The following is a 54,892-nucleotide window of genomic DNA, read 5'->3' on the forward strand; positions in this document are numbered from 1 at the left end:
AAAAGGTACCCCACCCCGGGCCCGATTTGGCTACACAGGGTTATCCGTGGCCAACAAAAAACGCCAGCCCGGAGGCTGGCGTTTTCATGGAGCTAAACTAAACCCTGAAGGTCAGGTCTTAAGCGACGTCCGCTTCAGACGCCTTCTTGGTATAGTTCTCCATCTGGTCGAAGTTGAGGTACTTGTAGATCTCTTTCGACATGCTGTTCAGGTCCTTGGCGTACTCCATGTACTCCGCCGGGGAGGGGAGTTTGCCCAGTACCGCACCCACAGCCGCCAGTTCCGCAGAGGTCAGGTACACGTTGGCACCATCGCCCAGGCGATTCGGGAAGTTACGGGTGGAGGTAGACAGAACCGTGGACTTGGCAGCCACACGCGCCTGGTTACCCATGCACAGGGAGCAACCCGGCATCTCGGTGCGAACACCGGCGGTGCCGTAGGTGTTGAAGTAGCCTTCTTCCATCAGCTGCTCCTGGTCCATCTTGGTGGGAGGAGACATCCACAGACGGGTCTTCAGGGGCTCTTTGTTCTGCTCAAGCAGCTTGCCGGCAGCGCGGAAGTGACCAATGTTCGTCATGCAGGAACCGATGAACACTTCGTCCACCTTGTCGCCAGCGACTTCGGACAGGAACTTGGCGTCGTCCGGGTCGTTCGGGCAGCATACGATCGGCTCCTTGATATCGGCCAGATCGATTTCCACCACGTGGGCGTACTCCGCGTCTTTGTCTGCACGCATCAGCTTCGGGTTGGCAATCCACTCTTCCATCTGCTGGGCACGACGCTCCAGGGTACGCGGATCGCCGTAACCTTCGGCAATCATCCAGCGCAGCATGGTGATGTTGGAACGCAGATACTCGGCCACGGACTCTTCAGACAGGTTGATGGTACAACCGGCTGCGGAGCGCTCAGCAGAGGCGTCAGACAGCTCGAACGCCTGCTCAACCGTCAGGTGCTCAAGGCCTTCGATTTCCAGGATACGACCGGAGAATTCGTTGATCTTGCCTTTCTTCTCCACGGTCAGCATGCCGTTCTTGATGCCGTACAGCGGGATTGCGTGTACCAGGTCACGCAGGGTGATGCCCGGCTGCATTTCGCCCTTGAAGCGAACCAGAACCGATTCCGGCATATCCAGCGGCATAACGCCGGTAGCGGCAGCAAAGGCCACCAGACCAGAGCCGGCCGGGAAGGAGATGCCCATCGGGAAACGGGTGTGGGAGTCACCGCCGGTACCGACGGTGTCGGGCAGCAGCATGCGGTTCAGCCAGGAGTGGATGATGCCGTCACCCGGACGCAGGGCAACACCGCCACGGGTCTGGATAAAGTCTGGCATGGTGTGCTGCATCTCTACGTCAACCGGCTTCGGATACGCGGCGGTGTGACAGAAAGATTGCATCACCAGGTCAGCCTGGAAGCCCAGGCACGCCAGGTCTTTCAGCTCGTCACGGGTCATCGGACCAGTGGTGTCCTGAGAACCGACGGTAGTCATGTGCGGCTCGCAGTATGTGCCAGGACGAACGCCCTTGCCTTCTTCCAGGCCACAGGCCTTGCCGACCATCTTCTGGCCCAGGGTGAAGCCCTTGGTGCCGGCTTCCGGATCCGTCGGCAGACGGAAGATGTCGGTAGCTCCCAGGCCCAGAGCAGCACGGGCCTTGGCAGTCAGGCCACGACCGATGATCAGCGGAATACGACCGCCAGCCTGAACTTCGTCCAGGATCACGTCGGACTTGAACTTGAACTCGGAAATGGTTTCGCCGGCTTCGTTCAGGATCTTGCCTTCGTACGGACGGATCTCGATAACGTCGCCCATGTTCAGGTCGTCTACCGGGGCTTCGAATACCAGGGCGCCGGCGTCTTCCATGGTGTTGAAGAAGATCGGGGCAACCTTGTTACCGATGCAGACACCGCCGGCACGCTTGTTCGGTACACCCGGGATGTCTTCACCGAAGAACCACAGAACGGAGTTGGTGGCAGATTTACGTGAAGAGCCGGTACCGACAACGTCACCCACGAAGGCAACGGGCAGGCCCTTGGCCTTGATTTCGTCGATCTGGCTCATCGGACCGGTGACGCCGGGCTCTTCCGGCTTCAGGCCATCACGCTCCATTTTGTAAGCAGCGCGGGCGTGCAGCGGGATGTCCGGACGGGACCAGGCATCCGGAGCCGGAGACAAGTCGTCGGTGTTGGTTTCGCCGGTCACCTTGAACACCACCATCTTGGTGCTCTCGGGAACCTTTTTCTTGTTGGTGAACCACTCGGCGTTGGCCCAGGATTCAACCACAGCCTTGGCAACGGCGTTGCCGGCGTCCATCTTTTCCTTGACGTCGTTGAACGCGTCGAACATCAGCAGGGTACGCTTCAGCTGTTCACCGGCCAGTTCGGCCAGGTCGGAATCGTCCAGCAGGTCAACCAGAGTGGCGATGTTGTAGCCACCCTGCATCATGCCCAGCAGCTTGACGGCTTTCTCTTTGTCCAGCAGGGGAGAGCTGGCTTCGCCTTTAACAATGGCAGTCAGGAAAGCGGCTTTTACATAAGCGGCTTCGTCAACACCTGGCGGAATACGGTTTTCCAGAAGATAAACGAGAGTTTCTTCTTCACCGGCAGGAGGATTTTTCAGGAGCTCGACCAGCGCGGCGGTCTGCTCTGCATTCAGAGGCTTTGGGGGGATACCCAGAGCTTCGCGTTCTGCAACGTGTTCACGATAGGCTTCTAACACGATATGGACCCTCATCAGTTGGAATGTCCCGCGCCGTGGGCATCGTTGCCTGGCGGGAGTTTTATGGCGGAAAAGGCCGCAGGAGCCTCTGAATAACGCCTCAAATCGCCGATGGGGTTTCAGGATTTATTCAGAGACTCCTTGATCTGGCGCTGCATTCTATAGGAAAGCCCTTACAAAGTTAAGATGGACAGTGGTCGGAGTGATCTGTTATGTGGTGTATACTCCCCGCCCCGTTATTCTGACCCGATGTTTGCCATGACCGAAGCCCTGCAAGAAATTCACGATTTTCTGCCCTGCCGCACGCCCCGGCGCTGGATTGAGAACGCCCTGGCCAATCAGGACCTGATGCTGATTGATCACGCCCATTGCGAGAAAAAAGCCGCTTCAACCGCGTTAAGCCTGATGTATCGCTACGTGGACAACACCGATCTGCTGAACAGGATGTCGCGCCTGGCGCGGGAAGAATTGCGTCATTTCGAGCAGGTGCTGGCCATCATGAAGAAGCGGGGAGTGGATTACTGCCACCTGAGCCCGGCCCGCTATGCGGCAGGGTTAAGGCAGGAAGTGCGGACCGAAGACCCCGGTCGGCTGGTGGATGTGCTGATCGTTGGTGCCATTATCGAGGCCCGCTCCTGTGAACGCTTTGCAGCACTGGCTCCGCATCTGGATGACAAGCTGGCGGATTTCTACAACAGCTTGCTCAAGTCGGAAGCCCGCCATTACCAGGATTACCTGACCCTGGCAGAACAGGCCAATGGTGGTCCGGTGGGTGATCGGGTGGCGATGTTTCTGGCCCTTGAGCAGAAACTGATCGAAGAGCCGGACCAGGAGTTCCGGTTTCACAGCGGGCCGGTGATGGCCTGAGGGCTGGTCACAACTGCCGGCACAGTTCCATCCAGGCGTCGATGCCGGCACTGCGGTATTTCTGTTTGTGCAGAATAAAGTAGAACTGCCGGTCGAAACGCCGATACTCCGGGACTGTCAACGGCACCAGGCTGCCCCGGCGAAAGGCGTCTGCCAGACAGACTTGTGACAGGCAGCCAATGCCCAGCCCGGCTTCCACCGCCCGCTTGATGGCTTCGGTGTGTTCCAGTTCCAGCAGAATATTCAGATCCGGCAGCAGGCCGTGCATGCCTCTCTCGAAGCTTTGGCGGGTGCCTGAACCCTGTTCCCGCATGACCCAGGTGGCGTTGCGAAGGTCGTCGTCATCCAGGTTCTTCTTCCGGGCGAGCGGGTGGTCGGGGGAGCAGAACACCACCAGCTCGTCCTCCCGCCAGGGAATGACTTCCAGCTCCGGTGCCTGAAGTTCCCCCTCTATCAGCCCGATATCCAGTTCAAAGTCACTAACCCGTCTGGCGATGGTGCGGGTATTGGCCACCTCGAGGGAAACCCGGGGGTGCGTAGGGGTATTCATGTATTGGGCCATCACCCCGACGGCCAGATAGTTACCAATAGTGAGCGTGGCCCCGACTTTCAGGGCGCCGACTTCCGAGTGTTTGCTGAATGCCTGCTCCAGCTCGCTGGCCTGGGCGAGCAATGCCTCCACTTTCGGGCGATAAAGGCGGCCGAGTTCATTCAGCTGCAGGCGTTTACCGACCCGGTCAAAGAGCTGGATATCGAACTGGTTCTCCAGCTCTTTCAGGGCACTGCTCGCAGCCGATTGCGACATCGCGAGGGATTCCGCCGCACGGGTGATGTTCTGAAAATGCGCAGCGGCAAGGAAAACTTCCAGCTGGCGGAAACTGTATTTCATCGACAAACCACCGTAATCGATTAGACCGAATAAGGTTATGAAAATATCCCATTTTGTCGATAGGTTAGCTGCGGGTTAGAATTTATTCAATTCGGATCTTCAACTTATTGCGTTCGAGCAAACAGAACAGGCGAGAGTTAATCATGAGCAACCTGATCAAAGAGAAAGTCACCAGCGTACGCCACTGGAACGACACCCTGTTCAGTTTCACCACCAGCCGTGATCCCGGGTTTCGTTTCAAGAACGGTCATTTCACCATGATTGGTCTGGAAACCGACGGCAAGCCCCTGATGCGCGCCTACAGTATTGCCAGCGCGAACTACGAGGAAGAGCTGGAATTCTTCTCCATCAAGGTTCAGGACGGTCCTCTGACCTCACGTCTGCAGAAAATCCAGGTGGGGGACGAGATTCTGGTCAGCCGCAAGCCGACCGGCACCCTGATCATGGATAACCTGCTGCCCGGCAAGAACCTGTGGCTGATCAGCACCGGTACCGGTCTGGCGCCGTTCATGAGCATCATCAAGGACCCGGAAGTCTATGAAGCCTATGACAAGGTGATTGTGACCCACGGCGTGCGCTATGTCTCTGAGCTGGCCTACCAGCAGGAAATCGAAGCGCTGCCGGAAAACGAATTCTTCGGCGAAATGGTGGACGGCAAGCTGCTGTACTATCCAACTGTTACTCGCGAGGAGTTCCGTAACCAGGGCCGCCTGACTGACGCCATGGAAAACGGCAAGATTACCCGCGAGCTGGGCTTGCCGGATTTCGATCTGGAGAATGACCGTTTCATGATCTGCGGCAGCCCCAGCATGCTCAAGGATACCTGCAGTATCCTCAATAACATGGGCTTCAAGGAGGCCCGTGGCGGCGATCTGGGTCACTACGTGATTGAGCGGGCGTTTGTGGAGCAGTAACAGCCCGCCTATACTGCTGGCCAGGCCGGCCACACAAAGACCCCGGGGTGAGAGCTTCGGGGTTTTTTGTTGCGCCAGTACCCAAGCAGACCTGAGGTAGCCCGGACACACATGCTTAATGGCATCTGGCTAAGCTTTTTTATCGCCGCGTTTGTCGCGGCGCTTTGGCAATGGTTGGGAGTAGGGGACTCCGAAGTATTCAGCCGCCTGGTGGCCGCGCTGTTCGACATGGCTGAGCTCAGTGTCGAGATTGTGCTGGTGCTGGCCGGGACCATGACATTGTGGCTGGGGTTTCTGGCCATTGCCGAGAAGGCAGGGCTCATCCGGCTGATGGCCAGGTTGCTTGACCCGCTCTTTCGGCGACTGATGCCGGAAGTCCCCAGTGGTCATCCCGCCATGGGGCTGATCAGCATGAACTTTGCCGCCAATATCCTGGGACTGGACAACGCCGCCACGCCCATTGGCATCAAGGCCATGCATTCCCTGCAGAGCCTGAACCCCAGCAAGGATACCGCCAGCAACGCCCAGATTCTCTTTCTGGTTCTGAATACATCCTCCCTGACGCTGTTGCCGGTGACTATTTTCATGTATCGCGCCCAGCAGGGTGCGTCTGACCCGACGGTGGTATTCCTGCCGATCCTGCTGGCGACCACCGCCTCCAGTCTGGTCGGGCTGCTCAGCGTCTCGCTGATGCAGCGGTTGAAGCTCGGGCACCCGGTGGTCCTGGGCTACCTGGTGGCGGGGGCTGCGGCCCTGGGCCTGTTGCTGACCACGTTAGCGGGTATGTCAGCCCAGGTACTGGCAGCAACCTCCACGCTGGTGGGCAATCTTACCCTGTTCAGTATTGTCATTGCCTTTCTGGCCATCGGTGCCCTGCGTAAGGTGAATGTGTATGACGCCTTTATCGAGGGCGCCAGGGAAGGTCTGGGGTTCACGGTGACCTTGCTGCCCTATCTGATTGCCATGCTGGTTGCCGTCGGGGTCCTTCGGGCCAGCGGTGTGCTGGATGCGGGGCTGGATGGCATTCGTTGGATGGCAGAAGGGATGGGCTGGGATACCCGTTTCATTGATGCCTTGCCAACGGCGTTCATCAAGCCACTCTCCGGTAGCGGTGCCAGGGCGATGATGATCGAAACCATGGATAACTTCGGCGTCGACAGTTTTCCAGCGCTGGCGGCTGCTACCATGCAGGGCAGCACGGAAACGACGTTCTATGTGCTTGCGGTGTATTTTGGTGCGGTCGGCGTTACTAAAATCCGCCACGGCCTTGGCTGTGCGTTACTTGCTGACCTGGCGGGGATGGTGACCGCCATTGGCGTGTGCTACTGGTTCTTTGGTTAGTTATTAACCCGACCTGTGATAAAACAGGGGCTGAACGGGAAGGACCTGAGGTGGGTATTTGAAGAAATTCATGGCGATTCTGGGCGTGGCGTTATTGTTGGCGGTGCTTGCCAGTTACGCATCCCGACCGGTGCCTATTGAACAGAAGCTTGTTTCCATTCAGGCTCAGGAGGCATTGCCGGGTTTTGATCGCATCGGTAGCGAGCCCATTGACGTTCAGGCGGCTGTTCTGGATCTGGGGGACGACCCCCTGCTACTCCTGAAAGCTGAGGCCGCATTGCTGACATACCCCGACATGGCACGCACCATTCTCCCTCTGTATTCGTCCGAGCCGGAATTCCGGGAAGTATTGCGCACCTATGGCGAACACGCCTTGCCCCCCATCGACTTTTTCCTGCGTGAACCGGTCCGGTCTATTGAATGGATGAACAAGGCCGCCCGCCAATATCAGCGGGCAAAGGATTATATTGCCGAACTTCGGGGAAACCCCACCGATGCCCCCGGGAAACCGGAAAAGAGTGAGACGCTGACGCCAGAGGAACGGGGCTGGTATGCGGTGAATTTCATTCGCGATGAGGGGCACGATTTCCTGGGGCAATTTGTGGTGGACCCAAACGGGGAGACTCAGTGGGTCCAGACGGAGCGGGTGACCGAGGGGATTGCCGGGTTCTTTACCAGTGGGGTCCGGAAATTGGAGGCAAATTACCGAACCGGGGAGGATATTTCTGTCAGCGATATCGGTTGGGCGTCTGTGGATGTGCTGGTGTTCGCCAGCGCGGTCAAGGTGCTCCGGGCCGGGCGGGCTGTGGCCAGAACCACCCGGGGTGCCAGTCTTTCTACCCGATCGGCGGCACTGGCCGCCCGCATGACAGGAAGTGGCCGCCTGCTGCTCAGTAGTGCCCGTTACGCCAAGTGGCCGGTCCTCATCGGCGCAGGGTACCTGGTGGTGCGCCACCCCAGCGTGATCAATGATTTTTTCGCGGGGGTGGCGGATGTGTTGGGTGTGTCGCCCCTGGCCATACAGATCGCCGGCTGGTTGATCATTCTGCTTCCCGCCATGTACATCGCCAGCTGGTTAGTATGGCCCGCGATTGTCCTGCTCCGGGGGCTGCTTGCGGCCCTGTACCGGCTTTCCGGTCGAAGGCCCGATTCGGGCCTTCAGTAATCACCAGCAGGGCTGCATACCGTCTTGGGGCGGCTCAGGGTCGGCATACATACCAGTAATTCTGGAAATCATGTTCCAGTTCATGCACGTCGACGCTCCGGAAGCCTGCCGCATGAAAGTACTCCAGGGCTTTTTCCTTCCCCCACATGGCCCCCAGGCCCTCTCCATCCTGCGCCAGGGAAACCGTCATGCAATGCATGCAGGAAATGGTGTAGAGCAACGGGCCAATCGGATGGTTTCGGTCACTGTGGTGATGGCTTGATCCCTTGATGTCCTGGGCGAGATAAACTCCGTCATCAGCCAGTGTTTTCCGGATGCCCCGCAACACAGCGAGAGGGTCCTTCTGGTCGTGCACGGCATCGAATGTGGTGATCAGATCGAATTGGTCAGGTTGATCACTATGTTCAAGGCCGCTGGCGTCAAATACCTCGAAGGTTGCGTTATCATTCCCGAGCGCCCTGGCTTCCTGGCCGGCGTATCGGATGGCATCTTCGGAAATGTCGTATCCGGTAAACCGGCTGCGCGGGAACAATTTTGCCAGTTTGTTCAGGGCCCGCCCCCTGCCACAGCCAACGTCAAGGACACGAATGCCCCTTTCCAGCCGTTCAACAAGACCCGGAACGAGCGGCAGAATGTGAGTTTCCAGGGCAGGGACTACGGACTGGCCGCTGTCCTCGGCCATAACATCATGGAACCGTTCGAAGCGCTCGTATGGAACTCCGCCACCGTGTCGAAAGCAGTGAACAATGTCATCCTCCACCGAGCCAAGCAGAGGGATATACTGGGCAAACACCGCTATGTTGTCTGTCGGTGACTGCCGGCACAGACTTGCAGCGTGTTCCGTTGGGAGGTAGTAGGTTCTTATTTCGGCGTTATTCTCCACAATGTTGCCGACTGTCATCGCACCGAGCCATTCTCGGACGTAACGCTCATCCAGATTGGCCTTTTCGGCAATTTCGATGCTGGTTGCTGGTGGCATGCCTGCCATGGTGTCAAACAGCCCGGTTCGGTGGCCGATCGAAATCATCAGTGCCAACGCACCTGAATTCAGTGTATCCATCATGCGGTCGCCAAATGCGTCTGCCACTTCCTGATTCGTTTCGGTGAGGTTATAAGCGATGGTCTCTGCGTTGCCTGTCATAGTGCTATCCTCCTTATTGTCGTTAACGGGTTGTTTCCAGTCACAACCAGCATGTGCCAGGAAGCGAATCGCGACCAGAGAGCACGTGGTACGGTTTTACTTAAAAGAGTTGAGTCTTTTTAAAACAAGGGGATACAGTGTTTTCGGTGCTTCCGTAGGCACTGGCGGTCAAAGTTCCCGCAAGGAAAACCATACTCAGGGTATGGTTCACCGGAGGTGGCAGATGGAAAAGGGACAGGCTACCCGTGAGCGGTTGTTGGACATCACTGAAAAATCGGTACTCCGGAAGGGCTTTGGTGCAACGTCGATTGAAGAGGTGATTGCCGAGGCAGGCATAACCAAAAGTGGCTTCCTGTACCATTTTTCCAACAAGAACGCGTTGGCCCGAGCATTGTTGTTGCGCTATATGGCGCGTGAGGATTCTCTGCTGGACGACGTGTTTGCCCGTGGCCGGGAATTGACTGAGGACCCGTTGCAGGGATTCCTGGTAGGGCTCAAATTATTGGCGGAGATCATGGAGGATTTGCCACAGGCACACCCGGGCTGCCTGGTGGCGACCTACTGTTACCAGGAAAGCCTGTTTGATCGTGATGTGCGGGAACTGAATCGACGTATTGTCCTGAGTTGGCGCGTGCGGTTTCGCACGTTGCTGGACTCGATCTACGAACATTACCAACCCCGGGATGCCATCGACCCGGATGCGCTGGCAGACATGGTTTCAACGGTCATTGAGGGCGGCCTTGTTTTGGGAAAGGCTACTGGAGAACGCACCATTTTGCCAAGCCAGCTCATGCTGCTTCGCAGTTACCTCAAGCTGTTGTTCGAGCCTGGTGCTTCGCGGTAACGGGACGTTATTCATCCGGTTGAAGGAATGATACGAAAATGGAAAAGCGTGTCGGTTGGTTTCGGGTGCTGGGCGCCTTTTTGATTGCTCTGATACTGGGTGTACTGGCTGGCAGTCTCGTCCAGACTCAATTTAACCTGCTGGCGCTGCGGAATCTGGGCGTTGAGATCGGCCTCGGGACGCGCTTGCAAACGAGTCTTGAGGATCTGGTGAACTTTGCCCCGGTCTACGCGGTGGTGTTTGGTGCCAGTTTCCTGGTGTCCCAACTGGTGGCAAGCCTGATGATCAGGCAGCTGGAACTGCGCGGGCGTGCGTTTTTTCTGTCATTGGGCGCCGCTGTCGGGCTTTGGGTAACGTTCAAGCTGGTGGATTTCCTGGCCCCCATGCCCACCCTGATTGCGGCCACACGGGGTGCAGGCGGGATGGTGGCCATGCTGGCGACAGCGGCGGTGGCGGGTTGGTTGTTTGCGCACTTTTCCCGACGGCACAGGGGCCTTCCCCGTCATCTCGCCATAGGCGCCGTGATCATCACCCTGGGATGGATGGCGCCGCAGGAATCTGCTCTGGCGGATGCGTCCTCGGGTTACCGGCTGGAAACGTTTGCTTCAGGGCTGGAGCACCCCTGGTCCCTGGCTTTCCTGCCTGATGGCCGGGCCCTGGTGACCGAGCGACCCGGACGTTTGCGGTTGCTTTCCGCTGATGGGCAGCAGGTATCTGAACCGCTTGCGGGTGTACCGAAGGTATTCGCCTCCGGCCAGGCGGGATTGTTTGATGTGCTGGTTGCTCCGGACTTTGAGCAGAGTCGACACATTTATCTGGCCTACGCCTGTGGCACCTGGAGCGCCAATCACACCTGCGTTGCCCGCGGTCGGCTGGTCCCGAACGGGCTGGACGATGTCCGGGAGGTGTTCCGCAGCCTGCCAGCGAAAACAGGGGACGCCCATTACGGCGGGCGTATGGCGTGGCTTCCGGATGCCACCCTCATTCTGACGTTGGGAGACGGTTTCGACTATCGTGAGGAAGCCCAGAAACTGACGAGCCACATCGGGACCATTATCAGGATTAACCGTGATGGGTCAGCTCCGGAAGATAACCCATTCATTGCTGAAGCCGAGGCGCTGCCGGAAATATTCAGTTATGGGCATCGCAACGTGCAGGGTGCTGTGTATGACTGGGGCAATAATCGCCTGATCACCCATGAACATGGACCCCGGGGTGGTGATGAGATCAATGTTATTGAAGGTGGCACTAACTACGGCTGGCCCGTGGCTACGCTGGGGCTGGATTACACTGGCGCGCGGGTGTCGCCGTTCACCAAATATGACGGCATGGCCTCTCCCGCGTTGGATTGGACGCCGTCTATCGCGCCCTCGGGCATGACCCTGTACGACGGTGACCTGTTCCCCGAATGGCAGGGCAGCCTGCTGGTTGGCGCCCTCGCTGCAAAACGTGTGCATCGCGTTGTTCTCAGCAACGATGGCGCCGTGGATATGGAAACCCTGTTTGGTGAACTGGATGAACGCATCCGGGATGTGCGAACCGGTCCGGAAGGGGCGGTGTTCCTGCTGACAGACAGTCCGGAGGGGAGGGTAATACGGGTAACGCCATGGTAAGGTACGCCGCTTTAGCCACCGTCTAGACTGTTGTATGTCAGGAACCCATGTCTGATCTAGCACTCTACCAATACGCCCTCATTGCCCTGATCTTTGTCTGGAGCGGCTTTGTCCGCTCCGGCCTGGGATTTGGCGGTGCGGTACTGTCCTTGCCCTTTCTGTTGCTGGTGCTCGACGAGCCCCTGGTGTTCCTGCCGATCATCTCGGTGCACCTGCTGTTCTTTTCTTCTCTGACCATCTGGATGAACAACCGCAAGGCGGGCAGGGAAAAGCGCGGCGACGGTACCGGCGCGGCTGCAGAGGGCACGGTGGATTGGCAGTACCTGTGGAAGATACTGGCGATCATGATCGTGCCCAAGCTCATTGGGGTGGTGGGGCTGATTACCATGCCTTCCCATATCCTCAGTGCCATCATCTTCGTGATCGTCGCGTTGTACTCGGTCTCCTACATTCTCAACAAGCCTTTTCGCAGCGGTAGCCGCACTGTGGATACGGTCTTCCTGATGGCGGGTGGCTATATTAGTGGCACATCGCTGATCGGGGCACCGTTGATTATTGCCGTTGCTGCCCAGCACCTGCCGAAAGAAAAGTTGAGGGACACGCTCTTTGCCCTGTGGTTTATCCTGGTCACCATCAAGATGGCGGCGTTTGTTTATGCCGGTGTGGACCTGCAGTTGATCCACCACCTCTGGTTGTTGCCCGCCGCGGCGATTGGTCATGTTATCGGGCTGAAAGTTCATGACAGGATGCTGCGGGCGGAGACGCCGATATTTTTCCGGGTCCTGGGGACGGTATTGCTGGTGGTCAGCACTCTGGGCATGGTCAGTGTCCTGCTGTAACCCCGCGCCCTTGCGATGACCTGGACAAGGTCGGCTTGCAGCCCTTTCCGTGCAGGATGTCCGTGTGGGCATGGAGGTACCAGCGGTTACCTGCCTGAGTAAACTGATCATCCGGTAAAACGACAGTGGTATGGATTCGGCCGTTTTCCTTAAGGGTGTTGTCCTGACTACGGTACACACAGTAGACGCCCAGTGTCGTCCGGGTGCTTACCGGCAGTTCGATAAAACCGTCTGATCGCAGGTCGGGCGGCTTACTATCGACAGAGGTAACCGTCAGGCAGGGGCCATAATGCACGCGTTTCAGGTCTTCAATGTATTCGGTCAGGCAATGCTGGCCTTTCAGAAACACCACGCCTTTGGTCCTGCCTTCGTCGCTTGAGGGCAGTGACTGACAGCCAGTCAGTGCAATGGCAAGGCCCAGTATCAGAAAGGGTTTCATGGGTTTCCCTCTATATTGCGCGTCCTTTCACTGACCATCTCACTTGTTCATTATAAATGGCATGACAGCCTGCCTCAGATCAGGTTCATTTGTTCCCCGCCCGGGCGACGAAACAGGTCGGTGCGTAGTGGGGTGGCGTCATATCGATCGATGCCCAGACTCCGGACCTTTTTGTTGAAGCGCTGGCGGATCAAGTCAGCGTACGGGCCGGTGCCCGTCATGCGCTTGCCGTAGCGGGCGTCGTAACTCTTGCCACCCCGTAAATCACGGATACGGTTCATGACGTGATCCGCACGCTGTGGGAAATGTCTCTGCAGCCAGTCCTGGAATAACTCATCCAGCTCCAGGGGGAGCCGGAGCATAATCCAGCCTGCCTGTTGGGCTCCTGCCCCGAAAGCCGCCTCCAGTATGGCTTCCAGTTCGTGATCGTTGATGAACGGAATGACGGGGGCAATGAGGATACCCGTTGGCACACCAGCGGCCGACAGCTCGCGGATGATCTTCAGCCGTGTGGCGGGAGCGGCGGTGCGGGGTTCCATTGTTCGTTTCAGCCCGTTGTCCAGCGTGGTGAGACTGACCCGCACCGAGCAGAGCCCCTGCGAGGCAAGCTCTGACAGCAGGTCCATATCGCGGAGAATCAACGCGCCCTTGGTAATAATCGACACGGGGTGTCGATATTCAGCCAGTACTTCGAGAATTTCCCGGGTGATCCGCCGCTGTTTTTCGATGGGCTGGTAGGCGTCAGTATTCACGCCGAGGGCAATGGTGGAAACTGGGTACCCGGGTTTGTCGAGTTCTGCGCGGAGCCGTCGGGCGGCATTCGGTTTGGCGATCAGCCGGGTCTCGAAATCCAGCCCGGGGGACAGGTCCCAGTAGGCATGGGTCGGCCTGGCAAAGCAGTAAATGCAGGCGTGCTCACATCCGCGGTAAGGATTGATGGATTGGTCAAACGGCAGGTCAGGGGACTGATTGCGGCTGATGATGGTCCGCACCTGTTCATCGGTCACCTCGGTGGCCAGTGAGTCCGGGTTCAGTTCGTCGTCCGGGTCCTGGTACCAGTCGTCGTTTGTCTGCCGATCAGTAGCAATGGGCTGGAACCGGTTGTGCGGGTTCAGGGCGGTGCCGCGGGTCTTCATGGTCAATCTCTAATGCTGTTTATATATACAGTAGTGGTTATCGTACGCCTTGTTTTTGAAGGTGTCGACCCCATATCAAAGGCAACTGTGTTAACGTCTTATCGTTACTCATTCTGGATTTACAGACGCTCAAGGAACGGATACATCATGGTGAACAGTCCTGCCATCACGCAGTACCGCAATGGCCTGCGGCTTACAGTTCTTGCCCTGTTGGCGCTCCTGCTGACAGGTTGCGGCATCAACAACATTCCCACCTACGACGAACAGGTGAAAGCCGCCTGGTCCCAGGTTGAAAATCAGTATCAGCGGCGGGCCGACCTGGTCCCCAATCTGGTGGAAACCGTGAAGGGGTTTGCCACACAGGAGCGGGAGACGCTGACGGCGGTCATTGAAGCGCGGTCCCGGGCGACGTCAATTCAAGTGGATGAAAGCATTCTCAACGATCCGAAGCGGTTGCAGCAGTTTCAACAGGCACAAGGTGAATTGAGCAGTGCCCTGAGCAGGCTGATGGCGGTGTCGGAACGCTATCCAGACCTGAAATCCAGCCAGAATTTCCTGACATTGCAGTCCCAACTTGAAGGCACGGAAAACCGCATCGCCGTAGCGCGCCGCGATTTCATTCAGGCAGTTGAGCGATACAACACTGAGATTCGCACCTTCCCCGGCCGGCTATGGCACAGCTTCCTGTACAGTGATTTGGAGCTGCGGTCCAACTTTGAAGCGACAGCTACCGATGCCGAGGATGCACCACAGGTGGAATTCTGATGGTTATGCGTTGTTATCGGATGTTCGTATTCGCCGTGTTGGTCGCGCTGTTGCCGTTCCATGCCCTGGCGCAGTCCGGTCCCGAGTTTCCGGAATTGACGGGGCGGGTGGTGGATAACGCCGATATGTTGCCCGGCAAGGCGGAAACACGGCTGAACCAGATGCTGGAAGCCCATGAGCAGGCCACCAGTGAACAGGTTGTGGTGGTCACCCTGCCAAACCTGCAGGGGCAGCCGATTGAAGAGTATGGGTATCAGCTTGGCCGCCATTGGGGCATTGGCCAGGAGGGTGAAGACAACGGCGCCCTGCTGATTGTGGCCGAGGATGAACGCAGAATCCGTATCGAGGTCGGGTACGGTCTGGAAGGTCGGCTGACCGATGCAACGTCATCCACCATCATCAACCAGGTTATTACGCCCGCTTTCCGTGCCGGTGATTTCCCCACCGGCATTGTGAATGGCGCCGAAGCGATGATTCAGGTACTCGGGGGAGAACCTCTGGCCGTGCCCCAGTCCCAGCCGGCCAGTCGTGAAGACCGGCCGCATCCCGCCCTGGCCATCCTGTTTTTCATTATTGTCGCCTTCTCGTTTTTTGGCGGTATGGGCAGTGGCCGCGGTCGCAGTGCACTCCTTGGTGGCCTGGTTGCCGGCAGCATGATGGGTGGCCGTAGCGGCGGTGGCTTTGGTGGCGGCGGCTTCAGTGGTGGCGGTGGCGGTTTTGGAGGTGGCGGTGCCTCCGGTGGATGGTAGCGCCACCTTCGCCGGGCCGGCCCGGAAGAACCCCTCCCATTGATTCTATGAGTACGATACAACCATGACACTATTGAGCAAAAGCGAGCAGAAACAGGTAGCCACGGCGATAGCCGATGTGGAGCAGGAGACAGACGCGGAACTGGTGACGGTTCTGGCCGCCAGCTCCGATGACTACGCCTATATCCCGTTACTCTGGGCGGGGATCCTGGCGCTGCTAGTGCCTGGAGCCGTTAATTTTTTCACCGGCTGGTTTGGTGTGAGCGGATTGGTGATGGCTCAATGGAGCACGTTCATCGTCCTCTGCCTGCTGTTCAGGTTCTCGGGTGCAAGTCATCGGCTGGTTCCGAGGACCGTGCGGTTCTGGCGCGCGTCCAATATGGCCCGGCGTCAGTTTCTGGAGCAGGATCTGCATCACACCGTAGGCGGTACCGGCATGCTGATTTTCGTATCGGAAGCCGAGCATTATGTGGAAATCCTGGTGGATCAGGGTATTTCCGGCCAGATCGATAACCAGGTATGGGAAGGCATTGTGGCCGATTTCACCAGCAAGGTCCGTCAGGGCCGGACCCTGGAAGGCTTTGTTGATTGCATCCAGGCCTGTGGCACCCACCTCAAGGCCAAGGTTCCCGCCACCCGCGAGAAAAACGAGCTGCCCAACCACCTGATCATCCTGGAATAACCCGGGGCAGGTGGCGGGCTGCCGTCACTGTTGTTCGGAACCAGCCAGTCCCTGGATGTCCGGTATGGTGCGCACGTGGAGGTCGCGTTGCGGGAAAGGAATTTCGATGCCCGCTTCGCGCAACGCTCTGGTGACTGAAGCGTGAATTTCGTGGGACAACGGCATGATATCGAGCAGGTCCTTGACGAACACCCGCACTTCGAAATCAATGCTGCTGTCTCCCAGCCCCACACAGAACACGGCGGGTGCCGGATCATCCACCACGCGCTCGTTGTCATGGGCGACGTCTGCAAGGATCTGCTGCACGGTATCGACATCGGAGCCGTAGGCCACTCCAACGCGGAGAATAACCCTGGTGATGGGGTCTGACAGCGTCCAGTTGGTCAGATCCTGAGTGACAAAGGTCTTGTTGGGAATGATTTGTTCCTTGCGGTCCCAGTCCACCAGCGTGGTTGCGCGTATGCGAATCCTCGATACAGTCCCGGTGATGCCGTCAATCGTCACGGTGTCGCCTACCCGGATCGGACGTTCAAAGAGCAGGATGATGCCCGAGACGAAGTTGGCAACAATCTCCTGCAGCCCGAATCCGAGCCCGACGCCCAGAGCCGCTACCAGCCATTGCAGTTTCGACCATTGAACACCCACCACGCCGAGGCAAAACACAACCCCGATAAACACGATGAGGTAGGTCGTGATGGTGGTAATCGCATAACCGGACCCCGGTTCCAGGTTCATTCTGCTCAGTACCATGACTTCCAGGGTGCCGGGCAGGTTCTTCACCGCGAGCACAGTGCCCACAGCCACCAGCAGTGCCAGCATCAGGTCTCCCAGCGTAATCGGCAGGGGATCCCCGCCTTCCAGATCGGTGGCAATGGTCCAGAGCGTAATGTTGTCAAACAGTTGCAGCGCGGGAATAACGCTTGCCCAGAGTAACCAGAGACCGAAAATGGCCACCACAGCAACAAGGATCTTCAACAGCGAGGTACTTTGCTGGTTGATGTCCCTGAGATCCATTTCCGGCATCTCCAGCGCGGGCGGTACGCCTTCACCAGAGGATTCGGCTGCTTCTCTGGCTTCTGCCATTTTGCGTTCGGCAGCGCGCTGCTCCCGCAGGCGTTCCAGTGTCAGGCGGCGCTCCCGCACCGACAGGGCGCGCAAGCCAAGGTAGAACAGTAGCGCGTTGAAGGCGAGCCAGCAGATGCTGATAAACAGGTTGCGTTCCAGTTCCAGCGCTGTGTAGTGGTAGCCCAGAAGGGATGCCAGGGCGAGGACCAGCGGTGTGGCCACCGCCAGGAAATGCAGGGCCATCAGGAACCGGCCATCCGCTTTTTCCGCACGCACCGCGCTCATGATGCGCTGGGCGAAGATTGCCAGTGTGACCGATACCACAATGAACAGGAGCCGACCGAGGCTGCCGTTAAACTCGGCCCCGGTGGTTGTGGCTGTAATGGGAGTCAGTATTGTAATGGGGATCAGCACAGCCAGCAGGATCGGGATTTCCTTGCGGATAGCGCTGAGAGATTGTGCATTCCAGTGGAAGTGGTTGTCCCCAAGGCCGTTCTTTCGGGCGACCTTGTGTATCAGGTTCAACAGAAAGGCAATAAAGGCTGCTGCTGTAAATCCGTCGGACAGCGCTGAAAAAAATTCGTTGCCTTCCATCAGCAGCAATGCGCCGGCCGCCAGGACGAGAACGACGGGCAGCGTCAGCAACACACTGTTAACCAGCGCCAACAAGGTATAGGCGATCCGGTCACGCCCAACGTTACCGACATACTTGCTATTGGCCACAAGATGTTTCTGTATGGCCCGGCGTTTGATCAGCAGCATAACCAACAGCACGAACAGCAATGCGATTCGGAAACTGCGTTCGTTCAGGGAGTCTTTGACTGCCTCTCCCAGGGGCTCCAGCCGGAGCTCCGCGGCAAGCCAACTGGCGGACTCAAACAGATTCGCAAAGGTATCCAGGTCAACCGGTGATGCGTTGGGTAACCAGAACAGGCGCTGTTGCAGCAGTGTCTGATAGTCGAGTACCTGTTCCTGCAGGGCGCTTACCGTGCTGTAGTACTCGTTCAGAACGTCGATGTGTTGCGTTACCGCCTCGTGGAGCTGACGAATCAGTCCGGCGCGCTCACTGCGCAGCTGGTCTCGGGCGCTGTCTTCCGGGTCTACGATCGCCTCAAACTCCTCCAGCCTGAGTTGCTCTTCGCGGGCGGTGGATAGCTTGTCTTCAATGCCTTCGATGAGATTACTGGCAATACTCTGTCTCTGAAGCCGTTCCAGTCGTTGTTTCAAAAGACCGGCGTAGTCACCGGTCAGGTTGAGCCCGGCTTTTTCAAGCCTCAGTTCAAAGCTATCGTACTCATCGTTCAGCCGCTTGAGGATGGATTCGGCGTATTCCAGGCGTTCGACACTGGACTCGAGATCGGTGAGGCGCTGGTTGAGGGAGGAGTCGAGAGTGCGGATCTGCTCGCGTATATCCGCATTCATCGCATCCTGTAGCTCAATTTCCGGGGACTTCTCTGCTTCCGCCTCAAGCTTCGGCTGTACGGCTGGCACCGCGGCTTTGGTTTCGGATTCTTTCTCTGTCGCTGTCTCATCCTGGCCGTACGCTGGCATGGCCAGCGAGCACAACAGAACCAGCCAGGTCAGCCATTGTTTCAATAACGATGCGCTGACTGGCTGGCGATGACCTTTCATCGATGAATTATCCTCGGACTGTAAGTTGATGGTTATGTCGCCCTCATGCCAGGGTCACTTGAGCTTGTAGGCCACTACATAGTCGCCGATGGTGGTGCCGATGGAACCGTGGCCACCAGCTACCTGAACCACCATCTGTTCACCTTTGCTGTTCAGGTAGGTCATGGGTGTGGCCTGGCCACCAGCGGGTAACCGTGCGCGCCAGAGCTCCTCGCCGTTGGTCAGGTTGTAGGCGCGAATGTAATTATCCACCGTTGCTGCCAGGAAGACCACGCCACCTTTGGTGATCACCGGCCCGCCGATACCGGGCACGCCCAGTTTCAGGGGCAGGGGAATCGGCGCCATGTCTTCGACGGTGCCGTTCTTGTGTTTCCAGGCAATGTCGCCGGTTCGGAGGTCAGCGCCTGCGACATATCCCCAGGGTGGTCGCTGACAGGGGATTCCCATGGGTGACATCAGTGGCTGAAGTTCCACGGCGTATTCCGCGCCGGCATTCTCGTTCAGGCCCTGCTCGCCGGTATTGGTCGGCCCCAGATCCTCCTGGGTCTTGGGTACCAGTCTGGATGTGAACGCCATGTACAGTGGCATCCCGAACATGACCTGGCGCTCGGGATCCACGGCCACACCACCCCAGTTAAACACCCCGAAGTTGCCCGGGTACACGATGGTGCCCTGTTCCGATGGCGGTGTGTACTGGCCTTCGTAGCGCAGGGACTGGAACTTGATGCGGCAGATCATCTGGTCGATGGCGGTGGCTCCCCACATGTCGGACGCTTTCAGGGGCGGCGGCCGGAAATTAAGCGCAGATACCGGCTGCGTGGGGGCCGCATAATCTCCCTCGATAGTACCTTGCGGCGCATCCTGTTCAGTGATGGGTATCAGAGCGTCGCCGGTTTCGCGGTTGAGTACATAGACATCTCCCTGTTTGGTGGGTACCACCAGCCCTGGCTGCACTCTATCCCTGGTTTCGATGTCCACCAGGCTCGGTTGCGCAGGGGTATCCATATCCCAGAGATCGTGGTGCACAAATTGTTGTACCCATTGCACCTCGCCGGTTTCAAGGCTCAGGGCCACAACCGAGGACGCGTAGGTTTCTTCCTCTGGCGTGCGGTACATGCCCAGTTGGTCCGGAGTCCGGTTTCCCATGGGGAAATACACCATGCCCAGCTCTTCGTCAGCACTGGCTATCGACCAGCTGTTGGGTGAACTGGTGGAATAGGTGTCTTCGGCTGCGATGGGTTGGGTCTGATCCGGGTTGGCCGGATCCCAGTTCCACACCAGTTTGCCGGTTTTGGCGTCATAGGCGCGGATAACGCCCGATGGCGAGTTAATGTCATAGTTGTCGTTAACTGAACCGGCCACGACAACCACGCCGTTGGCCACGACGGGGGGTGACGTGGAGTAGTAATAGCCATCCTGGCGATAGGGCATGTTGTGCATCAGGTCCAGCTCCCCATTGTCTGCGAAATGACTGCAACGGGCGCCGGTTGCCGGATCCAGTGCCAGCAGCCGGGCATCGGAGGTAGGCAGGAAGAGCTGCGCATCGCAGGCAACGCTTTGCAGGTCCTCGGCGGGCCCCTGAGCATCTTCCACGGAGAGAAGGTCGGTCAGTCCCTCTGCCGGTGGCAGATAGGAGACGCCCCGGCAGGTCTGGTGCTGACGCTGGCTTTCCGGTGGCACCTTGGCATCGTAGACCCAGCGCTCTGTGCCGTCGTCCGCATCCAGTGCGACCAGCCAGTTGTGGGGGGTGCACAGGTAAAGCGTATTGCCAACTTTCAGGGGCGTCGCCTGATAGGTGGTTTCAGTGACATCGTCCGGCCCCTTGCGATCGCCGGTCTGGTATTCCCAGGCCTGTTCCAGGTTTGCGACGTTGTCGGGTGTGATCTGGTCCACGGGGGAGTAACGCTGCCCCAGGTTGCTGCGGCCATAGCTGAGCCAGTCGCCTTCGGGCACTTCGCCAAGGCGAGGATTGCTGATCACGGATTCGGCGTTGAGCTCACCTTCGATACGGTGGGCGTCATAGGGAATACTGGCCACGGTGAATAGCCCGACCACCACCCACGCCAGGGCAAGGGTAGCCGCGCCATGTCGTTGCCCGGCCACCGGGAAAAGCAATGGGATTGCGAGTACCAGGAGCACCCCGAGCCTTGAAGCCAGTGGCCACCAGTCAAATCCTGCTTCCCAGTATGCCCAGACGGCGGTGGCAACCAGCAGAAGGGCATAGAGTATCTGGGCGAAGGCGCGGCGGGATTTTAGCAACACGGCGATTACGATCAGTGTTGCACCGGCCAGCGTGTAGTACCAGCTGCCACCCAGGGAAATCAGCCAGACGCCGCCTATAAGCAGGGGCAGCCCAAAAAGGAATAGGATAACGGTCAGTAAAAGCATGAGGCTGAAAACTCCTTTTCTCGGACGTTCGTTTGTCTTTGAGTAAAGGGGGCGGCACAGGCCCGGTCAAGTCCGATTTGTATGAATATCTCCAAGCACTTACCGCAACCAGTTGCGCAGCTTGGTGGCGAGCAGCTCCGCATCGGAAAGGGCGTCTCGCTCCTGAAGCAGCCTTGCCAGCACGTCGGGCCTGTCGGTGATGATGTTATCAACCCCCATATCCACAAACCGCGACATCGCCACCGGCTGGTTCACTGTCCATACGTGAAGCTCATTGCCGTCCCGGTGAGCCCTCGCCACCGCGGCCGGGGTTGCACGATTCATTCGCAACCCCAGGATGTCGTAGTTGTCTTCCCACAAGGGGCCGATCACAAACTGGGCCAGCAGGGCTGTTTTCAGTTCAGGCTCCAGCTGTCTGACTTCCTGCAGGGTTGCCCAGTCTGCGGCGGCAACCACCGTGCCTTCCACAAAGTCTTTGTTCTGCAATAGCTCGACGACAGCGCGAGTGAGGTTGGGGGTGTTGCGATCGGGTTTCAGGTCCACGAATAGCCCGGCACGGCCACGAACCGACTCAATCGCCTGGGCAAGGGTGGCTACACGTTCATTCCTGAAGGCATCGTCAAACCAGCTGCCGGCATCCCGGTTGCGGATGTCATCGTACGTTACCTCACTGATTCGCTCCTTCAAACCGAATACGCGCTTCATATCAGAGTCGTGCCAGAGCACGGGTACGCCGTCCGCGGTGATTTGTACGTCGATTTCAATATAGTCAGCTCCGTCCCTGATGGCCTGCTCAATAGCGCTGAGCGTATTTTCGGGCGCCTGGAAGGCGCTGCCACGATGGGCGGTAATGGTGACCTGTTCCCGCTGGCCCAGGGAGTCCACCACAAACCAGGCCTGGGATAGTGCCAGAATGACCACCAGGGCTTCCGCAATCCAGGCCTTGGGGCCTGCGTTGTCCGGCATCGGGTAGCGAAGCGAGGGTTCCGGTGCGGGCAGGCTGTTACCGCTTGCCCGGTTGTAAAGGCTGACAATGAAGGCACCATAGGCAGCTGCAGCAAAGAAGGTCACTGCAATACCGATCAGGATGTAGCCGGCAATAAAAATGAGGACAGCGGGCACCAGTATATCTGTTCGGTCGGGCAGGGTTGCGAACAGCGCGGTGGCGATATGATCAAACCCGAGAGTGACCAGGATCGGCAGCAGGATCACCATGGTCAGGCCGGAGATCAGTACGCCGGTGGCGTGTCCGCGGTGGCCCCGGGTCAGTCGGGTGCTCTCTTTCAGGGCATCCAGGGGGCGTTGGCTCTGCAGCATCAGGCAAGGGACCGCCAGGATCCAGCGCAGGTAAAGCGTACCGTTGCAGATAGCCAGGCCGATCAGGGAGAGGGCGGCGCCCGCAGCAAACCACCAGAGTTCCGGTGGTTTCTCCAGTCGTAGCAGGTAGGGATCGTACGACGCCAGCAGCCATGCCCAGGCAAGTGCGATGGCGGTCAGAAAGGGCAGTGCGATCAACAGGTGGGTAAGCACCTGGATCACAGTTAACTGGAATAGCGCGAGGCATTTACGCGCGGTCCCCCAGAGCGCGTTCAGGGCGGTACGGTAATGCCGGCATGGAGGCGATGCGGCGATCAGGGTCATGCCAGCCTGCTGCAACAGGATCATCAGGAGGGTGAGGTTCAGGGTCACCACTACCCAGACCAATCCTCCCGGCGAGATGAGAAACTCGAGAATACCCCCCGTGCTGATCGCGGCCCGACCAGTGACTGGCCTAAGGGAGGCCAGTGCCCAGGTGATCGCCGGGGTGAGCACAGCCATGGCCAGACCTGAAAAGAACAGGTGAAGGGTGAGCAGGGCACGGCGTCGGGTGTGCAGGATATTCAGTGTGCTGGTGATGAGTGTTTTCATGGTTCCCGGACTTCAGGACGCTGAATGTGTTGCCGGTGTATGAGGCTAGTTCTCCGTCGGCTCCGGCACGGTTGCATTCTCAAACAGTGCCAGCCGGTCCTCCAGTGACAGGAACGGTGGCTCGTCGGACTCCTGGAAGGTGCCAAACATACGTTTTGGATCGAAAGACCAGGAGGTGCAGCGCGTCAGCATTTCGGTACATGCCAGCAATTGCCCGCTTTCACGAAGGAAATACTTGAACCCGGTGTAAGTGTCAGCCAGCAGGATATCCCGGCGCTTGCGATCGTTGGACACCAGCAGGCTGCGGCCAATCATACCGCCTGCATGCTCACCAAAGCCGGTGACATCCAGGATGGTCATGGGGATGTCCAGTTGAGCGGTAATGGCATTCTTGTTGGCGTAGCGGGACAGATCCTTTTGTTCAGGGGGGCGGACTGCCAGCGCTCCCAGGTTACTGTTGAGGGGCAGGGTTTCGTGGTCGGTGCGCACGAAGCCCCCTGATTCGTCTGAGGTCAGGATCACCAGGGTGTTGTCCAGGATGCCGGCGGCCTCGAGTTGCTCCAGGAAGTTCCCCAGGGTCTTTTCCATCACTTTCATTGCGTCCCGGCGCGCTTCCTGCGGCTTCACGATCTTGTTTTCATCGGATTCTTCACCGGCCGCGGCCCGATCCGTCTCCATTTTTTCCTCGGCTGCCTCACCAATGTTGAACGGATGGTGGGTGCCTACGTTTAGCAGGGTGACAAACCACGGCGAGGTTTCCTGATCCAGTGCCTGGAGGCGATCGGCAACATCGGCGAAGTACTCCGGGTCCGGCGGCCCCCAGCCCTCCATGTCATCCCCGTTGTCAAAACGTTCGGCGCCGGTTACGTCCATGAACCCGGCCCTGGGCATGAACTCGTCTTTTTTCATATAGGTTATCGGTGCGGCTTGCCAATAGGCCGTGTGATAACCCTGGGCCTTCAGTTTGCCTGGCAGGCAGTCGGGACTGACGCGCTCCTCGGCCACGTCCAGCATTTTGGTGGATGCCCGGCGAAAATCCGGGTAACGCCCGCAGATGATGGTGAAGGTTCCCCGGTCTGTCTGACGCTCCATACTGAGCGTATTGCGATAGAGCCGGAAGCCCCGGTTTTTCAGGACGCCCTCCAGATGTTCAAGCCGGACAGCGGGCTCCAGTTCATGATATTGGCTGACACTGGGGAAGTAACCGCCGGACAGGCCTTCAATCATGATCAGCAGCACGTTCGGATGCCTGTCGTTGGGGCGCGATGTGACCTGCTGGTGAAAAAAGTTGGTACGTACTTCCAGGCTTTCGTCTGCTTCTACGGCTTCGTCACCTATCACGATGCCCAGGGGATTGATGATGGCTCCGGGAATCTGGGCAAATAGGCTGGCCACCACATTGTTGGCTGGCGTGGTCAGACTGGGGAAAGACAGGCTATACACCAGTATAACGGCGGCAGCCGCTGTGATCAGTGGCGTGCTACTCTCCGGCGGCACGGGCACCAGCGCACGGTGGATACGGTGAAGGACCCAGGCAAAGGCAATATAGGCGGGCAAAAGAAACAGGTAGACGTTGATCAGACTGCCACTGATAAAGGTCGGGTTCATACCCTTGCCGGCGAAAGCCAGCAGAAACAGCGTGCCGTGTGTGGTCAGATGCATGCCTGCAACGTAGGCAGCGCAACCCAGCAGGATCACCAACAGGGCACGGAACGGCCCCTTGGTAAGAGTCAGCAACACCCCGAGTATGAAGGCGCCAGCCAGGTCGCCAGCCAGGGTACCGACGGGGCTGGGCCAGACACCGCTCTGGAGAATCAGACCGGCTCGCACCAGTAGAAGCCAGCCGAAGGCCAGCAATACCGTCAACAGAAAGCGACGATCCGTGAGGACCGTTAAAAATCTCATGGGGTTGGCTTTCCTGTGCAAAGTGTTTCCATACAGTATGCTTGAGTGTTCTCGGGCTTCAACTCTTTGACTGAGCTGAGGCGGCTCCGTGTCGCAGAATTAATCTTGGGGACATCGTTTTCGGTGTTTAAATGTGGGCGGTAGCGACTGTTTGTCAGGAAAGGAGGGGGCGGGTTTTGCGCACGATGGTGGTTGGCCTGTTATTGGGGTTCGCGATTTTGTTGCTGGTCGACGAGACCACCCGAGGGCAGCGCGCGCTGGATCTGTCCCTTACCGAAGCTGAGCTGGCGTGGATCGGCCAGCGGGTGTTCCAGAATGAATGCGCCGGCCGGCAGGAGTGCCTTGTGCACTGGAACGAGGGCGAGGCGTTTCCTTCGCTCGGCATTGGGCATTTCATCTGGTATCCGGAGGGGGTCGACGAACGATTTGTCGAGAGCTTTCCAGCGTTGGTCTCCTTTATGAAAGACCGCTCAATGCCTGTGCCTGAGTGGCTCGAGCAAGCAGCGCCCTGGCCGGACCGGGTCGCATTCCAGAAAGTGGCGGACAGCCCCGGGGTTGAAGCGTTGCGTCGGTTCCTGGTCGAAACCAAGGGGCTCCAGGCGGAGTTTATCCTGCAGCGGGCCCGCTCTTCTTTGATGGCTGTTGTTGCGGCGGCGCCAGAGGGGGAGCGGTCACAGATCCGTGAGCGTCTGGCGGCTTTGATTTCCACGCCGGGTGGTGCCTATGCCCTGCTGGATTACGTGAATTTCAAAGGGGAAGGGCTGTCCGCTGCCGAAGCCTATCGCGGAGAAGGGTGGGGGTTGCTACAGGTGTTACGGGCGATGTCCGGAGCGGATGACGGTACGGTGCTGGAGCAATTCCGGAGCGCGGCCGCGACAGTGCTGACCCGGCGGGCCAACAATGCCAGCGATCCCATCGAGAAAGAGCGCTGGCTACCTGGCTGGCTCAAGCGGCTCGACACCTACCGGGAGCCGCCTGAGTCCGTGCTCTGACCGCCTTTCTCAGAGCGGCTGCTTGTCCAGTACGGGTTCCTTTCCGGGCTCAACGCTGAGCCACCAGACATGCCTATCCCAGTCGCCCAGCACAATGCGTTTGGCCGGCTTGCCATTGGCTTCCAGCTGATGCTCCGCAGGGCGATGGGTGTGGCCATGGATCAGTCGTTGCACACCGTGCTCTTCCATCACCTTGACCACCTCTTCTGGGGTGACGTCCATGATGAACTCTTCCTTGCCCTGGTTTTTCGCCATGCTGATCTCCCGTAACTGACGGGCCATCTGCTGGCGGTCTTCCAGGGGGCGCTGGAGGATCATCTGCTGCCATTGCGGGTTGCGCATGTTCTCGCGGAACTTCTGGTATTCCACGTCGGCAGTGCACAGGCTGTCACCGTGCATCAGCAGGGTGGGGGTGCCATATAGATCGACCACAGTGGGGTCGTCCAGCAGTGTGGCCCCGGCGCGAGCGCAAAAGTCCTCACCAATCAGGAAGTCACGGTTGCCGTGCATCAGGAAAATGGCGGTGCCGCTGTCGCTGAGGGCTTTCAGCGCCTGGGCAATCTGTTCCTGCAGCGGGGTGCGTTCATCGTCCCCGATCCAGGCCTCAAAGAAATCCCCCAGAATGTAGAGTTGTTCCACACCCCGGGCACGATTTTCCAGAAACCCGAGAAATGCATTGGTGATGTCCGGCCTGGACTCCTCCAGGTGAAGGTCGGAAATGAACAGCGTGGTCACGCCGCGCCTCCGTCTTCGACTACCTCCGCCTTTTCGATCACCACGTCTTCGGCGGGAACGTCCTGATGGCCGGCACGCATGGTGGTGCGTACGGCGCGGATGGCGTTCACCGTGTCCATGCCGTCAACGACCTTGCCGAACACGCAGTAGCCCCAGCCTTCTGCATTCTTTGCGGTGTGGTCCAGAAAGCCGTTGTTTTCCACGTTAATAAAGAACTGGGCCGTCGCGGAGTGTGGGTCCATGGTGCGGGCCATGGCCACGGTGCCCTGCATGTTGCTGAGCCCGTTGTCGGCCTCATTCTGGATCGGCTCCCGGGTTTTGCGTGGTGTCATGCCCGGCTCGAATCCGCCGCCCTGAACCATGAAGTTGCTGATAACACGATGAAAAATCAGCCCGTCATAGAAGCCGTCACGCACATACTGCTCGAAATTCTTGGCGGTTTCCGGGGCTTTTTCGTAGTCCAGTTCCAGTGTGATGTCACCGTGGGAGGTTTTCAGCAGAATCATCAGGGTTTCCTGTTCAGAAGGTTGAATATCGATAGAGGACACATTGTACTGAAGAGTTTCTGCGTGTGCATGAGTTAGGGCAGTATTTGTGAGTATAATACGCGGTTTCAGATCCACTCCCTTTTAACTAGAGAACCTATGAGCGCCGAGTCGAAGAAAGCCCATAACTTTATCCAGAGCCTGATCGAAGACGCGATTGCCAAAGGCGAGCACACCGGCCAGGTGGTGACGCGGTTCCCGCCGGAGCCCAACGGCTACCTGCACGTCGGGCATGCCAAGTCCATTTGCCTGAACTTTGGTATTGCCGACACCTTTGGTGGTGAGTGCAACCTGCGTTTTGATGACACCAATCCCGAGAAGGAATCCCAGGAGTACATTGATGCCATCAAGCAGGATGTGGAGTGGCTGGGCTACACCTGGGGCGGCGAGGTCCGTTATGCCTCTGATTACTTCGATACCATCTATAACTTTGCCGAAGAGTTGATTGCCAAGGGCAAGGCGTACGTGTGCGCGCTGACGGCGGACCAGATGGCGGAATTCCGGGGTTCCCTGAAGACTCCGGGCAGAGACAGTCCCTACCGCGACCGTCCGATCGACGAGAGCCTGCAGCTGTTCCGCGATATGCGCGATGGCAAATACCAGAACGGTGAGCTGGTGCTGCGGGCCAAGATTGATATGGCGTCTCCCAATATCAACCTGAGGGATCCGATTCTGTACCGCATCCGCTACGCGGACCATCACCAGACCGGTGACAAGTGGTGCATTTACCCGATGTATGACTTCACCCACCCGATTTCCGATGCCATGGAGGGAGTCACCCATTCCCTGTGCACACTGGAATTCGAGGATCATCGACCGCTCTACGACTGGGTGCTGGAGAACATTTCCGCTCCGTGCCAGCCACGGCAGATCGAATTCGCACGGCTGAACCTGAATTACACCATTACCTCCAAGCGCAAGCTCAAGCGCCTGGTGGATGAAGGCTTCGTGGACGGCTGGAACGACCCGCGCATGCCCACCATTTCCGGTATGCGCCGCCGCGGCTACACGCCGGAATCCATCCGCACCTTCTGCGACATGATCGGCGTCAATAAGGCGGGCGGCACCGTGGATGTGGGCATGCTGGAACACGCCATCCGTGAGGATCTCAACACCCGTGCGCCTCGCGCTATGTGTGTGATGCGACCGTTGAAGGTCACCCTGACCAACTATCCGGCGGACAAGACTGAAACCCTGGTGTTGCCGGTTCATCCGCAAAACCCGGACATGGGGGAGCGGGAAGTGACCTGGAGCCAGACGCTCTATATCGATCGCGAGGACTTCGTCGAGGAACCGCCCCGCAAGTGGAAGCGTCTGGCGCCGGATCAGGCGGTCCGCCTGCGTGGCGGTTATGTCATGACCTGCCGTGAGGTTATCCGGGGTGACAGCGGTGAGATCGTCGAACTCAAGTGCGAATACGATCCGAACACCCTGGGCGTGAATCCGGAAGGCTACAAGCCGAACGGGGTGGTTCACTGGGTGTCTGCCACGGACAGTGTCGAAGTCGACATTAACCAGTACGACCGGTTGTTCAACCACGAATCCCCGGACAGCGACAAGGACGGTGATTTCGTCGATCACATCAACCCGGAATCCCTGGTGCGCCTGCGCGGTGCCCGCGCCGAGAAAGGGTTGGCGGAGCCTCTTACGGATCTGCCGTACCAGTTTGAGCGTGAAGGTTATTTCTTCTGTGACAAGGAGCAAACCGAAAGCGCCGGTCGTCCGGTGTTCAACCGCACCGTAACGCTTCGTGATTCCTGGGGTAAGGGGGGCAAGTGATTCGTATACACAACACGCTCACGCAGCAAAAGGAAGAGTTCAAACCCATCGAGCCGGGCAAGGTGCGCATGTATGTGTGCGGCATGACCGTTTACGACTACTGCCACCTGGGCCACGCCCGGGTGCTGGTGGCTTTCGATGTGATCACCCGTTACTTGCGCCATCGTGGTTATGACGTGCACTACGTGCGCAACATTACTGATATTGATGACAAGATCCTGCGCCGGGCGGATGAGAACGGTGAGGTTTATACCGACCTGACCGAACGCATGATCGCGGCGATGCACGAGGACGAGGCCCGCCTGGGGGTACTCTCGCCGACGGAAGAACCCCGCGCCACGGCTTACATCGATGAGATCATTGCGATGATCCACAAGCTGGTCGCCAGTGGCCACGCCTATGCGGCGGATAATGGCGATGTTTACTTTGCTGTCGAGTCATACAAAGACTACGGCAAGCTCAGCAAGAAAAAGCTGGAAGACCTGGTGGCCGGTGCCCGGGTGGATGTGCAGGAAGCCAAGCGCAGCCCGGCGGATTTCGCCTTGTGGAAAGCCGCGAAGCCGGGCGAGGTAAGCTGGGAGTCTCCCTGGGGGGATGGCCGGCCGGGCTGGCACATCGAGTGTTCGGCGATGTCCAACTGCTGCCTGGGTGAAACCTTCGATATCCACGGTGGTGGGCCGGATCTGCTGTTCCCGCACCATGAGAACGAAATCGCCCAGTCAGAATGCGCTAACGGCCATACCTTCGTGAACACCTGGATGCACGCCGGTGCCATCCGGGTGAACAAGGAGAAGATGTCCAAATCCCTGGGCAACTTCTTCACCATCCGCGAGATACTGGAGAAGTACCCGCCGGAGATCGTGCGTTACTTCCTGGTGTCCAGCCACTACCGCAGTCAGGTGGATTACTCGGAAGAGAGTCTGGCGGAGGCCGGTCGCACTCTTACGAAGCTTTACCATGCCCTGCGTGGGATCGTTCCGGCCAAGGATGTGGCGGAAAACGAGCACGACAAGCGTTTCGAAGAAGTTATGGATGATGATTTCAACACCGCCGGAGCCATAGCCGTGCTCCATGCCGTGGCCAATGAAATCAATCAGCACCGTCGAGAAGGTGAGGAAGAGGAGGCCAGACAGGCGGCGGCCGTGCTGGTCCGTCTCGGCGGCGTGCTGGGGCTCTTGCAGCAGGACCCGGAAGCCTTCTTCCAGGCGGACACCGGTGGAGAGCTGACCGCCGGGGAGATCGAGGCCATGATTCAGGCCCGGGCGGAGGCTCGCAAGGCAAAAAACTTCGCCGAAGGTGATCGTATCCGCGACGAACTGGCGGAGAAAGGCATCATTCTTGACGATTCTCGCGAAGGAACGACCTGGCGTCGGGGCTGACCTTGTACGGATTTTCCCGTACAATCCGGCGCTCACTTAGAAACAACTCCCCTGTCAGAGGGAGTCGGGAAATTAACCCACTGAGGCATACAACGATGACAGAACGCGTACAAGTCGGCGGCATTCAGGTCGCGAAGAATCTGTATGATTTCGTGAACAACGAAGCGATTCCGGGAACCGGAGTTGATGCAGACAAATTCTGGGCTGAATTCGACAAGATCGTGAACGAGCTGGCGCCGCGTAACCGCGAACTGCTGGCCAAGCGCGATGCCATTCAGGAAAAGATGGACAGCTGGAACCGTGACCACAAGGGTCAGAAGCTGGACATGGCCGAGTACAAATCTTTCCTGAAGGACATCGGCTACCTGGTTGACGAGCCGGGCGAGTTCAAGATTTCCACTTCCAATGTGGATCCGGAAGTCGCCACCATGGCTGGTCCGCAGCTGGTGGTTCCGATCATGAACGCCCGCTTTGCCCTGAACGCGGCCAATGCTCGCTGGGGCAGCCTGTACGACGCGCTGTATGGCACCGATGCCATCTCCGAAGAAGGTGGCGCTGACAAGGGTCGCGGCTACAACCCGGTCCGCGGCGCCAAGGTTATCGAGTTTGCCCGCAACCTGCTGGACAGCTCTGCTCCGCTGGCTTCCGGCAGCCACAAGGATGCCGCCAAGTATCTGGTTGAAGCTGGCAAGCTGGTGGTCAAGCTGCAGAACGGCGAAACCACAGGTCTGAAAGACGAAGCCGGTTTTGTTGGCTACACCGGCGCCGCTGATGCGCCCACCGGTGTGCTGCTGGTCAAGAACGGCATGCACTTTGAAATCCAGATTGACGCCAGCCACCCGATCGGTAAAGACGACGGCGCCAACGTGAAAGACGTGCTGATGGAGTCTGCGCTGACCACCATCATGGACTGCGAAGATTCGGTTGCTGCCGTTGATGCGGACGACAAGGCCCTGGCTTACCGCAACTGGCTCGGCCTGATGAAGGGCGACCTGCAGGAAACCTTCGAGAAGGGCGGCGAGCAGTTGACCCGTAAGATGAACGCTGATCGCGATTACACTGCACCTGACGGTGGCGAGCTGAGCCTGAAGGGTCGCAGCCTGATGTTCATCCGTAACGTGGGTCACCTGATGACCAACCCGGCCGTTCTGCTGAACGACGGCAACGAGATTCCGGAAGGCTTGATGGATGGCCTGATCACGTCCCTGATTGCCATTCACGATCTGAAGGGCAACGGCAAGTTCCAGAACAGCACTACCGGTTCCATGTACATTGTGAAGCCGAAGATGCACGGTCCGGAAGAAGTGGCGTTCACCAACGAGTTCTTCGGTCGTGTTGAAGATGCCCTTGGTCTGCCGCGCTTCACCCTGAAAGTCGGCATCATGGACGAAGAGCGTCGTACCACTGTCAACCTGAAAGCCTGTATCCATGCTGCCAAAGAGCGTGCGGTCTTCATCAACACCGGCTTCCTGGATCGTACTGGTGACGAAATCCACACCTCCATGGAGTTGGGTCCGTTTATCCGTAAGGGGCCAATGAAGCAGGCAACCTGGATCAACGCGTACGAGCAGTGGAACGTGGACATCGGTCTGGAAACCGGTTTCCGTGGTGTGGCACAGATTGGTAAGGGTATGTGGGCCATGCCGGATCTGATGGCCGGCATGCTGGAAGCCAAGATCGGTCATCCGAAGGCTGGCGCCAACACCGCCTGGGTGCCGTCACCGACCGCTGCTACCCTGCACGCGACCCATTACCATCAGGTATCGGTGGCGGACATCCAGAAAGAGCTGGAGAGCCGCACCCGCGCCAACCTGGACGACATCCTGACCGTGCCGGTCATGGACGATCCGAAGTCGCTGTCTGCTGAAGATGTTCAGCAGGAACTGGACAACAACGCCCAGGGCATCCTGGGTTACGTTGTGCGCTGGATCGACCACGGCGTTGGTTGCTCCAAGGTGCCGGACATCAATGATGTGGGTCTGATGGAAGACCGCGCTACCCTGCGGATTGCTTCCCAGTTGCTGTCCAACTGGCTGTACCACGGTATTTGCTCGGAAGAGCAGATTATGGAAACCATGAAGCGCATGGCGGCCGTAGTCGACAAGCAGAACGCTGCTGACCCGTCGTACCGCCCGATGGCCGGAAACTTTGATGACAGCATTGCCTTCCAGGCAGCGCTGGATCTGGTTCTGAAAGGCCGCGAGCAGCCGAATGGCTACACCGAGCCGCTTCTGCACGCTTACCGCCTGAAGGCGAAGGCCAAGTACGGCCAGTAAGTTTGGCCGTATAAAAAAAGCCCCGCTTTCGAGCGGGGCTTTTTTGTGGAAGTAACCTTCAGGTCTTGGTCGGATTAGCGAAGCGTAATCCGACAGAACCGCAGGCTTAGTCCTTATGCAGCTCATTCGCCGCGTACAGGGTATTCTCCAGCAGCGTCGCAATGGTCATCGGCCCTACACCGCCGGGCACCGGCGTAATATAGGCGGCACGTTCTGCTGCGACCTCAAAATCCACATCACCCCGCAACTTGCCGTCCTCCATGCGATTGATGCCCACATCAATCACCGTGGCCCCGGGTTTCACCCATTCGCCTTTGATAAGGCCGGGTTTGCCCACGGCGGCAATCAGGATATCGGCTTCGCCGACAAACTTCTCCAGGCTGGGGGTAAAGCGATGGCATATGGTGGTGGTGGCGCCTTTTAGCAGCAGTTCCATGGTCATGGGGCGACCGACAATGTTGGATGCGCCGACAATGACCGCGTGCTGGCCCTTGTAGGGTGTGTCGATGCTGTCCAGCAGGGTAATGACTCCCGCCGGTGTGCAGGGACGGAGAGCCGGTTTGCGCTGTACCAGGCGGCCAATGTTGTAGGGGTGGAAGCCGTCTACGTCCTTGTCGGGGCGAATCTTGAGCAGAATCGGGTCAGCGTCAAGATGGGCTGGCAGCGGCAGCTGTACAAGAATGCCGTCTACGGCCGGGTTGTCGTTGAGCTCATCTACCAGCGCTTCCAGGGTTTCCTGGGAAGTGTCTTCCGGAAGGTCATAGGATAGGGAGAGGATGCCCGCCTCGTCGCATGCCTTGCGCTTGTTGCCGACATATACCTGCGAGGCGGCGTCGTTGCCGACCAGAACCACTGCAAGCCCGGGGGGTCTCAGTCCTTGCTGTTTGCGGGTTTCCACGCCGGCGGCAACCTGCTGGCGAACCTTGGCGGCAATCTCTTTTCCATTGATCAGTTTGGCGCTCATGTCTCTGTCTTGTCGGTTGGGCAAAAATGAAGGCTGCGCATTGTCTCATGCTTCCGCCAGAACTCCAATTGGCCGCATGCCTGAGGGGGAGGGCAGGGAACTTATTCTGGGCGCATCGGTCATTTAATTCGTTGCCGCTTCAAACAATTTCCAAATCCGTGTTGACGGCAAGGGTCGGCGCCGGTAATATGCGCGCCAACTTTGCTGAGGCACTTGTTGTTCAGTTCAGACGGGGTATAGCGCAGTCTGGTAGCGCGCCTGCTTTGGGAGCAGGATGTCGGGAGTTCGAATCTCTCTACCCCGACCACTTTTCTGGATATTCAGGTGGGCGAACGGTCAAGCGCCCGTAGCTCAGCTGGATAGAGCACCCGCCTTCTAAGCGGGTGGTCGCAGGTTCGAGTCCTGCCGGGCGCGCCATAAAGTCGTCGGCTTGGTCCGCACCGGGGTCGCCGAACCAGCAAAGTTGATGTGAAGATGTGAGTGCCGAAAGGCATGATCCAATGTGGTGGACGTAGCTCAGTTGGTAGAGCTCAGGATTGTGACTCCTGCGGTCGAGGGTTCGAACCCCTTCGTCCACCCCACTTTTCCTTCAGAGTTGATTTCCGCGTTTGTTGAGTTTCATGATGACGGTAGTCGTCGGTAATTCTGCATTCTGTTGTGCGAGAGTGGCGGAACTGGTAGACGCGCTGGATTTAGGTTCCAGTGGGGCAACCCGTGAGAGTTCGAGTCTCTCCTCTCGCACCACCCCCCCCCCCCTTTCTTTTTTGTATTTCGTCCCCACCTTTGTCGTTACAAAGTCAGAATGTCGACGCGACTGCTGAAAGTGCCTGTGACAGGTGATTCTCTCGGCGGGGCAAACCGTGATAAACTACCGGCTTTTAATTTTCGGTCCTTTTGCGGGAAACCACCCGGGGACGGACTTTTAGGTTTAATTTCATTCACATACTGAACCTGTAATTTGAGGATCTTCCATGCAAGTGTCTGTTGAAACGACCTCCAACATCGAGCGTCGCATGACGATTGGTGTGCCCGCCCAGGAAATTGATCAGGCGGTCCAGAAACGCCTGCAGGAAACTGCCCGTACTGTACGCCTGAACGGTTTCCGTCCGGGTAAGGTGCCCATGAGCGTGGTCAAGCGTCGTTTCGGTGCCAGTGTTCGCCAGGAAGTTGTTGGCGAGGTTATGCGTGATACCTACATCAAGGCACTGCAGGAGCAGGACATCAATCCGGCGGGCTGGCCGAACCTTGAGCCGACCGTGATGGAAGAGGGCAAGGATCTGGAATTCGTTGCCACGTTTGAAGTTCTGCCGGAAATCGAACTGGGCGATCTGAGCAAGATCTCCGTTGAGAAGCTGACCTCCGAAATTACCGACAAGGATATCGACAACATGATCGATAACCTGCGTCGTCAGCAGGCCACCATGAAGGAAGTGAAGCGCAAGTCCAAGAACAAGGACATTGTGACCATCGACTTCAAAGGCTTCATCGATGGTGAGGAATTCGAAGGTGGTGCGGCTGAAGGGCACCGTCTGACCCTGGGTTCCGGCCAGATGATCCCGGGTTTCGAGAAGGGCATTGTCGGCGGCAAGACCGGTGAGGACCTGGAAATCGAGGTAACCTTCCCGGAGGACTACCAGAATGAAGATCTGGCGGGTAAGCCGGCCAAGTTTGAAATCAAGATTCACAAAGTTGAAGAGCCGCAGCTGCCGGAACTGAATGAAGAATTCTTCAAGAAGTTTGGCATTGAGGCCGAAGACGAAGCCACTTTCCGTGAGGAAGTGAAGAAGAACATGGAGCGTGAGCTCAAGCAGGCTGTTTCAAACAAGGTCAAGAACGATGTGGTCGATGGCCTTCTGGAAACCACCGAGCTGGATATTCCGGCTGCCCTGGTTGACCAGGAAATTGATCGCCTGCGCCAGGATGCGGTTCAGCGTTTCGGTGGCCAGGTTGATTTCCAGCAGCTGCCCAAGGAAATCTTTGAAGAGCAGGCCAAGCGTCGCGTGAAGACCGGCCTGCTGTTCCAGGAAGTGGTCAAGAAGAACGACCTGAAAGCCGATCCGGCCAAGGTTGACGAGAAGATTCAGGAAATCGCGTCAACGTATGAACAGCCGGAAGAAGTGGTTGCCCATTTCAACAGCAACCCTGAGCAGAAGTCCCAGATCGAGTCTTCCGTATTGGAAGACCTGGTTGTGGACCATGTGCTCGAGCAGGCCAAGGTCAAGGAAAAGAAGGTCAAGTACGAAGAAGCCGTTCAGGCAGGTCAGCCTCAGCAGGGCTGATTGCTTCGGGACCCTGAATTGGAGTCCCGTTGGCCGAAAAGGGAAAACAGCCGGCATGTCCGGCTGTTTTCATCTTGGCCCGGTGCTGGCAGAGTATAGGGTGTAGAACACTGATAACGCAGTGGCCAGAGGCCACGACCTCATTGTCCAGAAGGAGTTCAGGCGCATCATGACGCAAAAACCTATTGATGGTCCCGCAATGGTAACCAGTTCCGGTCTGGTTCCGATCGTTATTGAGCAAACCGCTCGCGGTGAGCGTTCCTTTGATATCTACTCCCGGTTGCTCAAGGAGCGGGTAATCTTCATGGTGGGTCCGGTCGAGGACCACATGGCCAACCTGATCGTGGCGCAGCTGCTGTTCCTGGAATCTGAAAACCCGGACAAGGACATCCATCTGTATATCAACAGTCCCGGTGGTTCAGTTACCGCGGGTATGTCCATCTACGACACCATGCAGTTTATCAAGCCGGACGTGGCCACGCTGTGCGTAGGGCAGGCCGCCAGTATGGGGGCATTCCTGTTGGCTGGTGGCGCCGAGGGCAAGCGTGCGTGTTTGCCGAATTCCCGGGTGATGATTCATCAGCCGCTGGGCGGCTATCAGGGCCAGGCAACCGATATCGAGATCCACACCCGTGAGATCCTGAAGATCCGCCACACCCTGAATTCCATCCTTGCGCACCATACGGGGCAGGACCTCGATACTATTGCCAAGGACACCGATCGGGACAACTTTATGGATCCTCAACAGGCGAAAGACTATGGCCTGATTGATTCTATACTTGATAAGCGCGTGCCGAATAAATAATACTGAAGGTAATCGCATCATCCTTGGCCGGCGTATTAGCCAGTAACGCCGGCAAACCAAGATCAGAGGTATTTCAATGGCAGATGAAAGAAACGGCAAGGGCGACGATAACGGCAAGTTGCTCTACTGCTCGTTTTGTGGAAAGAGCCAGCATGAAGTCCGTAAGCTCATTGCAGGGCCCTCGGTGTTCATCTGCGACGAGTGCGTTGACCTGTGCAATGACATTATCCGCGAAGAAATTCAGGAGAATACGCAGGAAGAAGCCAGTGATCGTCTTCCGACACCTGCTGAGATCCGCGACACCCTGAATGAATATGTCATCGGACAGGATCGTGCCAAGGTTGTGCTTTCGGTCGCTGTCTATAACCACTACAAGCGTCTGCGCTATGGCGAAGGCAAGGCTGAGGTGGAGCTGGGCAAGAGTAACATTCTGCTGATTGGCCCGACCGGTAGCGGTAAGACCCTTCTTGCCGAGACCCTGGCGCGCATGCTGAACGTACCGTTCACCATTGCGGACGCTACTACGTTGACCGAAGCCGGTTACGTGGGTGAAGACGTTGAGAACATCATCCAGAAGCTGCTGCAGAAGTGCGATTATGACGTAGACAAGGCCCAGCGCGGCATTGTGTACATTGATGAAATCGACAAGATTTCACGCAAGTCTGACAACCCGTCCATTACCCGGGACGTTTCCGGTGAGGGCGTGCAGCAGGCGCTGCTGAAACTGATAGAAGGCACGGTTGCCTCGGTGCCGCCCCAGGGTGGTCGGAAGCATCCCCAGCAGGAGTTCCTGCAGGTGGACACCGGTAACATGCTGTTTATCTGTGGTGGTGCGTTTGCCGGTCTGGACAAGGTGATTCAGGAGCGTTCCGAGCGCAGCAGCATTGGTTTCTCTGCGACGGTCAAAGGTCCGGACGATACCAAGAACACCGGCGACATCATCAAGGATGTCGAAACGGAAGATCTGGTGAAGTACGGCCTGATTCCGGAATTCGTTGGCCGTTTGCCGGTTGTGGCAACGTTGACGGAGCTGGATGAAGAGGCGCTGGTCGAGATTCTGACAGAGCCGAAGAACGCGCTGACCAAGCAGTACCAGAAGCTGTTCGACATGGAAGGCGTGGAGCTGGATTTCCGTGAGGATGCGCTGAGGGCGGTTGCCCGCAAGGCCATGGTGCGGAAAACCGGTGCCCGGGGATTGCGCTCCATCATGGAGGCGACCCTGCTGGAAACCATGTACCAGATTCCATCCGAGCATGATGTCACCAAAGTGGTTATCGACGAGAGCGTGATCAGCGGCGATTCCGAGCCGTTCAAGATCTACGCTGGCAGTGACCACGCCAAGGCGGTTCCCGAGGACTGATTCAGTCCCGGGGATTCCCGTCAGCAATAAAAAGGGGCGATTTCGCCCCTTTTTATTCTTCTGTAACCCGCTTTTCCCGCCCTGTTTCGTTTCGTAAAAACATTGCAATTTTTGCCGATGCCCCAATCATGGGTGATATGCTGAAAGAAACATCGTCAGAGGATTCCTTATGACCCGGATACCCGAAGAGTCTGTGCACGAATACCCGCTGCTTCCCCTGCGTGATGTGGTGGTGTTTCCGCACATGGTCGTTCCGCTGTTTGTGGGACGCGAAAAATCCATCCAGGCGCTGGAAGCCGCAATGGAGGGCAGCAAGGAGATCCTGCTGGTCGCACAACGGGATGCCTCTACCGATGAGCCGGGCCCCGAAGATGTGTTCGATATGGGCACACTGGCGACTGTATTGCAGATGCTGCGCCTTCCGGACGGGACGGTGAAAGTCCTGGTTGAAGGTAATGCCCGGGCGACACTGAGCGGCATTGTCGAGGGCGATTACCTGTCCGGCAAGGCGCTCATGATGGATGAAGATACGCTGCCGGAGCGTGAAGAAGATGTTCTGGTCAAAACCCTGATGGATGAGTTTGAAAAGTACGTCAAACTGTCCAAGAAGGTGCCTTCCGAGGTCTCCAACGCGTTGACCGGGATCACCGATGTCGAGCGCCTGGCAGACACCATGGCGGCTCACCTGGAAATGCGCATCCCGGAAAAGCAGGAGCTGCTGGAAGCTCTTGATGTGAGCAAGCGCGTTGACCTGTTGCTGGGCAAGCTGGACGGCGAGATCGACCTGATCGAGGTTGAAAAGCGTATCCGTGGCCGCGTCAAAAAGCAGATGGAGCGTAGCCAGCGCGAGTATTACCTCAATGAACAAATGAAGGCTATCCAGAAGGAAATGGGTAACCTGGGCGAGGGTAACAACGACTTCGAAGAGCTTGAGCAGAAGCTTGAGGAAGCCGGCCTGCCGGAAGAGGCCCGCAAGAAGACGGAAGTCGAGTTGAACAAACTCAAGATGATGTCACCGATGTCGGCCGAGGCCACGGTGGTGCGCGGTTACATCGATTGGATGCTGGCGGTGCCCTGGAAGAAGCGCAGCCGCGTCCGTCATGATATCGAGAAAGCCCGCGAGATCCTCGACAGGGACCACTACGGTCTGGATGAGGTCAAGAAGCGCATTCTGGAATACCTGGCGGTACAAAGCCGGGTGAAGAAAGTGAAGGGCCCTGTGCTGTGTCTGGTTGGCCCTCCCGGTGTGGGTAAAACCTCGCTGGGCCAGTCCATTGCCCGTGCGACTAACCGCAAGTACACCCGCATGGCGCTGGGTGGTGTGCGTGACGAGGCGGAAATTCGTGGTCATCGCAAGACGTACATTGGCGCTTTGCCAGGCAAACTGCTCCAGAAGCTGTCCAAGGTTGGAGTGAAGAACCCGCTCTTCCTGTTTGACGAGATCGACAAGATGGGCATGGACCATCGCGGCGATCCCGCGTCGGCACTGCTGGAGGTGCTGGACCCGGAGCAGAACCACACCTTTAACGACCATTACCTAGAAGTGGACTACGACCTTTCGGATGTCATGTTCGTGTGTACGTCCAACTCCATGGATATTCCGTCCGCGCTGCTGGATCGCATGGAGATCATTCGCATCCCGGGTTACACCGAGGACGAAAAGGTCAATATCGCCCTGCGCTACCTGCTGCCCAAGCAGATCAAGGCCAACGGTCTGCGCAAGGATGAGCTCACGATTCCCGAGGAGACCCTGCGGGACCTGATCCGCTATTACACCCGGGAAGCCGGTGTACGCGGCCTGGAGCGTGAGATTGCGAAGATCTGCCGCAAGGTTGTGCGTGAACACGTGGAAAGTGGCGAGAAGGTCTCTGTGACGCTCTCTCCGGAGGTGTTGGAAGACTATTCCGGTGTCAAACGGTTCAAGTACGGGCTGGCGGAAGAAACCAACCAGATCGGTCAGGTGACAGGCCTGGCGTGGACTCAGGTTGGCGGTGAATTGCTGACTATTGAGTGTGCCCTGACCAAGGGTAAGGGGCGCGTGGTGAAAACCGGTTCCCTGGGTGACGTCATGCAGGAGTCCATCCAGACGGCGCTGACGGTGGTCAGAAGCCGGGCGCCCGGACTGGGGATCGCGGATGATTTTCACGAAAAGCACGATTTGCACGTGCACGTTCCCGAGGGCGCGACACCAAAAGATGGTCCCAGCGCCGGTATTGGCATGTGTACAGCACTGGTTTCTTCACTCACCAAAATTCCGGTGCGTGCCGATGTTGCGATGACGGGTGAAATCACCCTGCGTGGCCGCGTCCTGCCCATTGGCGGCCTCAAGGAGAAGCTGCTGGCGGCCCATCGGGGCGGTATCAAGACCGTGGTTATCCCGGACGAAAATGTTCGTGATCTCAAAGAGATACCGGACAATATCAAGGAATCACTGGAGATCATTCCGGCGAAATGGATTGATGAGGTTCTGGATGTCGCGCTGGCTTATTCGCCAGAGGCGAGAGCCGCAGATTCGTCCCCCGAAACCGGATCCGGGAAACCGAGGGACGATGATTCCGATACTGCTGAGCGCATAAATACACATTAAACCCTTGATGAGTTGTTGACACGCCGGAGAGCCCATTGGTATAACTGTTTCGCCGTGAAGCAGCCAATACCAAGGGCTCCCGCGCAGTAAGTGCCTATTCCGAACACCGGTTAACAACCGAAAGGAATAAGAAAACTGAAGAATGGAATTCTCTGACCGCTTATGCGATAGTCGAGAACGTCCGAGAAAAAACAAACCAACCTATAACATCTTCAACCTGAAATCGAAGGGGTTTAGTGTGAACAAGTCCGAACTAATCGATGCAATTGCAGAGTCCGCAGATATCTCCAAAGCCGCCGCTGGCCGTGCTCTGGATGCAATGACCAACTCCATCACCGGTGCCCTGAAAAAAGGCGATCAGGTAACTCTGATCGGTTTTGGTACCTTCTCCGTAAAAGAGCGTGCTGCCCGTACTGGTCGCAACCCGCAGACTGGTGCCGAGATCAAGATTCCGGCCTCCAAAGTGCCTGGGTTCAAGGCAGGTAAGGCCCTGAAAGACTCCGTTAAGTAAACGGTTCTTTCTCTGGCGGCGCCGGTCATGCGGGTGCTGCCGGAGCGGTTGGCCCGGGGTCAACTCCGACGCCAGCCAGCTCCAGATGAATTCAAGGCGCATTCCGGACAGGATGCGCCTTTTTACGTTAAGCCTCTTAAATTTCGTCATCTCACGACAAGAATCAGCTCGACTTTGATCAGGGATCCGGGAGAAACATGCTTCAAGATATTCGGGAAAATGCCCAGGGCACCATTGCCAAAATCATCATCGGTCTTTTGATCGTTTCACTCTCCATCTGGGGGATGGATGCAATCGTTGGTGGATTTTCCGGCGAGCCCGAAGTGGCTACCGTAAACGGAGAAGACATCACCGAGCGCGAGTTCCTGCGTGTTGTGCAAATGGAAGGTCAGCGTCGTCTGTCCGAGATGGAGAATCCCGATCCTTCCCTGCTTGATGAAGACCGGATTCGCCGCGATGTGCTCGAGTCGCTGATTCAGCAGCAAGTGCTGATTCAGGACGCCAATGCCCAGGGGCTGGCGCTGTCGGACGAGGACATTGATTCCCTGATTACCCAGATGCCGCAGTTCCAGGTCGATGGCACGTTCAACCGTGACCGTTTCGTGGCTGCCGTTCGCAATATGGGCATGGGCGTGGGTGAGTTCCGTGAAGCCATGCGCAAGCAGTACGTGGTCAACCAGATTCGTGCCGGGATCGCCCAGAGCGGGGTGGTAACCGATGAAAATGTTGCGCAGTTGCTGCGTATTCAGAATCAGACCCGTGATTTCCGGATGCTGACGGTGTCTGCCGAGGCCGTTCGTGACGGCGTTGAAGTGAGCGATGCCGAGATCGAAGCCTATTACCAGGACAATATCGATCAATATCGCCTGCCGGAGCGAGTGGACGCCGAATACATCGCGCTTTCTCTGGAAGCCCTGGCAGAAACCGTTGAGGTCAGCGACGAGGACCTTGAGGCCTACTACAAGCAACAGGCCTCTGAACTGGCAAGTGAGGAGCGTCGCGCAGCCCACATCCTGATTGAGGACGGCGAGAGCGCGTCTGAGACGATGTCTGAGATTCAGGAGCGCCTGGAGTCCGGCGAAGACTTTGCCGATCTGGCCGAAGAGTTCTCTGTTGACACCATGTCGGCGGAACAGGGGGGCGATCTGGGTTTTGCGGAACGCGGCATCTATGACGAGGCCTTTGAAGAAGCGCTGTTTGCCCTGGAAAAGGGGGAGATCTCCGAGCCGGTGGAAACCAGCTTCGGGGTGCACCTGATCAAGCTACTGGATGTTCGTAGCTCCGAGGTGCCGCCACTTGAGGAAATGGAAGCTGAGTTGCGCCGTGAGCTGGCACAGAGCCAGGCCCAGGATCGCTTTGCCGAGGTCCGCACCCAGCTGGCCGACTCTGCCTATGCGGCCGACGATCTCAACGCGCCGGCGCAGGAGCTGGGGCTGGAGATCCGCGAAACGGAAGGTGTTACCCGGGATGGCGGCGACGCGCCCTTTGACCACGCCGGCCTGGTTCGCCAACTGTTTTCCGACGATGTCCTGAAGGATCGTTTCAACACCGAACTGATTGGAGTTGGTGACAATGTGTCGGTGGTTGCCCGCGTGAAGACTTATTACGAAGCCGAGGAGCAACCTCTGGAAGCCGTGCGTGACGAGATTCGTATGGCACTGCTGGAGCAGAAGACCCGGGAAGCACTGAGAGAGCGTGCGGATACCCTGATTGCCGAGCTGGAGTCTGGCAAGGAGCCGGAAGAGATGGGCGTTGGTGACTGGCAGTCTTATGAAGATCAGCCACGAAACAGCCCCATTCTTGGGGGCGCGATCATGTCCGGCGTCTTTTCTCTCGAACGTCCGGAAGGCGACCAAGCGGTCTTTGGCTCGGTCCTGTCGGATGACGGCATCGCCATTATTGCCCTTGATGCTGTGAATGAAGGGGACGCGAACCGGGAAGGGGAGGAGTTCAGCCAGCTTCGTAACTTCCTGGCGTCACTGGAAGGCCAGCGAGAATACCGGGCTTATCAGCAATACCTCCGGGAGAACGCTGAAGTCGAGCGCCAGTAAACGAAAAAGGCACCCGTCAAACGGGTGCCTTGATAGCATAATTATCTGCTGAACACGGCGACGGACAGCCCGGGCACTGTGAAGGTGCCGCTCGCTGCCGCGGCGCTTGCCGTCGGTGACGTGTCAGTCATCACTGTGAAGGTGCCACTCAGGCCGGTGTCCAGGGATTGCTCTGATCCGGTGCCGTTGATAACCACCACAATCTGGTCGACATCGCTGTCTAGGTCGGCCAGCCCGTTATCCGGGCCGTCGTCCAGGCTGAACAGAATCACGCCGGGTAGCTGATCAGCCCCGGTGTTGTGGAAGCTCAGGCGCTCGCTGACCTGTTCAGCCGTTTGCAGCCGGAATAGCTCGCTCTGGCTGCGCACCGACAGCAGTTTCTCCACCTGTTCACGGGTGTAGCTGATCTCGCCCGGTGTGGGGCCGGTCGCAAACTGGCCGATGATCTCGGTAATCAGTTCCCAGTTGGCGCCATCCTTGTCCTGCCGGGGCAGGCCGCGATTCCAGGCGGTTTCCTGGTAGCTGAAGTCCACCTCGTTGAACCAGTCTCCGGAATCGTAGCTGTCCCGCTCCATGGATTTGGAGCGCAGCAGCTCCGAGCCCATATGGATGAACGGAATACCCTGGCTGAGAATGGGCACCGACAGACCGACCACCTGCATCTGGGCGCGCTCCTGGCGTGTGGTGGCAAAATCGGCCTTGTACTGGTTGTTGTCCCAGAGTGTCTGGTTGTCGTGCTTGGATACGTAGTTGATGATTTCCTGAGGGTCGGCGGTGTAACCGGCGTTCTGACCGTTGTAGTCGATCTCCGCGCCAGTTCTGGTGGCCCCGTCCGCCGTCACCAGAGGGTAGTTGCTCAGGCTGCCGGCAATGCCGATACGAATCCAGTCGCTGATCTGCAGCAGACGCTCCTTCTCCGCGTCACTTCCGCTGTTGCGATCGTTGGGAATGCTGAACAGTCCGTTGGCAAAGCCCTGATTGGCCCGCAGGGCATCACCGCCGTCGAACGGGCCGCCTCCACGCACAGCATCGCGCAATCGATCATTGAATGAGCCGATACCGGTACCCGCCATGTTGGGCTGGATGGCATTGACGCCGCGAGCGTTATTGGCCACCTCGCCAAAGTTCCAGGCCTCGCCGTAGAAGTAAGTATCCGGATCAACCGCTTTCACTGCATTCAGCGCTTTCTCCATATTGGACAACATGTGGTGACCCATCAGGTCGAATCGGAAGCCGGAGATGCTGTACTCGGAAGTCCAGGTCACCAGGGAGTCAACCATCAGTTTTTCCATCATCCGGTGCTCGGATGCGGTATTTTCACAGCAGGTGGACTGCTCAACCATGCCGGTTTGGGGGTTCTGGCGGTGGTAGTAGCCGGGCACCAGCTTGTCCAGTACCGACTTTTCCGCCAGTCCGGACGCATTGGTGTGGTTGTAAACCACGTCCAGAACCACATTCAAGCCAAGCCCGGTCGCCGCCTGTACCATCTGGCGGAACTCCAGAATCCGGGTTACGCCGTCGGCATCCGAGGCATAGCTGCCCTCCGGAACAGTGTAATGGACCGGGTCGTAGCCCCAGTTGAAGCTGTCCAGGCCGCGGAACGTTCCGTACAGCGCCTGGGCATCACCGGTTGTCGGGTCGAATGACTCCAGTACCGTGCGGACGGTGTTTCCGCTGTTGCAGTGGCCGGCGTAGTTTTCCGCTGCCTCATCCGACAGGTCGCAGAGCTTGCTGAAATCATCGTCCAGGTTGACGACCTCCGCCGGATTTTCGTTGACCGTGGCGATATCAAACGCCGGCAACAGGTGGAGGTGGGTGATGCCCGCATTCGCCATGGCTTCAAGGTGAGCAATGCCATCGCTGGCGGTTTCCGTGAACGCCGCGTACTTGCCACGGTTGGCTGCGGCCACCGTTTCATCCGTGGCGCTGAAATCCCGAATATGGGTTTCGTACACCACGACGTCTTCCGGGGCTTGCATGGGCGGTGTGCTCAGGCTGTCCCAGTTGGCCGGTTTCAGATCGCTGTCATCCAGGTTGACCACCTGCGCATACACGCCATTTTCTGACAGGCTGAGGGCGTAAGGGTCCGAGGTCATCGTGGTTTCGATGGCATCGGTGCGCGGATGGTATACCGTCACCTCGTACTGGTAGAACTTGCGATCAACCTCCGCGGTGTTGCCGGTGTGCTCCCAGACACCATTGTTGCGTGTCATGTCGACAGGGTAGCCGCTGACCATGCTGCCGTCGGCGTTGAATACGTGCAAGCGCATGCTTTGTGCCGTTGGCGCCCACACGGCAAAGTCGGTGTCGGCGCCGTTAACCGTCGCGCCCAGGGAGCCATCGTAGGCGTACAGATCATCCAGTACACCGGGAATTTGCACGCGCGTGGCGGATACCAGTTCATCGTCACTGTTATAGGCGCCGGCTACCAGTTGGCTGCGCAAGGCCTCCGTCCGGGTTTGCGCATCTGTATCCACGGAATAGGCAGGCCAGCCTGCCAGGTGGGGGAAGGCCTGTTCCAGCTCGGGCGACAGGGTTGTGGCGCTCAGTTGGATGGTGGTTCCGTTTTGAAGGGTCTTGTCGGCATCATCGACGGTGATACCCGCGCTGGCATCGTAACGGAGCTCTACGCGCGTTGCGTTACCGGTGTCCGCAAACACCAGGGTGTTGGCATCCAGCCAGTGTGCCCTGGCGCCATCGATGGTCAGGCCCTCGGCTTCAATCGGCTCGGGGGATAACAACTCACTGCCACTGAGCGTAAAAATGCGGTTGCCCAGGGCATCAAAGTGCCAGCGCTTGTTGTCATCACCCAGGTCCTTTTCATCACCCTTGTGCATGATGAAGTTGATGCAGTCTCCGCCATCGCGCATGGGGATGATGTAGTAGGCCCCGTAAGTGTCATTGACGCCGCTATAGGTGTGCGGGTTGCTCCATTCCGTTGGCACGTCATCGGCCAGGCCGTCACAGCCGGACGCGGCGTCGTTCCACAGGTGCAGGCCCCAGCCGCTGTAATCACCTTCAGGACGTTTGTAGTAGAGAATTGCTTCGTTCTCACCGGGTTCCAGCAGGGCAGTTGAGTTTCCGCCTTCGCTATCGCCGGAATCGGGAGAAGAGTTGCTGCTATCGTTGTTGCAGCCGACCAGAGCCAGTGAAAACACCAGGGCCCAGCCGCCTGCAACCAGTTTATGGTCAGGCATAACGAATATCCTTTTTCCATTGTTTTTGTTTGAAATGTGCTTTGCGCACCGACAATGCCAGAGCGCAAACGTCACGGTTTCATGGTTGCGTGAACCCGGGCAGGGCACATCCTTCGGAAGCAGACTTTTGGAGGCGTAGCTTGCGCGGCGTATGGGGAGGAGAAAGGGACGGGCAGATGTCCACAAAAAAGGGCCGGCTGATAAGCCGGCCCAAGGAGGTCCAACGAGAGAGTGTGGAGTTTAGAGCCTTACCACCAGGCTTCGATCTGGGCGCCGATCTGGATATCACCGTCGATACCCTCGCCACCGCGCGCGCCTTCAGCCTGATCACCGAAGAAGGCGGCTGCATAGGTGCGGATGACCGGGCGAGCCCAGTAACCGGGGCCTGCCTGCCATTGCTGGGCGATGGCAATTTTCTGCAGATCCTGGGATTCGGCATCCACGCCGTTGAACGTGACGTCGTCGTAGCCTACTTCGATCGCGGTGCTGCTGATCGGGCTCCAGTTATAGGTCGGGCGAACCACCACGCTGATGCGTTCGGCATCATCCTGGGCTGAGTCAAAGGGCTTGCCTTGCTGGTACAGGGCGGAGTAACCCATTTCCCACTTATCACCTAGCTTGACCACGCCGTGGTCCAGAATGCGCCAGCTGCTTTCCAGGTAGCCTGCCACGTTGCCGTTGTCGACACGGCCGGGACCGCCGGCTTCAAAGCCGGTAAAGCCCATGGAGTCGGCGCCATACTGGACAACGAATTTGTTGAAGCCGCCCATGAAGCCTGATGCGAGTTCGGCGAGGAAGTGGTAGCCGTCCTCGTCTTCAATGCCAAGATCTTCCTGCTGTTCGGTCAGGTCCGCCATGGCGTAAACGCCGGCCAGCGTGAGAGTGCTGTCACCCAGTGGGAGGGCATATCGAAGATCGAACTTGTTGTTCTGGACGATCTCGGCAGTGTCGCCGTCGGGATTGTCGTGATTGACGTACGCTACGGACAGTTTGCCAGGCCCGGCGGAAATGTTTTCAACGCCGGCGCCGTAACCGGAGTTGTTCAGGTAGTACAGATCCAGGTGGTGGACATCCAGCCGCTGGTAGTAACGTTTGCCTGCCCAAAGGGTAGAGCCGGGCAGGGATTCAATGACGTTGTCACCGGCGATGTAGAGCTGGCGCAAGGCGATGTCGCCGCCGTCATAGCCGCCACCAACGTCGCTTCTTGAAAAGCTCTGAAAGTCATTGCCCTGGTCGCTCGCGCCATACGACACCATGGACTCGAACCGGAACGATCGGCCGTCCTCGTTGTAAAGCTCGTCGCCCAGGCTGATTTCTGCATAGGTGTCGCACTCATCGGCCAGACGTCCGACATAATGGCCTGTAGCGCCGTTGCCGAAGCAGGTCTGTTCACCGCCGCTGCCGAGGTTGGTAGAGCCGCCGGCCCGTGCATAGCCGTGAAAATCCACCGCTACGGCGGGTGTCGCCATGATGGCTGCCGTCACTGCCGCAGCCAGGGGGAGTTTTTGTGCAAGGAAGCGCTTATTGTTTTGCATCATAGGGTCCTGTGCTTTTTGTCTTTTTTGAATGTCAGGGAAGCGGAATCTCCGGTTGACGCATACTGTGAGCTGCCGTGTCCGGATCTGACTTCCGGTTCCCTCGATTGCAGCTTCTGCCAATCGGACATTGGGAAACCGGATTTCATAGTCCTGCAACATAGCGGTGGGTGCATCCTCCATGCCGGAGAAAAAGGGGGGGTAGTTTTCAGGGGGAGGAGGGGCGTAGAAGGATGAGCCCCTCAACCAATCGCTCTGCTACCTTATTGGCAGGGTTACTCCGATGGGAAGCGTGTTGGCTTCAGGCTTTCCTTGATTTTCTTCAGGTGGCCAAGAAAGTCCGCACCGCGTTTGAGTGTGACGCCGGTTGCCAGGATGTCGATCACGGTCAGATGAATGATCCTTGAGGACATTGGCATGTAAACCTCGGTGTCTTCCGGGGCGGTTACCTCGAGTACGACGGTGCAGACATCGCCGAGGGGAGAGTCCGGATTGGTGATGCCGATAACGGTTGCCCCGTTTTCCCTGGCGATTCGTGCAATGTCCACGGTTTCTTTTGTGCGGCCAGTGTAGGAGATCATTACGATCACATCACCGGTGGCTGAACCGGCAGCGACCATGCGTTGCATGAGTGCATCGTCGTAAGACATGACCGGAATGTTGAAGCGGAAAAACTTGTGCTGGGCGTCCAGGGCTACGGGTGCGGAGCCACCCATACCGAAGAAGTTGATCTGTTTCGCCTGAATCAGGTAATCAATCGCGGTTGCCAGGGCTTTGGGGTCCAGCGCCTGGCGCGCCTTGTCGAGACTCGCGATGGTACTCAGCACGATCTTGTCCGCAAACTCGGCCACGGTGTCGTCTGGTTCGACATTCTGGCCGATATAGGGGGTGCCGGTGGCGATGCTCTGGGCCAGCCGGATCTTGAAGTCCGGAAAGCCGGTTGCGGAGAAGCCGCGGCAGAACCGGTTAACGGTGGGTTCGCTGACATCGGCTGCTCGGGCAAGCGCGGCAATGCTGTAGCGGGTTGCGGCGGTGGGATCGCGTAGGATGGCCTCGGCCACCTTGCGTTCGGACTTGTTTAGACTGTCCAGTCGCGCCTGGATGTCTTCAATCAGATTATCGTCGCGGTTCGCCTGGTTCGCAGCCATTAAAGGGTACTCCCTGGATCATCGGCGTTCGTGGTGACATTTTGCGCTGATTATACCGTGTTTTCAGCGATTATGCGGTAGTAAAAATATCAAAATATGGATTTTTTTCTTGGAATGACCGGATTTCGATGTCATTATTTGTTTAATATTACTACATTGTGGTTTGGAATGAGAGACGGAACCAATGGCCGATAACAACAGTACCCGTTGTGACCTGATGATGTTTGGAGCGCTGGGTGACCTGGCGCAGCGTAAGCTTTTTCCCGCACTGTATCAGCTGGAGCGCTCTGGTCTGCTGGATCCGGGGAGTCGGATTCTGGCGATCGCCCGCAATAAGGTCGATACGGCAGGCGCACGAAAGTTGCTCCAGGACAAGCTCAGGGAACATGTTAAACCCCACGAATTTGACGAAGCCCTGGTCGAATCCTTCCTGCAACGGGTGGAGTACCTGTACCTGGACTTTACCGATCCGGATGGGTATGACGCACTGAACGAGTGGCGCGGGACACCTGAAGGTAATCTCATTGTTTATATGGCGACGCCACCGTCGATGTACGGTGTCATCGCGCGCAACCTGAGAAGTGCCAACTGCTGCACGGATCAGACCCGCGTAGTAGTCGAGAAACCGATCGGTCACGACCTGGCGTCATCCAAGGTTATCAACGATGAGCTGGGTGAGGTTTACCGTGAAGATCAGCTATTCCGCATCGACCATTATCTGGGTAAGGAGACGGTCCAGAACCTGATCGCACTGAGGTTCGCCAACAACCTGTTCGCCTCCCAGTGGGATCAGAACCACATTTCCCATGTTGAGATCACAGTGGCCGAGAGCGTTGGTATTGAGGGCCGCTGGGGCTACTTCGACAAGGCTGGCCAGATTCGGGACATGATCCAGAATCACCTGCTGCAGTTGCTCTGCCTGATTGCCATGGACCCGCCATCGGACCTTTCCGCGGACAGCATTCGTGATGAAAAGGTCAAGGTGCTCAAGGCGTTGAGAGAAATCACGCCTGAGTTGATGGATAGCCATGTGGTGCGCGGCCAGTACACCGCAGGCACCAGCAATGGCCAACCGGTGCCCGGATACCTTGAAGAGGAAGGTGCCAACAAGGGCAGCCCCACGGAGACCTTCGTGGCGCTGAAGGCGGAGATCGAGAACTGGCGCTGGTCTGGCGTGCCTTTTTATATCCGGACAGGTAAGCGCCTGCCGGAAAAGCTTTCGCAGATCATTATTCACTTCAAGCCGGCCCCTCACTACATCTTCGATCCGGATCAGAAGCACCTGGCGAACAACAAGCTGATTATTCGCCTGCAGCCGGATGAAGGCATGTCCCTGAAAATCCTGACCAAGGACCAGGGCCTGGACAAAGGCATGAGGCTGCGTCAGGGGCCGCTGGAGCTGACCTTCTCTGAAACCTTCCATACCGATCGCATCCCGGATGCCTATGAGCGCCTGTTGTGGGAGGTGATGAAAGGGAACCAGTACCTGTTTGTTCGCCGTGATGAAGTCGAGCATGCCTGGCGTTGGGTCGACCGCGTGATTGGCAACTGGAATGACAGTGGCGAACCGCCCAAGCGCTACGCGGCAGGCACCTGGGGGCCGGTTGCCTCCATCGCCATGATCACCAGGGATGGGAGGAGCTGGTATGAAGACGCCTGATATTCAGTTCCCCCGGGGTGTTGAGCCCCGGTTTGGAGAAACACCGGAACAAGTAGCCCTTGAGCTGGCAGAGACGGTGTCGGGTTTCCTCAAGAAACGTCTGGCGGAGGCCGAGCGAGCGTCCCTGGTGGTGTCCGGCGGATCAACGCCCATGCCGTTTTTCACAGCCTTGTCCCGCAAGGAGCTGGATTGGGGGCGGGTGGATGTCTTGCTGGCGGATGAGCGCTGGGTTGAGGAAACCGATCCGGCCAGCAACACCCGACTGGTGAAGGAAACCCTGCTGCAGAACAATGCGGCCGAGGCCCGTTTCCTGTCCCTGAAGCAGTCCGGTGCAACGCCGGCAGAGGGGCTGGACGCCGTCAAAGCCGAACTCGCCGGGTTGTCGCTGCCGCTGGATGTGGTGATTCTGGGCATGGGTAACGATGGTCATACCGCCTCCCTGTTCCCGGATGCAGTAGAACTGCCCCACGCAATGGACCCGGAATGCCGGGATATCGTTGCCGCCATGACGCCACCGTCGCAACCGCAAAAGCGAATCACCCTGACCTGGCCGGCCCTGCGCGATGCCCGGTTTATCGCCTTGCATCTTAAAGGCACGGATAAGCTGGATACCCTGGAGAAGGCGCTGGACACCCCGGATGACGTCATGGCCATGCCCATTCGCGGCTTCCTGAAGCCCGGTTTGCAAGTGTTCTGGAGCCCCTGAGCCCGCCCCCGAATTTCAATATGGAGTAGACCCATGAATCAACTATCCGATTTCCACCGTGAGCGAGTCAGGGCCGTGCTGGAGTCTTCACCTCTGGTCCCGGTGATCGCCATTCACGATCTTGATGACGCGGTGCCGCTGTGCCAGGCATTGGTGGACGGCGGCATCAACGTACTGGAAATTACCCTGCGCACCGAGCACGGCGTCAAAGCCATAGAGCGGGTCCGCAAAGCCATTCCTGACGCCTGGGTTGGCGCCGGAACCGTTACCAGCATCGCCCAATACCGTCAGGTAGAGGCGGCCGGTGCGCAGTTTGTGATCACCCCGGGCGTTACCGAAGCCATCCTGGAGTTCGGTCTGACCTCCGAAGCCCCGCTGTTGCCGGGAATCTCCACCATCTCCGAACTGATGGTGGGATATAACCTCGGCTATCGGGAATTCAAATTCTTCCCGGCCGAAGTCGCCGGTGGCATTCCAGCCCTGAAAGCCTTCAGCGGTCCATTCCCGGACGTCACCTTCTGCCCGACAGGCGGTATCCGTCGCGACACCGCCAGGGATTACCTGGCCCTGGGCAACGTCCAGGCAGTCGGTGGAAGCTGGCTGACCCCGGGTGACGCGATTGCTTCCAAGGATTGGGCAACAATCACAGAGGTTGCCCGTGGAAGTCTGGAGGACCTCTGAGTTTTCCGGGGGCAGGGTCCACAGTTCATCGGGGGCTCGCGTCAGGCGCGGGCGACTTCCGGTTGTGGTCTGCCCCCTGGAAATGCCAGCCGTAAGTTTTTCAGCCAGGTAGTGCCAAACTGCCGCCACAGGGATGCCCGGTTGTATGGCAAGCCATAGCGGGCAGCCACGGCCCGCACCCGCTGGGAGGCTTCCGGATATCGATTGCTGCACATGTCAGGAAACAGGTGGTGTTCAATCTGGTGGCTCAGGTTACCGGAGAGCACATGGAACAGACTGCCTCCGGTAATATTGGCGGAGCCGAGGAGCTGACGAAGGTACCATTGGCCACGGGATTCCCCCTCCACCTGATCGGGGGTAAAGTTATACACGCCTTCGGGGAAGTGGCCGCAAAATATGATCATGAAGGCCCAGATATTGCGCATGATGTTGGCGATGAAGTTCGCCCCGGCCACCAGCCCGAAGACCAGGAAAGGGGAGGCCGGCACAAACAGGGAAACCGGCACGGCGATCAATGCCGCCAGTCCAGGCCACATGATGTAGTCCTTGCGAACCTGACCCCAGATCTTGCGCCCGATACGGCTCGCCAGTGGCTTGAGTTCTGATGCCTTCTTGCGGCCTTCGATCACATCCACCAGGGCCTGTTCATGCAACGCTACGCCTTCCTCAAAGAACAGCATAAGCAGGATGAAATAAACAGGCTGGGGCAGATATTTGGGATGCCACTCCTGCAAAGGCGTCACCCGCATAATGCCGTATCCGACATCGAGATCTTTCTCCAGGACATTGGTCCAGGTGTGGTGAACCACGTTGTGGGAATGCATCCAGCGATCCGACGGGCTCATGGTGTCCCATTCCCAGGTATTGGACTGGATATCGGGATCCTTCATCCAGTCCCACTGCGCATGCAGGACGTTATGGGCAATTTCCATGTTTTCCAGAATCTTGGCAATGCCAAGCATGAACGTACCCAGCCCCATGATCAGCAATGTCGCGGTCCAGCCGGCCAGCGCATGGGACCAGGCAGGCAGGAAGAACAGACCCGCATACATAAACAAACGGCCAATCAGGGCCATGCTTCTCTGCGTCCGGATCAGCCCCAGGATGTATTGGCGATCACTCTCACCTCGACTCTTCATGATGTCATCATAAATCGCCTCCATTTCACGGCCGAATTCGTCAATCTGCTCGTCGGTAAGATCCACCGGCAGGGGTTTCTTGGTAGCCATCGTGTACTCCTAAAGATCCAATTCACAGTCGCCAGCAGCGGCGCACACACAGGTCTGCACAATGGCGCCGGCTTCGTTCAACACCTCGCCGGTACGTAAATCACGCACACAACCCGAGACCAGCCTGGTGTTGCAGGTATGGCAGATACCCATACGGCAGCCATGGGGCGGATTCATACCAGCGTCTTCGGCAATCCGTAACAGATTGGTTTCGCTGTCGGCGTCTACATCAAGGTTACTCAGGGCAAAGCGGACCTTGCCGCCAACGGCGTCTTTCGGTACCTCGGCAAAATCCGCCAGGAAACGCTCAATATGCAGTCGGCGCCTGAGTCCAGCCTGCTCATACAGGTCTTCCAGAGCGGCGAGTAGCCCCGGGGGGCCACAGGCGTAGCAATCCCGCTCTTTCCAGTCAGGGCAGAGCGATTCCAACTGCTCCTCACTGAAATAGCCCCTGGTCTGTTTCTGTTCACCAAGTTCCTGGGTGTGCACCTCGTGGAGGTGGTACTGCGCCTTATCCGCCGCGAGCTGTCGCAGCTCTTTACTGAAGATCACATCGAACTCGTGAGGTGCGTAATGTATGTGCACCGTGTCCGGCAACCGCTCCTGCGCAACCAGACTTCGTATCATGCTCATGGCTGGCGTGATCCCGCTACCGGCTGTAATAAACAGGGGCTGGATCGGAGAGGCATCTGGCAGATAGAAGTCGCCCTGGGGCAGACCTATGGGCAGGTAGTCACCGACTTTGATATTGCGGACGATATGTCTGGATACGCGCCCTCCCTCGATAATCTTCACGGTGATCGTAAAGCAGTCGTCATTACGCTCCGGCGGAGAGGATATCGTGTAGGTGCGGGTATAGTGTCGGCCCTCAACAGGAATACCGATGCGAACATGCTGTCCGGGCCGGTTCAATCGCCAGTTCACGCCAGGGCGCAGGGTAATGGTGCGAGCATCCTTGGTCTCGTCCCACACATCGACGACCTGCGCCTGCATCTGGTGGGTGCTCCAGAGCGGGTTGACCAGTTCGACGTAATGGGAGGTGCGCAAAGGAAAGGCGAACATATCCAGAACGCCTGACAGTTTTTGTCGCCACGTGGTTTCCGGGTCGGGAGTCTGCTGAGCTGGACTTACCATAACTACGATACTCTGAAAAAATGCATTGAAGCCGAAGTTGTGTACTGCATGACCTACTTCAAGCTAGTACACGGGTTAAGAGCCCTCCACCTCTATAGAGTCCACCAATGCCATATGGCCTGATTAGCTATCAGCCGAAGCTACCGGTGGCATTCTGGCGCTGAAAGTTTTCAGCGGTTGGTTGGCGGGGAGGGGGCTGACAACTGGAAAAATGATCATTGCGACCATGAACTGGGTGCGTTTGTAGATACCTGTAAGTTTCCTTTCTAAATCAGTGGTATGGAAGGGTGGTTGAAAAAGTGGATAGTGGTCTTTGTGATCATTTTTGTTTGGGACGGCGGTCA

General features: G+C 57.8%; 41 protein-coding genes and 4 tRNA genes. 27 read left to right on the forward strand and 18 right to left on the reverse strand.

Annotated elements, in window-relative coordinates; translation table 11 throughout:
* Nucleotides 1-118: 118 nt before the first annotated feature.
* Complete coding sequence (gene acnB, locus ACJO3M_RS09460; protein WP_407001190.1) at nucleotides 119-2,713, reverse strand: bifunctional aconitate hydratase 2/2-methylisocitrate dehydratase; 2,595 nt, start codon at nucleotides 2,711-2,713, stop codon at nucleotides 119-121.
* 258 nt (nucleotides 2,714-2,971) lie between these two features.
* Between acnB and ACJO3M_RS09465 the strand changes: the two genes are divergently transcribed.
* A complete protein-coding gene (locus tag ACJO3M_RS09465) occupies nucleotides 2,972-3,580 on the forward strand; it encodes a MiaE family protein (protein WP_407001150.1) in 609 nt (202 codons plus the stop codon).
* A gap of 7 nt (nucleotides 3,581-3,587) precedes the next feature.
* On the opposite strand, the gene ACJO3M_RS09470 is transcribed toward ACJO3M_RS09465, so the two are convergent.
* The gene (locus ACJO3M_RS09470) at nucleotides 3,588-4,469 is read right to left on the reverse strand and encodes a LysR family transcriptional regulator (RefSeq protein ID WP_407001151.1); all 882 of its coding nucleotides are present in this window, start codon (nucleotides 4,467-4,469) and stop codon (nucleotides 3,588-3,590) included.
* Nucleotides 4,470-4,612: 143 nt separating this feature from the next.
* Here ACJO3M_RS09470 and ACJO3M_RS09475 point away from each other — a divergent pair, with 143 nt between their 5' ends.
* From ACJO3M_RS09475 to ACJO3M_RS09485, 3 genes are all read left to right on the forward strand, one after another.
* Complete coding sequence (locus ACJO3M_RS09475) at nucleotides 4,613-5,383, forward strand: ferredoxin--NADP reductase (RefSeq protein WP_407001152.1); 771 nt, start codon at nucleotides 4,613-4,615, stop codon at nucleotides 5,381-5,383.
* Between the two features lie 111 nt (nucleotides 5,384-5,494).
* On the forward strand, nucleotides 5,495-6,724 hold the full coding sequence (locus ACJO3M_RS09480) for a spore maturation protein (RefSeq protein WP_407001153.1): 1,230 nt from the start codon (nucleotides 5,495-5,497) through the stop codon (nucleotides 6,722-6,724).
* A 58-nt stretch (nucleotides 6,725-6,782) separates the two neighbouring features.
* On the forward strand, nucleotides 6,783-7,889 hold the full coding sequence (locus ACJO3M_RS09485; RefSeq protein WP_407001154.1) for a hypothetical protein: 1,107 nt from the start codon (nucleotides 6,783-6,785) through the stop codon (nucleotides 7,887-7,889).
* A gap of 34 nt (nucleotides 7,890-7,923) precedes the next feature.
* Here the strand turns inward: ACJO3M_RS09485 and ACJO3M_RS09490 are convergent, their stop codons facing one another.
* The gene (locus ACJO3M_RS09490; protein WP_407001155.1) at nucleotides 7,924-9,030 is read right to left on the reverse strand and encodes a class I SAM-dependent methyltransferase; all 1,107 of its coding nucleotides are present in this window, start codon (nucleotides 9,028-9,030) and stop codon (nucleotides 7,924-7,926) included.
* A 223-nt stretch (nucleotides 9,031-9,253) separates the two neighbouring features.
* On the opposite strand from ACJO3M_RS09490, the gene ACJO3M_RS09495 reads away from it, so the two are divergent.
* Genes ACJO3M_RS09495 through ACJO3M_RS09505 form a run of 3 tightly spaced genes read left to right on the forward strand, consistent with a single transcriptional unit; the run spans nucleotide 9,254 to nucleotide 12,326 of the window.
* A complete protein-coding gene (locus ACJO3M_RS09495) occupies nucleotides 9,254-9,874 on the forward strand; it encodes a TetR/AcrR family transcriptional regulator (protein ID WP_407001156.1) in 621 nt (206 codons plus the stop codon).
* 38 nt (nucleotides 9,875-9,912) lie between these two features.
* The gene (locus tag ACJO3M_RS09500; protein WP_407001158.1) at nucleotides 9,913-11,487 is read left to right on the forward strand and encodes a PQQ-dependent sugar dehydrogenase; all 1,575 of its coding nucleotides are present in this window, start codon (nucleotides 9,913-9,915) and stop codon (nucleotides 11,485-11,487) included.
* Between the two features lie 47 nt (nucleotides 11,488-11,534).
* Complete coding sequence (locus tag ACJO3M_RS09505; RefSeq protein WP_407001159.1) at nucleotides 11,535-12,326, forward strand: TSUP family transporter; 792 nt, start codon at nucleotides 11,535-11,537, stop codon at nucleotides 12,324-12,326.
* On the opposite strand, the gene ACJO3M_RS09510 is transcribed toward ACJO3M_RS09505, so the two are convergent.
* Nucleotides 12,310-12,765, reverse strand: coding sequence for a hypothetical protein (locus ACJO3M_RS09510; RefSeq protein WP_407001160.1), 456 nt, complete (start codon nucleotides 12,763-12,765; stop codon nucleotides 12,310-12,312). The genes ACJO3M_RS09505 and ACJO3M_RS09510 overlap by 17 nt on opposite strands.
* A gap of 74 nt (nucleotides 12,766-12,839) precedes the next feature.
* Nucleotides 12,840-13,901, reverse strand: coding sequence for a PA0069 family radical SAM protein (locus ACJO3M_RS09515; RefSeq protein ID WP_407001191.1), 1,062 nt, complete (start codon nucleotides 13,899-13,901; stop codon nucleotides 12,840-12,842).
* 147 nt (nucleotides 13,902-14,048) lie between these two features.
* Between ACJO3M_RS09515 and ACJO3M_RS09520 the strand changes: the two genes are divergently transcribed.
* The 3 genes from ACJO3M_RS09520 to ACJO3M_RS09530 all read left to right on the forward strand — a co-directional run bounded on the left by ACJO3M_RS09520 (nucleotide 14,049) and on the right by ACJO3M_RS09530 (nucleotide 16,097).
* Nucleotides 14,049-14,666 (forward strand): LemA family protein, encoded by a 618-nt coding sequence (locus tag ACJO3M_RS09520; RefSeq protein ID WP_407001161.1) that lies wholly within the window; start codon nucleotides 14,049-14,051, stop codon nucleotides 14,664-14,666.
* Between the two features lie 5 nt (nucleotides 14,667-14,671).
* Nucleotides 14,672-15,415 (forward strand): TPM domain-containing protein, encoded by a 744-nt coding sequence (locus ACJO3M_RS09525; RefSeq protein ID WP_407001192.1) that lies wholly within the window; start codon nucleotides 14,672-14,674, stop codon nucleotides 15,413-15,415.
* 64 nt (nucleotides 15,416-15,479) lie between these two features.
* Nucleotides 15,480-16,097, forward strand: coding sequence for a TPM domain-containing protein (locus ACJO3M_RS09530; RefSeq protein ID WP_407001162.1), 618 nt, complete (start codon nucleotides 15,480-15,482; stop codon nucleotides 16,095-16,097).
* A 24-nt stretch (nucleotides 16,098-16,121) separates the two neighbouring features.
* Here the strand turns inward: ACJO3M_RS09530 and ACJO3M_RS09535 are convergent, their stop codons facing one another.
* From ACJO3M_RS09535 to ACJO3M_RS09550, 4 genes are all read right to left on the reverse strand, one after another.
* Nucleotides 16,122-18,794: a mechanosensitive ion channel domain-containing protein gene (locus ACJO3M_RS09535; protein WP_407001163.1), complete on the reverse strand. Its 2,673-nt coding sequence runs from the start codon at nucleotides 18,792-18,794 to the stop codon at nucleotides 16,122-16,124.
* Nucleotides 18,795-18,848: 54 nt separating this feature from the next.
* Nucleotides 18,849-21,182, reverse strand: a complete 2,334-nt coding sequence (locus tag ACJO3M_RS09540) for a glucose/quinate/shikimate family membrane-bound PQQ-dependent dehydrogenase (protein WP_407001164.1) — start codon at nucleotides 21,180-21,182, stop codon at nucleotides 18,849-18,851.
* Nucleotides 21,183-21,281: 99 nt separating this feature from the next.
* Complete coding sequence (locus ACJO3M_RS09545; protein WP_407001165.1) at nucleotides 21,282-23,090, reverse strand: glycerophosphodiester phosphodiesterase family protein; 1,809 nt, start codon at nucleotides 23,088-23,090, stop codon at nucleotides 21,282-21,284.
* Between the two features lie 45 nt (nucleotides 23,091-23,135).
* Nucleotides 23,136-24,995 carry an LTA synthase family protein gene (locus tag ACJO3M_RS09550; protein ID WP_407001166.1) on the reverse strand — a complete coding sequence of 620 codons (1,860 nt, stop codon included), beginning with the start codon at nucleotides 24,993-24,995 and terminating at the stop codon, nucleotides 23,136-23,138.
* Nucleotides 24,996-25,180: 185 nt separating this feature from the next.
* Between ACJO3M_RS09550 and ACJO3M_RS09555 the strand changes: the two genes are divergently transcribed.
* Nucleotides 25,181-25,987, forward strand: coding sequence for a hypothetical protein (locus ACJO3M_RS09555; RefSeq protein WP_407001193.1), 807 nt, complete (start codon nucleotides 25,181-25,183; stop codon nucleotides 25,985-25,987).
* A 9-nt stretch (nucleotides 25,988-25,996) separates the two neighbouring features.
* On the opposite strand, the gene ACJO3M_RS09560 is transcribed toward ACJO3M_RS09555, so the two are convergent.
* Both ACJO3M_RS09560 and ACJO3M_RS09565 read right to left on the reverse strand, forming a co-directional pair.
* The gene (locus tag ACJO3M_RS09560; RefSeq protein ID WP_407001168.1) at nucleotides 25,997-26,722 is read right to left on the reverse strand and encodes a UDP-2,3-diacylglucosamine diphosphatase; all 726 of its coding nucleotides are present in this window, start codon (nucleotides 26,720-26,722) and stop codon (nucleotides 25,997-25,999) included.
* Complete coding sequence (locus ACJO3M_RS09565) at nucleotides 26,719-27,228, reverse strand: peptidylprolyl isomerase (RefSeq protein WP_407001169.1); 510 nt, start codon at nucleotides 27,226-27,228, stop codon at nucleotides 26,719-26,721. The genes ACJO3M_RS09560 and ACJO3M_RS09565 overlap by 4 nt, the downstream gene beginning before the upstream one ends.
* 138 nt (nucleotides 27,229-27,366) lie before the next feature.
* Between ACJO3M_RS09565 and ACJO3M_RS09570 the strand changes: the two genes are divergently transcribed.
* From ACJO3M_RS09570 to ACJO3M_RS09580, 3 genes are all read left to right on the forward strand, one after another.
* Entirely contained in the window at nucleotides 27,367-29,046 is a 1,680-nt protein-coding gene (locus ACJO3M_RS09570; protein WP_407001170.1) for a glutamine--tRNA ligase/YqeY domain fusion protein, read from the forward strand.
* Nucleotides 29,043-30,425, forward strand: a complete 1,383-nt coding sequence (gene cysS / locus ACJO3M_RS09575; RefSeq protein WP_407001171.1) for a cysteine--tRNA ligase — start codon at nucleotides 29,043-29,045, stop codon at nucleotides 30,423-30,425. The genes ACJO3M_RS09570 and cysS overlap by 4 nt, the downstream gene beginning before the upstream one ends.
* A 95-nt stretch (nucleotides 30,426-30,520) precedes the next feature.
* The gene (locus tag ACJO3M_RS09580) at nucleotides 30,521-32,701 is read left to right on the forward strand and encodes a malate synthase G (RefSeq protein ID WP_407001172.1); all 2,181 of its coding nucleotides are present in this window, start codon (nucleotides 30,521-30,523) and stop codon (nucleotides 32,699-32,701) included.
* A 106-nt stretch (nucleotides 32,702-32,807) separates the two neighbouring features.
* Here the strand turns inward: ACJO3M_RS09580 and folD are convergent, their stop codons facing one another.
* Nucleotides 32,808-33,665, reverse strand: a complete 858-nt coding sequence (folD, locus tag ACJO3M_RS09585) for a bifunctional methylenetetrahydrofolate dehydrogenase/methenyltetrahydrofolate cyclohydrolase FolD (protein ID WP_407001173.1) — start codon at nucleotides 33,663-33,665, stop codon at nucleotides 32,808-32,810.
* A 230-nt stretch (nucleotides 33,666-33,895) separates the two neighbouring features.
* Here folD and ACJO3M_RS09590 point away from each other — a divergent pair.
* The 10 genes from ACJO3M_RS09590 to ACJO3M_RS09635 all read left to right on the forward strand — a co-directional run bounded on the left by ACJO3M_RS09590 (nucleotide 33,896) and on the right by ACJO3M_RS09635 (nucleotide 43,258).
* A tRNA-Pro gene (locus tag ACJO3M_RS09590) sits at nucleotides 33,896-33,972 on the forward strand.
* Nucleotides 33,973-34,005: 33 nt separating this feature from the next.
* Nucleotides 34,006-34,082 (forward strand) — tRNA-Arg (locus ACJO3M_RS09595).
* 88 nt (nucleotides 34,083-34,170) lie between these two features.
* Nucleotides 34,171-34,246: transfer RNA gene (locus ACJO3M_RS09600), tRNA-His, on the forward strand.
* Nucleotides 34,247-34,324: 78 nt separating this feature from the next.
* A tRNA-Leu gene (locus ACJO3M_RS09605) sits at nucleotides 34,325-34,409 on the forward strand.
* Nucleotides 34,410-34,636: 227 nt separating this feature from the next.
* Nucleotides 34,637-35,944: a trigger factor gene (gene tig / locus ACJO3M_RS09610; RefSeq protein WP_407001174.1), complete on the forward strand. Its 1,308-nt coding sequence runs from the start codon at nucleotides 34,637-34,639 to the stop codon at nucleotides 35,942-35,944.
* Between the two features lie 169 nt (nucleotides 35,945-36,113).
* On the forward strand, nucleotides 36,114-36,749 hold the full coding sequence (gene clpP / locus ACJO3M_RS09615; protein ID WP_406984890.1) for an ATP-dependent Clp endopeptidase proteolytic subunit ClpP: 636 nt from the start codon (nucleotides 36,114-36,116) through the stop codon (nucleotides 36,747-36,749).
* A 76-nt stretch (nucleotides 36,750-36,825) separates the two neighbouring features.
* The gene (gene clpX / locus ACJO3M_RS09620) at nucleotides 36,826-38,109 is read left to right on the forward strand and encodes an ATP-dependent Clp protease ATP-binding subunit ClpX (protein WP_407001175.1); all 1,284 of its coding nucleotides are present in this window, start codon (nucleotides 36,826-36,828) and stop codon (nucleotides 38,107-38,109) included.
* Between the two features lie 169 nt (nucleotides 38,110-38,278).
* Nucleotides 38,279-40,696: an endopeptidase La gene (gene lon, locus ACJO3M_RS09625; RefSeq protein ID WP_407001176.1), complete on the forward strand. Its 2,418-nt coding sequence runs from the start codon at nucleotides 38,279-38,281 to the stop codon at nucleotides 40,694-40,696.
* 238 nt (nucleotides 40,697-40,934) lie between these two features.
* Nucleotides 40,935-41,207 carry a non-specific DNA-binding protein Hbs gene (hbs, locus tag ACJO3M_RS09630; protein WP_012135993.1) on the forward strand — a complete coding sequence of 91 codons (273 nt, stop codon included), beginning with the start codon at nucleotides 40,935-40,937 and terminating at the stop codon, nucleotides 41,205-41,207.
* 197 nt (nucleotides 41,208-41,404) lie between these two features.
* Nucleotides 41,405-43,258 (forward strand): SurA N-terminal domain-containing protein, encoded by a 1,854-nt coding sequence (locus ACJO3M_RS09635; RefSeq protein ID WP_407001178.1) that lies wholly within the window; start codon nucleotides 41,405-41,407, stop codon nucleotides 43,256-43,258.
* Between the two features lie 41 nt (nucleotides 43,259-43,299).
* Here the strand turns inward: ACJO3M_RS09635 and pulA are convergent, their stop codons facing one another.
* The 3 genes from pulA to ACJO3M_RS09650 form a co-directional block, all read right to left on the reverse strand.
* Nucleotides 43,300-46,455 carry a pullulanase-type alpha-1,6-glucosidase gene (gene pulA, locus ACJO3M_RS09640; RefSeq protein WP_407001179.1) on the reverse strand — a complete coding sequence of 1,052 codons (3,156 nt, stop codon included), beginning with the start codon at nucleotides 46,453-46,455 and terminating at the stop codon, nucleotides 43,300-43,302.
* Nucleotides 46,456-46,703: 248 nt separating this feature from the next.
* Entirely contained in the window at nucleotides 46,704-47,990 is a 1,287-nt protein-coding gene (gene lamB, locus ACJO3M_RS09645) for a maltoporin LamB (protein WP_407001180.1), read from the reverse strand.
* A 275-nt stretch (nucleotides 47,991-48,265) separates the two neighbouring features.
* On the reverse strand, nucleotides 48,266-49,138 hold the full coding sequence (locus ACJO3M_RS09650) for a MurR/RpiR family transcriptional regulator (protein ID WP_407001181.1): 873 nt from the start codon (nucleotides 49,136-49,138) through the stop codon (nucleotides 48,266-48,268).
* A gap of 184 nt (nucleotides 49,139-49,322) precedes the next feature.
* Here ACJO3M_RS09650 and zwf point away from each other — a divergent pair, with 184 nt between their 5' ends.
* The 3 genes from zwf to ACJO3M_RS09665 are packed head-to-tail and all read left to right on the forward strand — an operon-like array spanning nucleotide 49,323 to nucleotide 52,185.
* Nucleotides 49,323-50,798 (forward strand): glucose-6-phosphate dehydrogenase, encoded by a 1,476-nt coding sequence (gene zwf, locus ACJO3M_RS09655; protein WP_407001183.1) that lies wholly within the window; start codon nucleotides 49,323-49,325, stop codon nucleotides 50,796-50,798.
* Entirely contained in the window at nucleotides 50,785-51,504 is a 720-nt protein-coding gene (pgl, locus tag ACJO3M_RS09660) for a 6-phosphogluconolactonase (RefSeq protein ID WP_407001184.1), read from the forward strand. The genes zwf and pgl overlap by 14 nt, the downstream gene beginning before the upstream one ends.
* A 33-nt stretch (nucleotides 51,505-51,537) precedes the next feature.
* The gene (locus ACJO3M_RS09665) at nucleotides 51,538-52,185 is read left to right on the forward strand and encodes a bifunctional 4-hydroxy-2-oxoglutarate aldolase/2-dehydro-3-deoxy-phosphogluconate aldolase (protein ID WP_407001185.1); all 648 of its coding nucleotides are present in this window, start codon (nucleotides 51,538-51,540) and stop codon (nucleotides 52,183-52,185) included.
* A 41-nt stretch (nucleotides 52,186-52,226) separates the two neighbouring features.
* Here ACJO3M_RS09665 and ACJO3M_RS09670 read toward each other — a convergent pair whose 3' ends face one another.
* From ACJO3M_RS09670 to ACJO3M_RS09680, 3 genes are all read right to left on the reverse strand, one after another.
* The gene (locus tag ACJO3M_RS09670) at nucleotides 52,227-53,414 is read right to left on the reverse strand and encodes a fatty acid desaturase family protein (RefSeq protein ID WP_407001186.1); all 1,188 of its coding nucleotides are present in this window, start codon (nucleotides 53,412-53,414) and stop codon (nucleotides 52,227-52,229) included.
* A gap of 9 nt (nucleotides 53,415-53,423) precedes the next feature.
* Complete coding sequence (locus ACJO3M_RS09675; RefSeq protein ID WP_407001187.1) at nucleotides 53,424-54,476, reverse strand: ferredoxin reductase; 1,053 nt, start codon at nucleotides 54,474-54,476, stop codon at nucleotides 53,424-53,426.
* 195 nt (nucleotides 54,477-54,671) lie between these two features.
* Nucleotides 54,672-54,892 (reverse strand): hypothetical protein (locus ACJO3M_RS09680; protein ID WP_407001188.1); only part of this gene is annotated, 221 nt, incomplete at its 5' end.

It is taken from the genome of Marinobacter alkalisoli (genome assembly GCF_045449795.1).
GTDB lineage: Bacteria > Pseudomonadota > Gammaproteobacteria > Pseudomonadales > Oleiphilaceae > Marinobacter.

What these genes read in the sequence shown, in the direction of transcription:
- ACJO3M_RS09475 (WP_407001152.1), top strand. Translation starts at nt 4,613, where the DNA reads ATGAGCAACCTGATCAAAGAGAAAGTCACCAGCGTACGCCACTGGAAC.
- folD (WP_407001173.1), bottom strand. Translation starts at nt 33,665, where the DNA reads ATGAGCGCCAAACTGATCAATGGAAAAGAGATTGCCGCCAAGGTTCGC.
- ACJO3M_RS09530 (WP_407001162.1), top strand. Translation starts at nt 15,480, where the DNA reads ATGACACTATTGAGCAAAAGCGAGCAGAAACAGGTAGCCACGGCGATA.
- clpX (WP_407001175.1), top strand. Translation starts at nt 36,826, where the DNA reads ATGGCAGATGAAAGAAACGGCAAGGGCGACGATAACGGCAAGTTGCTC.
- ACJO3M_RS09535 (WP_407001163.1), bottom strand. Translation starts at nt 18,794, where the DNA reads ATGAAAGGTCATCGCCAGCCAGTCAGCGCATCGTTATTGAAACAATGG.
- lamB (WP_407001180.1), bottom strand. Translation starts at nt 47,990, where the DNA reads ATGCAAAACAATAAGCGCTTCCTTGCACAAAAACTCCCCCTGGCTGCG.
- ACJO3M_RS09570 (WP_407001170.1), top strand. Translation starts at nt 27,367, where the DNA reads ATGAGCGCCGAGTCGAAGAAAGCCCATAACTTTATCCAGAGCCTGATC.
- lon (WP_407001176.1), top strand. Translation starts at nt 38,279, where the DNA reads ATGACCCGGATACCCGAAGAGTCTGTGCACGAATACCCGCTGCTTCCC.
- ACJO3M_RS09515 (WP_407001191.1), bottom strand. Translation starts at nt 13,901, where the DNA reads ATGAAGACCCGCGGCACCGCCCTGAACCCGCACAACCGGTTCCAGCCC.
- ACJO3M_RS09545 (WP_407001165.1), bottom strand. Translation starts at nt 23,090, where the DNA reads ATGAAAACACTCATCACCAGCACACTGAATATCCTGCACACCCGACGC.
- ACJO3M_RS09675 (WP_407001187.1), bottom strand. Translation starts at nt 54,476, where the DNA reads ATGTTCGCCTTTCCTTTGCGCACCTCCCATTACGTCGAACTGGTCAAC.
- ACJO3M_RS09555 (WP_407001193.1), top strand. Translation starts at nt 25,181, where the DNA reads ATGGTGGTTGGCCTGTTATTGGGGTTCGCGATTTTGTTGCTGGTCGAC.
- ACJO3M_RS09550 (WP_407001166.1), bottom strand. Translation starts at nt 24,995, where the DNA reads ATGAGATTTTTAACGGTCCTCACGGATCGTCGCTTTCTGTTGACGGTA.
- ACJO3M_RS09525 (WP_407001192.1), top strand. Translation starts at nt 14,672, where the DNA reads ATGCGTTGTTATCGGATGTTCGTATTCGCCGTGTTGGTCGCGCTGTTG.
- ACJO3M_RS09495 (WP_407001156.1), top strand. Translation starts at nt 9,254, where the DNA reads ATGGAAAAGGGACAGGCTACCCGTGAGCGGTTGTTGGACATCACTGAA.
- pulA (WP_407001179.1), bottom strand. Translation starts at nt 46,455, where the DNA reads ATGCCTGACCATAAACTGGTTGCAGGCGGCTGGGCCCTGGTGTTTTCA.
- ACJO3M_RS09520 (WP_407001161.1), top strand. Translation starts at nt 14,049, where the DNA reads ATGGTGAACAGTCCTGCCATCACGCAGTACCGCAATGGCCTGCGGCTT.
- ACJO3M_RS09635 (WP_407001178.1), top strand. Translation starts at nt 41,405, where the DNA reads ATGCTTCAAGATATTCGGGAAAATGCCCAGGGCACCATTGCCAAAATC.
- ACJO3M_RS09510 (WP_407001160.1), bottom strand. Translation starts at nt 12,765, where the DNA reads ATGAAACCCTTTCTGATACTGGGCCTTGCCATTGCACTGACTGGCTGT.
- ACJO3M_RS09650 (WP_407001181.1), bottom strand. Translation starts at nt 49,138, where the DNA reads ATGGCTGCGAACCAGGCGAACCGCGACGATAATCTGATTGAAGACATC.
- ACJO3M_RS09665 (WP_407001185.1), top strand. Translation starts at nt 51,538, where the DNA reads ATGAATCAACTATCCGATTTCCACCGTGAGCGAGTCAGGGCCGTGCTG.
- pgl (WP_407001184.1), top strand. Translation starts at nt 50,785, where the DNA reads ATGAAGACGCCTGATATTCAGTTCCCCCGGGGTGTTGAGCCCCGGTTT.
- clpP (WP_406984890.1), top strand. Translation starts at nt 36,114, where the DNA reads ATGACGCAAAAACCTATTGATGGTCCCGCAATGGTAACCAGTTCCGGT.
- ACJO3M_RS09565 (WP_407001169.1), bottom strand. Translation starts at nt 27,228, where the DNA reads ATGATTCTGCTGAAAACCTCCCACGGTGACATCACACTGGAACTGGAC.
- tig (WP_407001174.1), top strand. Translation starts at nt 34,637, where the DNA reads ATGCAAGTGTCTGTTGAAACGACCTCCAACATCGAGCGTCGCATGACG.
- ACJO3M_RS09470 (WP_407001151.1), bottom strand. Translation starts at nt 4,469, where the DNA reads ATGAAATACAGTTTCCGCCAGCTGGAAGTTTTCCTTGCCGCTGCGCAT.
- ACJO3M_RS09670 (WP_407001186.1), bottom strand. Translation starts at nt 53,414, where the DNA reads ATGGCTACCAAGAAACCCCTGCCGGTGGATCTTACCGACGAGCAGATT.
- ACJO3M_RS09490 (WP_407001155.1), bottom strand. Translation starts at nt 9,030, where the DNA reads ATGACAGGCAACGCAGAGACCATCGCTTATAACCTCACCGAAACGAAT.
- ACJO3M_RS09505 (WP_407001159.1), top strand. Translation starts at nt 11,535, where the DNA reads ATGTCTGATCTAGCACTCTACCAATACGCCCTCATTGCCCTGATCTTT.
- ACJO3M_RS09480 (WP_407001153.1), top strand. Translation starts at nt 5,495, where the DNA reads ATGCTTAATGGCATCTGGCTAAGCTTTTTTATCGCCGCGTTTGTCGCG.
- ACJO3M_RS09580 (WP_407001172.1), top strand. Translation starts at nt 30,521, where the DNA reads ATGACAGAACGCGTACAAGTCGGCGGCATTCAGGTCGCGAAGAATCTG.
- ACJO3M_RS09540 (WP_407001164.1), bottom strand. Translation starts at nt 21,182, where the DNA reads ATGCTTTTACTGACCGTTATCCTATTCCTTTTTGGGCTGCCCCTGCTT.
- ACJO3M_RS09500 (WP_407001158.1), top strand. Translation starts at nt 9,913, where the DNA reads ATGGAAAAGCGTGTCGGTTGGTTTCGGGTGCTGGGCGCCTTTTTGATT.
- ACJO3M_RS09465 (WP_407001150.1), top strand. Translation starts at nt 2,972, where the DNA reads ATGACCGAAGCCCTGCAAGAAATTCACGATTTTCTGCCCTGCCGCACG.
- zwf (WP_407001183.1), top strand. Translation starts at nt 49,323, where the DNA reads ATGGCCGATAACAACAGTACCCGTTGTGACCTGATGATGTTTGGAGCG.